The following is a 57671-nucleotide window of genomic DNA, read 5'->3' as shown; positions in this document are numbered from 1 at the left end:
CCCATGTCAATCGCCGTTTTAGCGGCTGCGGCCGCCCCCGGCCAGTCCTGCATCCTGACACGCACCTGAGCGATGTCGGCATAGAGCTGAGCTTTGTTGTTCCTGAACGGGATTGCGCGCTCGTACCAGGCGATGGCCTCCGACCACTTTCGATCTGCCTGCTCGACCCGGCCCCGGTCACGCATCACACCAGCGTTTTGAGGGTTGTCGCGAACGAGCACATCACCGAGCGCGCGAGCTTCCGGAAGCCTGCCCAGCTGGGCCAAAGTCTTCATGCGAACCCTGTTGGCAGGTAGGTCGACGACGTCGTCACCCGTTAGCGCTTCTTCAAGATGTTCGAGTGCGGCCTCGTATCGCCGTTCATGGAACAACTCGACACCGGTTTCGTACAGTGTTCCTATCAGCCCCTGTCTGAGGTCACGGGCCTCATTGAGGCGGCCGGAAAGGCCCAGCACCTTGACGGTGGAGAGCAGCGACGCTGTGTAGTTTTCGTCAGTTGGCTCAATGCCGGAAAGGCGCGCTAGGAGTATGTCGGCCAACGCCGCTGTCTGCGGGGCATAGTCGGGCTGCTTCCGAAACGAACGCAGATAGTAGTCGCGCAATAGCGGATGAAGCGTGAGCGTTCCGGAGTCAGCGAGCCGAACGAGCGAGTAGCTAGTGGCTTCGTCGACCGCGAGGGAGAATTCCTCCGCGCTTAGTTCAAGATTATTCGCCAGGTCCTCACCACTCAGTGGGCCATCGACCAGCGACAGCACCTCGAGCATCCGCCAGGTAACGCTCTGGATGCGAGCGGGATCGATCAAGTCAGTCGCGATTTCGTGGCGCTTATCGTTCAGCGACGCCCCGTTGAGCGGGAGTTGCGGTGCTACCACCTCGAGGGCGAGCGGGTGCCCATCGAGTTCGAGCGCGACGGACTTCAGGTCGTCGTCCTCGCCGGACGCGCCCTGCGCTCGCAGGAGAGGTATCGCGTGCTTCGGGTGAAGTCCCTGAAGGTAGATGCTCCGCACTGCAGTCTCAAGAGATGCAGAAATCCTCGGCCGACGACGCGAAGTGAAGATGACCAGCCGATCCGTGTTTTGGTCTGCTTCGTGAACGGCTGCCACTACGTGCTCGGCAAGACGGCCGAGCGCGCCGTCCTCGGTGAGCCAGTGCTCAGCGTCTTCGAAAACGAGCACGCCACCCGCGACGATGTACTCGTGGATCATCATGCGAGTGTGTTCGACAAGTTCAGTTAGCGTCGAAGATTCTGCCGCTGGAGATTTCTGAAGCGACGAAGCCAGCAACAAGTCCAGTTCGGGCTCCGCTGTGCCGCTAGAGACACGGACTCGCGCGACCGTCCCCTGACCGGTAGTAATCCGCTGAAGCGCTTCTCTCGCCAACGAGCGCTTGCCGCTCCCCGGAACGCCGCATATCCACAGCGCGGCGGTGGTCGAAGCGTAGAGGTGTTCCTCAATGATCCCGATCTCATCGTTGCGGTTGAAGAACCGCCTGCGCGGCGCGGGAGCTGGCTCGTTCTTCCGAAGTACTCCCGCAATCAATTCGGCTGTGTCAGCGCCCCGTGCCTGCAGGAACGGACGCAGCCGGAAGGGCACGGGAGTCTCGTCTAGGCAGATTATGCGGAGTGCGATCGCGCTGTCTTCGAGCCACCGAGTGAAAGCCAGCGTTGTCTCGTACTGCACCCACTTAGATCGGGCCGACGCTGCGGACCACAGGAGCACGAAGTCGGTAGCAGCCTCGATCCCATCACTTATCTCGTGCCACAGGACATCGCCGAGATCGATCTCATGGAGGTCGACCCACGCATCATCTTCGAGCAGCGCTTTGAGGTCAATGGCCAAAGGCTTGTCAGGTCCAGCGTGCGAGATAAAGAACCGTTTTGACATGCGCCGCTTTCTTCCTATAGGTCGACGGATCGACTGTATTACATCGGACTTATGCGGTTGCAAGCATTCATTCACTTGAGAAGAGGCTACGATCCGCGACCGGACCTAGCGACGGCGGTACGCCTTCATCGAACGGAAACGAGATTCGATCGCGTTCCGCACCCGACCAACGTCTGGATACTACAGTGAGTGCGTGGCTGAGGCCCCATGCGCCGTCATCCGCGGCGTGGTCAAAGCCGTGCGAATCGATGACCAGGCGAAGAATGGTGACGCCAGCAGCGTCACCGAGGGCCTCCAGTCTGACTCTCAACGACTCACAGATAGCAATGGAGCTGGATCAAGATATCGTCCCCACACAGAAAAGGGCCCTCGCCGCGGACGGCCACGCACTGACATACGCACGATCGTCGACGCCGCTCTCTACAAGACCCGCACCGGCATCACGTGGCGCGAGCTCCCAGCTGAGTTCGGGTCATGGCAGACCGCCTTGCGCCGGCACAACCAACTGATCGCGAGCTCCCAGTGGGACGAGATCACTCGCACTCTGGCGGAACGAGACCTGCCCCAGTGAACCGCGGCGTCGTCGAGGCGACCGACTATTGAGTCAGGCTGCTTATTGAGTCAGCGCACCTGCCGAGAGATCGCGCGTCGAACGACTCGAACCCTCCGCAGCATTGGCCAGCCGAGGCTGCGTCCCAGAGGCGCTCCCGCACCACAGAGAGCAGAATCGGCCCCTGCGGAAGCTCCGCAGAGGCCGATCAAAGTCCCAGGTCAGCGGACCAAACGCTTAGCAACTGATGGTAGATCGGAACTCGTCCGCCAAGCCAAATCGGAAGCTGCGAAGGTAAAACCCCTGGTCAGACGCGCTTTTTTAGACATTAAACCTGAATTCAACCACATCCCCATCCTGCATCACGTACTCCTTACCCTCCATGCGCACCTTGCCCGCGGCCTTCGCATCGGCCATGGATCCGGCGGCCATGAGGTCGTCGTAGGAGACGATCTCCGCCTTGATGAAGCCCCGCTCGAAGTCCGAGTGGATCACCCCGGCGGCCTTGGGGGCGGTGTCGCCCTGGTTGATGGTCCACGCGCGGGCCTCCTTGGGCCCGGCGGTGAGGTAGGTCTGCAGGCCCAGGGTGGAGAAGCCCACGCGGGCCAGCTTGTCCAGGCCGGACTCGTCCTGGCCCTCCATCTCCAGCATCTCGCGGGCCTCCTCCTCGGAGAGCTCCACGAGGTCAGCTTCCAGCTTCGCGTCCAGGAACACGCACTGCGCGGGCGCCACCAGCGCCTCCAGCTCAGCCTGACGCTCGGGTGAGGACAGCACGCCCTCGTCCGCGTTGAACACGTAGATGAACGGCTTGGCGGTGAGCAGATTCAGCTCACGCAGGTTGTCGGTGTCGAGCTTCTCGGGCCCGGCGGCCTCGAAGATCGTGCGGCCCTCCGCCAGCACCTTCTCCGCGGCCTGGTACGCCGCGAGTTGCTCGGGCGAGCCCTTCTTGATCTTGACCTGCTTCTCGAGCTTGGGAATGGCGTTCTCGAGGGTCTGCAGATCGGCCAGAATCAGCTCGGTGTTGATAGTCTCCATGTCGGAGGCGGGATCGATCTTCCCGTCCACGTGCACCACGTCCGGATCGTCGAACACACGGATGACCTGGGCGATCGCGTGGGCCTCACGGATGTTGGCCAGGAACTGGTTGCCCAGCCCCTCCCCCTCGGACGCGCCCTTCACGATGCCCGCGATGTCCACGAAAGACACCGTGGCCGGCACGATCTTCTGCGAACCGAACATCTCCGCGAGCCTGTCCAGCCGCTCGTCCGGCAGGTTCACCACACCCACGTTGGGCTCGATGGTCGCGAACGGGTAGTTCGCGGCGAGCACCGTGTTGCGCGTGAGCGCGTTGAAAAGGGTTGATTTTCCGACGTTCGGCAGACCGACGATTCCGATAGTAAGAGCCACGGCAGACCAGTCTACCGGTGCCCGGACCGCCGGGTGGCCCGCCCGCGTACGTTCCGTCCCCGCGTCAGTAGGTCCCACCGACGGTGCCCACCCCTGACACTTGTCACCCCCACGTCGTGACAAACCACGGTTCCGGGCCCGGGCCGCCCGCGGGAGGGTGGAGCCATGAACACCACAGCACCCCGGGAAGCCCCCGCGATCACCGTGACGGACGCCGTCAAGTCCTTCCGCACCCGCCGGGAAACGGTGCGCGCCGTGAAGGGTGTCTCGCTGCGGGTCCCGCGCGGCGACGTCGTCGCCCTGCTCGGTCCCAACGGCGCCGGGAAGACGACCCTGCTGGACATGGTCCTCGGCATGACCGACCCCACCGAGGGCGAGGTGCGCGTGTGCGGTGAGACGCCGCGCGCCGCGGTCGCGCACGGGAAGGTCGGCGCGGTGCAGCAAGCGGGCGGGCTGCTCGGGGACCTGTCCGTGCGCGAGACCGTGACCATGATCGCCTCGCTCTACCGCGACCACGCGCCGGTGGCCGAGGTGCTCGAGCGGGCCGGAGCCGCGCAGTTCGCGAACCGCAAGGTGTCCAGGTGCTCGGGCGGTCAGCAGCAACGCGTACGGTTCGCGCTCGCCCTGCTCCCCCGCCCCGAACTGCTCGTGCTGGACGAGCCCACCGCGGGCATGGACGTGCAGTCCCGCACCGAGTTCTGGGACACGATGCATGTCGAGGCCCAGCGCGGGCTCACGGTCGTGTTCGCCACCCACTACCTCCAGGAAGCGGAGGATTTTGCGCGGCGCGTAGTGCTCATGGACCACGGCATGGTCCACCACGACGGGACGCCCGACAGCTTCCGTTCCGCCTCCACCCGTCAGACCGTCTCCTTCTCCTGGCCGGGGACGATGCCGCTGCCGGACCTTCCCGGCGTCACGCACCTCGATCGGGCGGGCACCCGCGTCACCGCGCACACCCGGGAATCGGACCGGCTGGCCCGCGTCCTGCTCACCGAGACCCCGGCCACCGAGCTGGAGATCTCTCGCGGCGGGCTCGAGGACGCCTTCGCCGCCCTCGTGAACCGCTCTGGCGAGCACTGAACCGCAGCGTCCCCGCCTCATCCGACCCACGAAGGATCCCGTCATGAACCTCACCTACACACTCCACGATTTCTGGCGCCAGGTCAGGGACGTCGCGAACATGTTCTTCATCGCCGTCCTGCCCGCCGCATTGTTCGTCATGTTCGGCGTCACCCAGGGCTGGTCCGGAGAATCCTCGGGCCACGGCAACGTCTCCGCGTACCTCATGGTGTCCATGGCCGCGTATGGAGCCGTCGACGCCACCACGTCCATCGCGGGCAGTGCGGCGGTCGAGAGGCTGCAGGGGTGGGGCCGCCAATTGGCCATGACCCCCATGGGCACGGGCGGGTACGCCGCGACCAAGGTCACGGTGGCGGTCTCCGTGGCCGTGATACCGGTGATCATCGTGTACCTGGCCGGCCTGCTCACCAATTCCATGCTGGACGACCTCTGGCGCTGGTTCGCGACCGCCGGGATCGTGGTGGCGAGCTCCTCGGTCTTCGCGCTCTACGGACTGGCCGCGGGGTTGTTGTTCCGCTCGGACGGGGCCGTGAGCGCGGCGTCCGGTCTGCTCGTGGTGCTCGCATTCCTGGGCAACGTGTTCATGCCGCTGTCCGGTGCATTGCTGGACTTCGCGCGCTTCACGCCCTTGTATGGGATCGTGGGACTTGCCCGCTATCCGATTACCGAAGGCTGGGTGGTCGCCGTGGACGGCACGGCCGAACAGGACAGCGTGTGGCTGCTACTGGCCAACGTGGGTGTCTGGGCCGCGATCTTCGGCGCCATCGCCCTGATCGCGGCCCGAAGAGCAACGGCCCGCCGATGACCACCACGACTTCCGAGAACCCCGCGGTCCGGGGTACCGCGTGCGCGAGCGACCCCGCCCCGGGGACATCGACGTGGCCGGACGTCCTCTACGCGTCCGTGTGGTTGGTCTTCCTCTTCTTCCCGGCCTCCGGGGTGCTCTCCGCACCCGTCTCGAGCGGCACGAAGGCGCTGGGCCTGACCGGTCTGGGCCTGTTCGCCGCGCTCTACGTGGTCTCGTGGTTGCTCGAGTACCCGTTCCCGCGCCGCAGCGAACGGACCAACGCCCTGTTCTGGTGTCTCATCCTCTTGCTGCCGCTGGCCCTCGTGGTGCCGGCCGCGGGGCTGGCGGTCACATACGTGGCGCCGTTCTTCGTGGCCGTGTGCATCTTCCGGCTGAGCATGCAGGCCTCCCTGGTTTCCGCGGCGGTGGTGGTGCTCGCCGCGAGCGCCCCGTGGCTGCTCACCCGACCACCGCACGAGTGGGGGTGGCCGCTGATCGGGACGCTGCCCGCGGTCTTCCTGCTGCTCATCTCCCGGTGGATGATGGAACGCTCCGAGGTCCAGGAGGAACTGAAGCGGGAGCTGGAGCTGGCTCGGCAGCGCGAAGCGGTGGGCCGCGACGTCCACGACATCCTGGGCCATTCCCTCACCGTGGTGTCCATGAAGGTCCAGCTGGCGCAGCGGCTGCTGACCACCGATCCGCAGCGCGCCGCCCAGGAGCTCGACGACGTCCTGGTCCTCACCCGCGATTCCCTCACCGACGTGCGCTCCACCGTGGGCAAACTGCGCGAACCCGAGCTGAGCGTCCAACTCGTCCAGGCCCGCGCAGCCCTGCGCTCAGCAGGCATCACGCCGCACCTGCCCGACACCGTGCCCTCGATCGACCCAGCGCGCCGTTCCGCGTTCGCCTGGATCCTGCGTGAGGCCGTGACCAACACGGTGCGCCATTCCGCGGCGTCCTCGTGCCGGGTCACGCTCACTCCCACCACGTTGACCGTCACGGACGACGGCATGGGCCTCGCACGAGCGGACGACGACGCCGCGCCCGCCCCGCGTACCGACCCGGCCTCGCGCACAGCGGCCGACGGCGCCATCATGTCCTCCTCTCGTGCCGGCGCCGCCTCGGACGGAGCGGCCGACGTCGCCGGGTCGGGTCGGTCCGGCGACGACACCGGGCCGGGCCGCGCGCGGAACGGGGCGGCAGCGACGTCGACTTCCGTGCTGCGCGGCAACGGACTACCCGGCAATGGCCTGCGCGGGATGCGGGAGCGGGCCGAGGCCGCGGGACTGCGGTTGACCGTGACCTCGCCCGTGGCCGGCACGGACGGCGGAATGCGGATCGTGGTGGAGCCGGCATGAATCCGATCTGTGTGGTGATCGCCGACGACCAAGCGCTCGTCCGGGCCGGGCTCGCCGCCCTGCTGGACCTGGAACCGGACATCCGCGTGGTGGCCCAGGTGGGCGATGGCAGGGAGGCCGTGGCCGCGGTGACCTCGCAGCACGTAGACGTGGCGCTGCTCGACGTCGAGATGCCCGTGCTGGACGGGCTCGAGGCCACCCGGGAGATCACGGGTGGCGGCTCGGGAACGCGGTGCCTGATCGTGACCACGTTCGACCGGCCGGGGTACCTGCGCCGCGCCTTGGAGGCCGGGGCGAGCGGCTTCGTGGTCAAGGACACGCCCGCCGAGCAGCTCGCGGAGGCCATCCGGCGCGTGCACGCGGGGCTGCGCGCGATCGACCCCGCGCTCGCGGAGGAATCACTCGTGGCCGGTGCCAACCCGCTGACCCAGCGGGAGCAGGACGTGCTGCGCGAGGCCGCGAACGGCGCGTCCGCCAAGCGGATCGCCGCGGCCCTGCACCTCTCCCCCGGTACCGTGCGCAATCACCTGTCCTCCGCGATCGGCAAGACGGGTGTGCAGAACCGGTCGGAGGCCGCGGCCCTGGCCCTGCGCAACGGGTGGATCTGAGCCGCGGTCACCCGTGCGCTTGTGCGTGTCGGACGGTCTTGTCATCGTGAGCCCATGGACGGTTCCGTGATGTCTCAGGTGTGGTGGTTGTGGGCGTTGTTCGCGCTCGTGGTGGGTGGGGTGCTCGGGTACCTCGTGGCCTCGCGGAAGGCCAGGGTACTGGAAACCGAGCTGGACGAGGCCCAGGAACAGCGACTCGCGGCACTGCAGGAAGCGGCCGCGGACCGTTCCGCCCGCGAACAACTCGAACAACGGGTGGCTTCACTCGAGGCCCGCTCGGTGCAGGACCAGAACGTGATGCGCGCCCTGGCTCCGCTCAACGATCAACTCTCCACCGTGGGGCGGCACGTGAATCAGATGGAACGGGACCGCGCCCAGCAGTTCGGCGCGGTCGCCCAGGCGTTGGAAGCGGCCCGCACTACGGACCGGCAACTCCTGCAGGCCACGGGTTCGCTCGAATCCTCGCTGCGTTCCACCACGGCGCGCGGTGCGTGGGGTGAGATGCAGTTGCGTCGCGTCGTGGAGGCCGCCGGCATGACCCGGCACGTGGATTTCGCCGAGCAGTCCGTACGCACCACGGACAGCGGCGTGCAGCGACCGGACATGGTTGTCAACCTCCCCGGTGCGCAGACCGTGGTGGTGGATGCCAAGGCACCCATGAACTCCTACCTGGACGCCCAGGCGGTCCCGTCGGACGGCTCGGCGGAGAGCGAGCAGCGCCGCGCCCAGTTGCTCGCGGCCCACGCCAAAGCACTGCGCTCCCACGTGAACACCCTGGGCACCAAGAAGTACTGGTCCGCGGAGGAGAACTCCCCCGAGCTCGTGATGTGTTTCGTGCCCATCGAGTCCGCGCTCGCCGCGGCTTTGGACGCGGACGCGTCATTGTTGGAGTACGCCGCGCGCAACAACGTGGCGCTCGTGTCCCCGGTGTCCCTGCTCGCGTCCCTCAAGGCCGTGGCGTTCAGCTGGCGCCAGGCCACCCTCACGGACAACGCGCGGGAGCTCTACCGGTTGTCGCGGGAGCTGTACGACCGGATGGGTGCGGTGGGTAAACACCTGGCCGACATGGGCGGGTCCCTGCGGCGCTCCGTGGACGGGTACAACAAACTCGTGGGCTCGTTGGAGTCACGGGTGCTGCCCTCGGCCCGGAAGATCGCCGAGCTGGATCCCACGAGCACGGGAACCGATGCCCTGGACACCAAACCCGTGGACTCGGTCCCCCGCCCGATCACGGCCACGGAGTTCGTGCGGGACTGAGGCGGGCAGCCGGGGATCAGCGGGTGGGCTTGGCCCCGCGGCCGCCCAACCGACGGGACGTGTCCCCGTCCTGGGCCAGCTTGGCGCGCAGTTCCTTGGGCAGGGAGAACAAGATGTCCTCCTGGGCGGTGACCACTTCGTCCACGGACGAATAGCCGTACTCCGCGAGCAGGTCCAGGACCTGGCGCACGAGGACCTCGGGAACCGAGGCACCGGAGGTCACACCCACGGTCGCGACACCCTCGAACCAGGACTCGTCCACCTGGTGGGCGAAGTCCACGCGTTCGGCGCGCCGGGCCCCGTACTCGAGGGCCACCTCCTTGAGGCGCACGGAGTTCGACGAGTTGGCCGAGCCCACCACGATCACCAGATCCGCTTGCGGGGCGATCTCCTTGATCGCCGCCTGGCGGTTGGAGGTCGCGTAGCAGATGTCGTCGCTGGGCGGGTCGATCATGTTGGGGAACCGGGCGCGCAGCCGGTTCACGGTCTCCATGGTCTCGTCCACGCTCAACGTGGTCTGGGACAGCCACACGAGATTGTCCGGGTCCTGGACCTGGATGTGGTCCACGTCCTCCGGGGAATTCACGATCTGGATGTGTTCGGGGGCCTCCCCGAACGTGCCCTCGACCTCTTCGTGTCCCACGTGGCCGATGAGCAGGATCTCGTAGTCGCTCTTGGCGAAGCGCACGGCCTCGCGGTGCACCTTGGTCACGAGCGGGCACGTGGCGTCGATCGTGTGGAGGTTACGGTCGTGGGCGGACTGCACCACGGCGGGAGACACCCCGTGGGCGGAGAACACCAGCAGGGAGCCCTCGGGCACCTCGTCCGTCTCCTCCACGAAGACCGCGCCGCGCTCCTCGAGGGTCTGGACCACGTGCTTGTTGTGCACGATCTCCTTGCGCACGTACACCGGGGCGCCGTAGTGCTCGAGCGCCTTCTCCACGGCGATCACCGCGCGATCCACGCCCGCGCAGTATCCGCGCGGCGCGGCCAACAGGACCTTGCGCTCTCCGGTGACCGGAGCGGCGTCGGCAATTTCCTGGGGAGTGCGACGAACCCGGGGAACGGTGGGCATGGACAGGTCAACCACAGTGGACATGTCCTTAATGGTAAGTGACCATACGGGAGCGCACCACGGCGCCGATCACACCCACCAGGGCCACGCACGCGGCACCGATCATGCCCGTGACGCTGCGTCCCACGAAGGATTCTCGCAACAGCGTGATGATCTGTTCCGTAACCAGGTGCGCCACCGGCTCCACACCGGACGCGTCCACCACGGAGCTCGCGGCCCACAACACCACGGCGAGCAGGACACCGGTGAACAGCGCACCGGCCAGGCCCACCCCGGCAATTGCGAGCCAGCGCCGCGGGCTGACCACCACGGCGAGCACCGCGAGCAGCGCCACGAGCCACGGCAGGGCGTATCGCCATTGCGCGAGCCACACCAGGGCGTCCAGCACGCGACCGGTCTCGGCACCGGGGACCGTCATGGTCAGATCGTTGCGGGCGATCCCCGGGGAGATCCCGATGACGTCCTCGACCTGGTGATCCACGGCGGCACCCAACGCGGTGGCGTCCACCACGAGGTGTTCGGGCGCGTCCGCGGAATCGGCGCTCAGGGGAACGTTCGCGTCGTGGGTGTCCTGGAGGACCTGGATCCACGTCCCCTGTTGCTCGGGGGCGGTGAGCCATGACTGAGCGGCGGTGACCGCCGTTTCCCGGACGCGCTCGATGGCCTGGTCCACGGGTTCGATCCCGACCTCGACGTCGCTCAGGGCGTTGAACGTCGCGCGGTCCAGCACGGTACGCACGAGTTCGTCCTGGAAGGTCGTCTCGGTGACCACGGCGGCCGCGGTGTCCTGGAACCCCGAGGGCGAGAGCAGATGATCCTGGATCCAGGTCAGCCCCAACCACGCGGCGAACCCCGCGCCGGCCAGGATCGCGCACAGGGCGGCGCACAGGCTGCGGAGCAGCGCCGCGGGACGGGATGACGGAGAGGAGCTCACGACTCCACTGTACGGAGAACCGGCTGTGCGTGTCCCCGTCAGGTGATACTTATGTCCCATGAGTACGTGGCCCCCGAGCGAAGACACCGGCGCACCGGAACGCCCCGCCGAGACGCCCCGGTTGGCGCGGGACACCACCCCGGAGAATCCATGGCCGCTCAGCAAGCTGTCGTACGGGTTGCACGGGTGGATCGAACGTGCGCCTGCGGCATGGGTCGAGGGTCAGGTGATCGAGGTCAACCACCGCGCCCGCGTCTCCTACGTGACGCTGCGCGACCTCCACGACGAGGTCTCGGTCAGCGTCACCATGTTCAAGGCGGAGATGTCCCGGTTGGAACGTCCCCTCGAACGGGGCTCCCGGGTGATCGTGAATCTCAAGGCGGATCTCTACGTCAAGACCGGGCGGCTGTCCATGATCGGGCGGGACATCCGCCCCGTGGGGCTGGGTGACCTGCTGGAACGCCTCGAACGGTTGCGGCGCGCGCTCGCGGAGGAGGGTCTGTTCGACCCCGCCCACAAGAAACCCCTCCCGGTGCTGCCCCACCGGGTCGGCTTGATCACCGGGCGCAATTCGGATGCCGAGAAGGACGTGGTGCGCAACGCCACCAACCGGTGGCCGGGTGTGCAGTTCGAGATCCGCGAGGTTCCGGTCCAGGGAGCCGGTTCGGCCCGCGCCGTGGTCCAGGCCCTCGCGGAGCTCGACGCCATGGACACCGTGGACGTGATCGTGATCGCCCGCGGCGGGGGCGCGTTCGAGGACCTGTTGTCGTTCAGTGACGAATCCGTGCTGCGCGCGGTGTTCGCCGCCCACACGCCGGTGGTCAGCGCGATCGGCCACGAGAACGACCAACCCCTGCTGGATTACGTCGCGGATCTGCGCGCCTCGACCCCCACCGACGCGGGCAAACGCATCGTCCCGGACGTGCACGACGAACGCTTTCGCATTGCCCAGGCGCGCGGAGCCCTGGATCGCGCGGTGAGCACCATGATCGAGCGCGAACACCAGGGGCTCGAGACCATGCGGTCCCGGCCTTCTCTGGCCCAGCCGGACTCCATGATCCTGGTCCGTGAGGAGGACCTGGATCGCTGGCGTTCACGCGCGTGGTCCGCGGTGAACGCCCAGACCGTGCGAGCGCAGGACACGGTGGCCCAGATGCGCGCCCGCGTGCGGGCCTTGTCCCCGCAGCAGACGTTGGATCGCGGTTACGCGGTCGTGCAGACCCCGGACGGTTCGGTCCTCACCGATGCGCGCGACGCCTCCGAGGGGCAGGACCTCACCGTGCGCCTGGCCGCCGGGAAACTCGGGGTGAATGTCTCCTCCCGCACCAACCGCCAGCCCGGGGACCACTGAACCCCGCCCCTCGATCTCCCCCACCCCATTGGAAGGACACACCGTGGCACAGCAGAACAGCAGCGAGCAGCACAGCACCGGACAGGACGATGCCCGCCCCAGCGGCTCGGCCGGATCCCGCCCCGATCTCTCGGACGTGGACGGTCTGAGCTACGAGCAGGCCCGCGAGCAACTCGTGGAGACCGTGGCCCGGCTCGAAGCGGGCGGCACCACGCTGGAGGAGTCACTCCACCTGTGGGAACGGGGCGAAGCCCTGGCCACCCGCTGCGAACAGTGGCTCGACGGCGCCCGCGAACGCCTCGACGCCGCCCGCGCCCGGCGCGAGGAGAACCGGGAGCAGGCGGCGTCGGAGGACTGACGCGCCGTCGACGGGCGGACGCGGTGGCGGCCGGTGACGAGCACACCCCGGCGCGGCCCGGCGACGTCACCCCGTGGGAGACGCCGCGCGGGCCGCTGCCGGGGTCAGGAACCGCCTACTGGTGGTACCCGGAGAGGAACTCGCCGAGCCGATCCAGGGCGGTGTCCAGCATGTCCACCGCGGGTAGCGTGACCAGGCGGAAGTGGTCCGGCTTGCCCCAGTTGAACGCGGTGCCGTGGCTGAGGAGGATCTTCTGTTCCTTGAGCAGGTCCAGGGCGAAGCGCTCGTCGTCCACGATCCCGAACTTCTCCACGTCCAGCTTGGGGAAGAGGTAGAGCGCACCGCGGGCCTGCTCGCACGTGACGCCGTCGATCTCGTTGAGCTTACGGTGGGCGATGTCCCGCTGGGCCTTGAGCCGCCCGCCGGGGAGGATGAGGTCGTTGATCGACTGGTATCCACCCAGCGCCGTCTGGATCGCGTGCTGTGCGGGCACGTTCGCGCACATACGCATGTTGGCGAGCAGCTTGATGCCCTCCAGGTAGGACTCCGCGCGCCAGTTCGGCCCGGTGATCGCGAGCCACCCGGAGCGGTAGCCGGCCACCCGGTACGCCTTGGACAGGCCCGAGAACGTCAGGCACAGCACGTCCTCGCCCGTGAGGCTCGCGGTGTTGATCATCTCGGCGTCGTCGTAGGTGATCTTCTCGTAGATCTCGTCCGAGAACAGGATGAGCTCGTGTTCCTTGGCCAGGTCCACGATCTTCTGCAGGGTCTCGCGTGAGTAGACCGCACCCGTGGGGTTGTTGGGGTTGATGATCACGATGCCCTTGGTGCGCGAGGTGATCTTGGATTCCATGTCCTCGAGGTCCGGGTTCCACCCGTTCTCCTCGTCGCACGTGTAATGCACGGGCGTGCCACCGGACAGCGCCACCGACGCCGTCCACAGGGGGTAGTCCGGTGAGGGGATGAGGATCTCGTCGCCCGGATTGCACAGTGCCTGCAGGGTCATGGTGATCAGCTCGGAGACACCGTTGCCCAGGTAGACGTCGTCTGTGTCCAGGTTCATGATCCCGCGCGTCTGGTAGTACTGCACCACCGCGGTGCGCGCGGAGTAGATGCCCCGGGAGTCCGAGTAGCCCTGCGCGTTCGGCAGGTTCTTGATCATGTCCACCAGGATGGCGTCCGGTGCCTCGAAGCCGAAGGGTGCGGGGTTGCCGATGTTCAGGCGCAGGATGCGCTGACCCGCGGCCTCCATCTTCTCCGCCTGCTCGAGCACGGGCCCGCGGATGTCGTAGAGGACGTTCTTCAGTTTGTCGGACTGTTTCACCTTTGCCATGGGGTCACCATACTCGGCGCCCCCATCCCGATTCGGTCGGCACGCGGCGGTGCTCCGCGGCTCAAGGGCCCACGACGTCGCTTACTGCCTCCCGTCGCACGTCAGCACTTCTCGGATCACGTCAGCGCGGCTGCTCGCGTAGGAACGTGGCCGTCTGTTCGGGGCTCATCGCGGGATCGGACCCGCCCGCGAGCCGGGTGATGGTCGTCAGGTCCTCCGACGTGAGATCTGCCGAGACCGCGTTCGCCGACGCCACCGCCCGGTCGTCCATGCCCACGGAGCTGAGCACCACCGCGCGCTCCGGGCGGAACAGTCGGTTCGGGTCGTCCAGTTCCACGAGCCTGTCGTCGTCGATCGCGGGTTCGGAGGAACGCAGCACCGCGGCCTGCACATCGTGGCTCAGCAGCGCATTCACGAGCTCACCGGTGGTCGCGAACTCCGGCACGGCCTTGGGCGCACAGTCGTAATACGCCTTCAGCCCGCGTTCCCCCTGGGCGCTGTCCGCGTAGCCACGGGCCATCCCCACGGCCATCTCGGGGCAGTGCTCCCCGATCGTGTTCAGCCCCCCCAGGTTGTACTGCGCGTTCGTCGCGGCCGTGACCACCACGCGGTCCGTACGTTGCGCGGACGACGAATCGAGCACGGTCAGCCCGCGCGGCAGTGCCCCGGGCAGGGCGCGGTACACGTCGTCGTCGGACGGCCCGGTCTCCCCCGTGATGCCGAGCAACTGCCCGAGCGAGTCCAGCAGCCCGCGCGGGGTGTCCGTGTCCGGGGCGGGAGAACGCGTGGACGAGGGGTTCGCACTCGGTTGCGGCGAGGCAGGCCGCTCGTTCTGCCGCGTGTACACGTACAGATCACCGGTGAAGTCGGGGACCATGGTCGCGCGGCCGGCCTGCAGTGCGTCCACGATCTGTTCGCGCGTGGTCCCCACGTCCACCACGCTCGCGGTGATCCCGTCCGCGGCCAGCCGCTGTTGGTACAGGTGCGCCAGCACGCGGGTCTGCAGGTCCACACCGGTCGCGATCTTCACGGTGGGCTCCCCCGTGGCGTTCGACGACGACGCCTGGCTCGCCGTTCCCGTGTCCGGCCCGCCGGTCCCGCCGCCCGCGCCGCACGCGCTCAGCAGGAGGGCGCCGCTCGCGAGCGCGGCGACGGCGCGCAGCCGCACCCCGTGACTCACCGGTCCTGGCCGGGCTCGGTGGCCACGTCCTGCTCGGGGATGTCCTCGGGTGGGGTGTCCGGGTCCGTGACGATGCTCGTGAGCCCGGCGAGTCGCAGGCCCTGGTCCACGAGGTCCAGGCGCTTGAGGGAGTCGATGCGTGCGATCGGGAACCACGCGGCGTCGTCGGAGGAACCGTTCTGCTCGACCGCCAGCTCACCGCCCGTGACGTGGGCGGTGTACAGGACGCGGCACGCGTGATTGACCCGGGGCTGACCGTCCAGGCGCTGCTCGGGGGTCATCCAGTAGCTGTGCACGCCCACCAGGCCATCCGATTCCACGTGGAAACCGGTCTCCTCGAAGACCTCCCGGATCATGGTCTGCTCCGGTTGCTCCCCCGGTTCCATGCCGCCGCCGGGAAGGGTCCACGCGCCGTCGAACCCCGGGTGACGGGGGTTCCAGTGCGTCAACAGCACGTGCTCGTCGCGGGTGATCAGGGCATAGGCGCCCACGCGGGAATCGAACGGCTTGCTCATGAGCGCCAGTCTACTGACGCGTTCGGGGTGACCCCTGACAGCGGACCGGTTTTCCCCGGGGCGGTGCGGGCGCGGCAGGGTGCGGTCGGTGCGACGCGCGGGCGGGGCCCATAATGTCCGGGTGAGCATCGTGGAGAACGCCATTTACCGCAACGGGCGCAGGGTCGAGTCGCCCCGGTCCCTCGAGGAGACGTACGACCTGCTGCAGCGGATGCTGGAGCATCCCGGGGAGCCCTCCGCGTCCGAGAGCGGGGACACGGTCGTGGCGTGGATCGGGTTGTACCGGCCCGATCCGGACGAGACCCGCTCGCTCGCCGAGCACTTCCACCTGCACGAGCTCGCGGTCGAGGACACCGTCCAGGCGCACCAGCGCCCCAAGATGGAACGCTACGGCGAGACGCTGTTCACCGTGATCCGCCCGGCGGTCTACCAGGACGCGACCGAGACCGTGGAGATCGGTGAGATCCACATCTTCACCGGACCCCATTTCGTGATCACCATCCGCCACTCCGAGTCCAACGGCGTGGGGCGGGTGCGTAAGCGGGTCGAGGAGGACCGGGAGCTGTTGTGCTTCGGTCCGGACGGCGTGCTGTACGCGTTGCTGGACCAGATCGTGGACGATTACTTCCCCGTGCTCGACGGTCTCGAGAACGACATCGACGAGATCGAGGACGCCCTGTTCGCCGGGCAGCCGAACGTCTCGCAACGGATCTATGAGCTCGCCCGGGAGATCAACGACTTCCACCGCGGGGTGGCCCCACTCAGCAACGTGATGCAGCGTTACTTCACGGGCTTCACCAAGTACGGTACGCACGAGGAACTGCAGCACCGGTTGCGGGACGTGCTGGATCACGTAATCCAGGTCAGCGGGAAGCTCGAATCCATGCGGGCCTCGCTCACCGACGCCATGAGCGTGGATTCCACCCTCACCACGGCGCGGCAGAACGAGGCCGCCATGCAGCAGAACGAACAGATGAAGAAGATCTCCTCGTGGGCGGCGATCCTCTTCGCGCCGTCCATCGTGGGCTCGATCTACGGCATGAACTTCACCCACATGCCCGAGCTCGACTGGCGCCTGGGTTACCCCATGTCCCTGGGCCTCATGCTGCTCGTGGCCGTGGTGCTCTACGCGGTGTTCAAGGTCAAGAACTGGTTGTGAGGCGCGCAGCGCGTCGGTCCGCTGGGGCGCGGACGGGCCGCACGGTGGGACGGTCCGGGGGCGACGTCGTCGGGTGACGTCCGCGGGTGACGTCGTCCGATAACGCCTGTGAAGGCCGCTCTCGCTCCGGGTTGAGCGGGCGCCCACCCCGGGCCATTACCCTGGCGGGGATGGACAACTGGGAATTCTGGCTCGACAAACCGTTCCGCGTGGTGCTCGTGTTGCTGGGCGCCGTGGTGGTCTCCGCGCTCGTGCGCCTGCTGATCCGTAAGATCACCCGGGGGATCGCGCGCGGCACCCAATCGCGGATCATCAAACGTATCGACCACGGGCAGGCCCGCTGGGTGCAGGACGCGGGACTGGCATCGGAGCGTCAGAGCCTGCGGGCCAGGACCATCGGGGCGGTGCTCTCGTCCGTGTCCACCGTGGTGGTGTGGGCGATCGCGATCCTCATGATCATCTCGGAACTCGGGTACAACATCGGCCCGGTACTCGCGTCCGCGGGCATCGCGGGCGTGGCACTGTCCTTCGGCGCGCAGTCCCTGGTCAAGGACTACCTCTCCGGGATCTTCATGGTCGCGGAGGACCAACTGGGCATCGGTGACTCCGTGGATCTCGGTGAGGCCGTGGGGACCGTGGAGAACGTGGGGTTGCGCGTGACCCAGGTCCGGGACGTGAAGGGCACCCTGTGGCACGTGCGCAATGGCGAGATCCTGCACGTGGGCAATCAGTCCCAGGGCTGGGCCCGCTGCGTCCTGGACATCCCGGTGCCCTACGACACCAACATCGACCTGATCGCGGACATGATCGAACACGAGGCCCGGCTCGTGCGTGACGATCCGGACGTGGGTCCCAGCATCGTCGCGGACCCCGAGGTGTGGGGTGTAGAGAACATCTCGGGTGAGAGCATCACCATCCGGTTGGCGGTCAAGACCGCTCCCCTCGAGCAGTGGGACGTGGCCCGCGTGATGCGGGTGCGGATCAAGAAGATGCTGGACCGGGACGGACTGCGCATCCCGCTGACCAACCAGGTCACGGTGCGCACGGGGGCCGAGCCCGAGACTCAGGGAGAAGCACCCACCACGTCCTTCCCCGTGCCGCGTGTGCCTACGACCGGCAAGCTGCGCACCACCCCGGTGCGCCCCGAACCCGTGGACGTGGACAGCCACACCCCGGACGGCCGCACCCCCAGCCGCGACGAGTCCGGCGAGGGAACCACGTCCGCGGAACGCCGCGGGGACGGCTGAGCGCGGGCCGTCAGCTCCGCTTCCGGCGGACTCCCCCACCCCGGGAGGGCCGCCCGCGTCCCGGCTTCGCTGCGCCATGCTTCCCCGCCGATGACGCCGCTCGCCTGTCCCTGTCACGGGCCCCATCCTTGGTGCGGTCGCCGTCTCGCGGCGCTTCCCTGCCACTGGACTCCTTACGGCCACGCACGATTCCCACGAACCGCTGCACCGTGTCCTCGCCCTCGTCATCCAGGCCGCGGGGCCACACGAGGACCACGGGAACGGTGGGGGCGTCCGTGAGTTCCCGGAACGTCACGTCCTTGCGGGCATGCAGGCGCGCCACGGACATCGGCAGCACCACGGGGCCCACGCCGGCGGCGGCGAGTTCGACGGCCATGGCGGCGTCGTCGATGTCGGCGTGCGCTTGCGGGGTGGACTCCTCGGTGAGCTGCGCCAGGGTGAGGGAGTCGAGGACGGTCAGGAGGTCGTCGGTGCTCAGCACCGCCACCTGCAGCTCGTCGTACAGGTGCACCGCATTGTGGGTGACCCGCAGGTCCTCGAGCGAGGGATCCCCCGGTGCCCAGCCGAGCCGGACGAAGCACGCGGTGACGGCGGCGTCGTCGAGCGCGGAGCGCCATTCCGCGACCGGGACCAGGACGTCCCGCAGCTCGGGGCGCATCCTGCGCTCGCGCCACCGGCCGAACCACTTGCCGGGCATGACGCCGGGGACGTACCCCACGGTGAACGCGCCCGGCTCCGCGAGCTCAGAGGGGGGTGTCGGGGTGTCCGCTGCGGTCATGCTCCCACCCTAAGTGCACCCGTGCGTGCGCCATGTCCAGGCCTGTCCGAGCTGGGCGTGCAGGCCCATCCGAGCGATACGTACGGCTTCGTGGCGCGCGGATGTGCGAAAACCGGCGCGGAGGGCTAGAGTGTTCTCTGTTGTTCGGGGCTTTAGCTCAGTTGGTAGAGCGTTTCGTTCGCAATGAAAAGGTCAGGGGTTCGATTCCCCTAAGCTCCACATTTTTCTCAGATCCCGTGTCCGTAAGGGCACGGGATCTTTGTTGTCCGTGCGCCGCGCTCCCGATCAATGGAGTCGGGAGCCGCGGCCTCCGGACCGTCGCGAACATCTGTGCCCCGTTAAGACACGCGATCCGCCGAGGAGGTGTCTTTTCGGGGCACACGTGTGCCCCCACCCATTGCCTCCGGCAGAAGGGCCCCATGCCCCAGCACCGCATCTACACCACCAGCGTCGCCAGCGTGTACCCGCACTACGTGACCAAGGCGGAGAAGAAGAACCGCACCAAGGACGAGGTCGATCAGATCATCTGCTGGCTCACCGGTTACTCCCCCGAGCAGTTGCAGAGCCGACTCGACGACGACGTCGATTTCCAGACCTTCTTCACCGACGCCCCTGCCATGGAGAAGATCCTCCGAGACTGACCCGCCGCGCGCGGATACTGTGAGCCCATGAAGATCCTCGTGACCGGCTTCGAACCCTTCGGCGGTGAGACGGAGAACGCGAGCGGCGTCGCCGTCGACATCCTCCGCGAGCTCGCGCCGAGCGACGACGTACGCATCGCCACGGCGATCCTCCCCGTCACATGGTCCGGCGCGGGTGCCGCGCTGCTGCGGGCCGTCGAGGAACACCGGCCCGACGCCGTCGTGGCCGTGGGCGAAGCGGGCCGCCGAGCGGCCGTCACCCCGGAGCGCTGGGCCAAGAACCTGGGCCACGGTCGCATCCCGGACAACGACGGTGCGATCCGCGACGCCGCTCCCCTCGCCGAGGGTCCCGAGCGCTTCGAGTCCCGCATCGACCCCATCGCGCTCGTCCGCGCCATCAAGGACGCGGGCGTCCCCGCCGAGGTCTCCGACGACGCCGGCGCGTTCCTGTGCAACGCCGTCTTTTGGACCACGCTGCACCGCACGGATCTGCCCGCCGCGTTCATCCACGTGCCCGCGGTCAGGGCGCGGGGGTCAGCGGGGATCGGCGCCGAGACCGATCCGGGCCACGCCCCCGTGAATTCCGCGCTGAGTTCCGACGACCTCGCAGACGCGCTGGCGGCCGCTGTCCACGCCGTCGCACTCGAGTCACGATCGCGGCCGTCCTGAACAGCCCCGTTAGGCTGGAGCCACGCCACGGCCCCGAAAGGACCGCAGCATGGTTTCCACACCACGTCCCGCAGCCGCCGCGTTCCTTGTGGGCGGCCTTTTCCTTCTGACCTCGTGCACCGGCAACGGCGACCGGCCGGCTGAGCCGGCCCCGAGCGAAACGGCCGCGGCGGCGTCATCGTTGGGTGAGCCCCGGACCGTGACCGAAAACCTGGACGCGCCGTGGTCCGTTGCCTTCCACGACGGCACTCCCCTGGTCAGCGAGCGCGACTCGGCAAGAATTCTGGAGCTCGACGACGCCGGGCAAGCTCGCGAGGTGGACGTCGTTCGCGGCGTTGCGCCGCGGGGCGAGGGCGGGCTGTTGGGACTGGCCGTGCACGAGAACCACCTCTACGCGTACTCCACCGCCCAGGACGGCAATCGGATCCAGCGCTTCCCCATCACCGGCGCGCCGGGCAACCTGTCCCTCGGGGATGCCGAGACGCTCCTGGACGGCATTCCCGCGGGCAGCACCCACAACGGTGGGCGGATCGCGTTCGGGCCCGACGGCATGCTGTACGCGACCGTCGGTGACGCCGGGAATCGCACTGCCGCCCAGGACCGGGAGTCACTGTCCGGGAAGATCTTGCGTCTGACCCCGTCGGGTGATGTCCCGCAGGACAACCCGTTCCCCGGCTCACCGGTGTACAGCTACGGCCACCGCAACCCGCAGGGGCTCGCGTGGGCGCAGGACGGCACGATGTACTCGAGCGAGTTCGGGCAGAGCACGTGGGACGAGCTCAACGTGATCGAGCCCGGTGGCAACTACGGCTGGCCGGAGGTCGAGGGAATGGGCGACCGCGACGAGTTCATCGATCCCGTCCAGCAGTGGCAGCCCGCGGAGGCGAGCCCCAGCGGCATTGCCATCATGGATGGCACCCTGTACATGGCCAACCTGCGCGGCGCGCGACTGCACGAGATCCCACTGCCGGAGGCCACACAGTCCGTGGAACACCTGACCGATGAATACGGTCGGCTGCGGGATGTCACCGAGGCCCCGGACGGCTCGCTGTGGGTCATGACCAACAACACGGACGGGCGTGGCTCGCCGTCCGAGGGGGATGACCGCATCCTGCGGTTTAATCCCACGATGTGACCCCGATTCACGTTCAGCAGGGTGGCCCGCGGCTCCCGCGCGGCTACCGGAACATCTGTGCTGCGATAAGACGCTGGATTGCCCGGAAAAGCGTCGTATCGCAGCACAGATGTGTCCGGCGTGGTCGTGTCGCGGCGCCCCAGGGCGACCCACATCACCTCACACTTTTTTGTTTGCGGCGTAGGGCGATATCATCGCTCCATGGCGATTGAAGTGAGTGAGCTCCCCACGCTGGATGCACGAGCCACCGCCGCGTACGCGCACCTGTTCCAGGCCCTGAGTGAACCGACCCGGCTGGCCGTGGTGCAGCACCTGGCCTCGGGGGAACACCGGGTCCGGGACCTCGTGGAGCACATGGGCCTGGCCCAGTCCACGGTGAGCAAGCACCTGAGCTTCCTCGTGGAGTGCCATTTGATCCAGGCCCGGCCGGAGGGGCGTGCCACGTGGTATTCCCTCACCCGCCCCCATGAACTCGCAGCACTGATCGCCGCCGCGGAACACATCCTGCACGCCACCGGCACCGACGCGGTGCTGTGCGCCCACTTGCGTCATCCCCCGCAGGGACCCGCCACCGGGACCGCTGCAGCGCAGGGCGGGGCGGCGGCGTCGTCGTCGGGACGGGAGGCCGAGTGATGGGCGCCGGACACGCGCACGGGCACACGCACCCGGGAGCCACGGGACATCGGGGGCGACTGTGGGTGGCCTTCGGGCTGACCGCGGGGATGGTCGTGGCCCAGGCGGTGGGATCGGTGATCACGGGGAGCTTGGCCCTGCTGACCGACACCGTCCACGCCCTGACGGACGCGATCGGGCTGCTTGTGGCGCTCATCGCGGCGCATCTGATGACGCGCCCGGCCAGTTCCAAGCACACGTGGGGATTCCGGCGCGTGGAGGTGATCGCGGCCCTCGGCCAGGCCACCCTCCTGCTGGGCGTGGGGATCTTCGCCGCCGTGGAAGGTGTGCGGCGACTCGTGGAACCGCGCGAGGTACCGCCCACGGAGCTGCTGGTCTTCGGCGCCGTGGGGTTGGCGTGCAACGTGGTGGCCATCCTGGTGCTGTCCTCGAGTCGGGAGAGCAACTTCAACATGCGTGCCGCGTTCCTGGAGGTCGTCAACGACGCCCTGGGCTCGCTGGGCGTGATCGTGGCAGCCGTGGTGATCGCGACCACTGGGTTCCAGCGCGCGGACACCGTGGCGGCACTGTTCATCGCCGCACTCATCCTCCCCCGCGCCGTGCGGATCATGCGCGAGACCGCCGCGGTGCTCATGGAGTTCACGCCGCGCGGCCTGGACCTGGACCTGTTCCGTGAGCACATCATGGCGCTGCACCACGTGGTGGACGTGCACGACGTCCACGCCTCCACGGTCGCCACCGGCTTGCCCACCATCAGCGCGCACGTGGTCGTGGAGGACGAGTGCTTCCGGGACGGCCATGCGGCAGACTTGCTCCGGGACGTGAAGACGTGTGTCGCGGAACACTTCGACGTGTCGGTACACCACTCCACGTTCCAGATCGAGACCGCGGACATCCGCGATTCGGAATCCCACGAGGTTCTGCACGCCTGACTCCGCCGCAACGCCCACACCCCGGGAGGACACCATGAGGGAACCCACCAGCACGCTGTTCACGGACGTCGTCGTCTTCGACGGCACGGACTTTCACTCCGGGACCAGGGACGTCCTGGTGCGCGAAGGACGCATCGAGCGAGTGGCCTCGCACGGCGAGATCCAGGCCTCGCAGGACACGCGCACGGTGAACGGCTCGGGACACACGCTCACCCCGGGGTTCATCGACTGCCACGTCCACCTGACCGTGAGCAACGCGGGGTCCCTCGCGGGCTTCGCGGAGCCGTTCTCCACGCAGTTCTACCGCTCGGTGGACAACATGCGGCGCACGCTCGATGCCGGTGTGACCACCGTGCGTGACGCCGGCGGCGCGGACGCCGGCCTCAAACACTCCCTGGCCACCGGGCTGGTCCGCGGACCCCGCGTGAAACTCGCCGTGAGCATCATGTCCCAGACCGGGGGCCACGGTGACAGCTGGTTGCTCTCGGGTGCCTGCTCACCCATGCTCGCGCCGCACACCGGCCGCCCCGACGGCGTGGCCGACGGTCCCGACGGCGTCCGGCGCAAGGCCCGCGAGATCCTGCGGGCCGGTGCGGACCAGATCAAGATCTGTTCCACGGGCGGTGTGCTGTCCCCCGACGACGATCCGCAGCACTCACAGTTCGGCCCGGACGAGATCGAGGTCATCGTGGCCGAGGCCCGTGCACAGGGCGCTTACGTGATGTCCCACGCCCAGGGTGCCCCCGGGATCAAGAACGCCCTGCGCGCCGGAGCGCGTTCCGTGGAACACGGCATCTTCCTCGACGACGAGGCGATCGAACTGTTCCTGGAGCACGACGCCTTCCTGGTCCCCACACTGCAGGCCCCGCTCGCGGTGATCACAGCCCATGAGGCCGGTGTGCCCCTGCCCCCGGGTGTGGCCGAGAAGGCCCGGCGCGTGGCGCAGGCCCATAGCGCCTCCGTGGCCAAGGCTCACGATGCCGGCGTGAAGATCGCGATGGGCACGGACGCGGGCGTGGGCGCCCACGGCGAGAACCTCGAGGAGATCGAGCTCATGGCGGCCAATGGGATGTCCACTGTGCATGCGTTGCGTGCCGCGACCTCCACGGCCGCGCAGCTCATCGAGGAACCGTGCCTGGGAAACCTGGAGCGCGGGGCCACAGCGGATCTGGTCCTGCTCCAGGGCGATCTCCACCGCGAGGGCGTCACCCAATTGCGCGGCCGGGTCCGCGGGGTGTGGCAGTCCGGGGAGCGGGTGCGCTGAACCGCGTGCACTACCCCGGCCGCCCAGAGACAGGGCCGGAAGAGCTCAGAGCAGACTCACCAGGACGCTCGCGATCACGATGGACCCGGCACTGACCGAGGTGAAGCCACCGATCAGCATGGGCGGCAGGATCCTGGTGCGCAGGGCCTCCTGCTCCGCCTCGTCCCGGCCCGTGGACCGCACGACCTCCTGCACGATCAGGTAGTCGGCGGGGAAACCGAACATCGCCGTGAGCGCCACGGGCATGCCCAGCCGGGGGTCCCACCCCAGGAGCTTGGTCATCACCGCTCCCCCGATCAGGATCCCGAGCATCCCGATGAGCAGGATGGCCACCACGGGAGCCAGGGACGCCAGCACGTCCGCGATCGATGCGCCCATCAGTGGCGCGATGACGATGCAGATGATCGCCGCCATCGCCAGCCCGAACGAGTTGCTGCGCTCCAGGATCTTGTCCGGCAGCACGCCCAGTGCGGTCAGGGCAATGCCGAGAGCCAGGCCCCAGATGGAATAGCTCACGCCCGTCCACTGACCCAGGTAGAACGCCGCGGAGCCCGCGAGCAGCACGAGGAACAGTAGGAACAACTGGTTCTCGCGCAGGGATTCGGGCAGCCTGACGAGCGTGCGCCGCGCGGCGCCGCCCCCGAGGCCGCCGTCGCGCGGAGGTTCGGCGGTCGCGTCGGCGGCCGGTCGGTCGGTGAACGTCGCGTCCGCGGTCGGGGTGTCGGTGAGCGTCGTGTCGGAACGACGCTGGGAACGGGGCGCCGCGGCGTCCCGCAGATGCAACGCGTAGCGGCGCAGGAGCAGGTTGGTCAGCGGCATGGACGGCAAGGACTGGAGCATGAGCACGAGGGTGGGCACCACGAGGACGGCGCCGGCGACACCCGCACCCGTGAGGCCCTGCGTGGTCAGTGCGGTGGAGACGATCCCGCCGGCCAGCGGCCCGGATCCCGCCACGGCGTACTCGAAACCGAACAGCGGGGTGACGGCCGCGAGCACGAAACCCACACCCACGACCATGCCCGCGAGCGCGATCAGCACCGCTCTCCACTGCTGCCGGATCACGGACAGCGGGATCAGGGACCCCATGTGCACCATCAACGCCGGTTGGATCAACGCGCCCAGGGCGACCATCGTGGAGGTCTCCACGAGATCGGCGGGGATGATGCCCGCTTTCGCGAAGACGAACACCCCCAACATGGCCACGAGCAGGGCAGGGACGCGGGCCTTCGACCACAGGGAGACGAGCTCCCCCAGGGCGATGAAGGCGAGCACGATGGCTGCGGCGAGGATGGGTGCCATGGGTCATCCGTTCTGTGGATCCGCCCCCGGGGACGGGATTACCGGGGTGACCGGCGACCGGGCGGGAACCCGGCCACCGGTCAGGACATCAGGCGCGCGCCAGACGCTCCCACGCGAGTTCGGCGAGGGCCGCGGCCTGGGCGCCCAGGACGGCGTCGTCGAACAGGACACCGGGCGAGTGGTTCCAGTCCGCGGTGGCGAGGTCCACGTCCGGCGGGCTGCACTGCAGGAAGACGTAGCACCCGGGTACTTCCTGGAGCACGAACGAGAAGTCCTCGGAACCCATGAGCGGGTTCTCGACCTCGACCACGTGGTCCTCACCGAACATCCGGGTGAGGGTCTCGGCGGTGAAGGCTGCCTCGGCGTCGTCGTTGACGGTCACGGGGTACAGGATGTTCCAGTCCACCTCGGCGCGCACACCGTGGGCCGCGGCGATCCCGTCCGCGAGCTCGCGCACGGCCACCGGGAACAGTTCCGTGTTCTCGCGGGACAGCGTGCGCACGCTCGCCCCCAGCTGCGCGGAATCCGGGATCACGTTCATGGCCTGCCCGGCGGAGAGCTGGGTGATCGAGGCGACCACGGGATCGAACACGCTGAACCGGCGCGTGATCATGACCTGCAGCGCGGTGCCGAACTCGAGCAGCGCGGGCACCGGGTCCTTGGCCGTGTGGGGCTGCGAACCGTGCCCGCCCTTGCCGTGGAACGTCACGTTCATGTAGTTCGCACCGGCCATCGCGGTGCCCGGGCGGTAGTTGAACACGCCTTGCTCACCGGGGCTCACGTGGATGCCGTACGCGGCCACGGGCTTCTCACCGGTGACCTCGAGCAGGCCCTCCTCGAGCATGGGGGCCGCTCCACCGGGGCCCTCTTCACCGGGCTGGAACATGAAGATCACGTTGCCCGCGAGATCCTCCCGGCGAGCGCTCAGCAGTTTGGCCGCGCCCACGAGACCCGCGGTGTGCAGGTCGTGACCGCACGCGTGCATGTTCCCGTTGCTCGAGGCGTACTCCAGCCCGGTCTTCTCCACGACGGGCAGCCCGTCCATGTCCCCGCGCAGCAGCACGGTGGGCCCGGGTTTCGCACCGCGCAGCACCGCGACCACCGAGGTCACGGACTCGCCCTTGGTGATCTCCAGATCGCACCCGGCCAGGGCGTCCAGGACCTGCTGTTGGGTCCACGGCAGGTCGTTGCCGAGTTCGGGGTTGGAGTGCAGGGTGCGGCGCAGCGCCACGAGCTCGGGCTGCAGTGATGTGGCGTCGTCCAGGAACGTCATGCGCGACCTCCTCGGTCCGGGCGGACGGTGTCAATCCCCGTCCGCGGGCATCCCCGTGAGTTCCGGTCCCGGCGCGAGCCGGACGGGACCACGGGCTGTGGTGATGTCCACTGTCTCACCTTTTTGCTGCACCGTGATCTCCCCCACGTCCGCCATGTCGCGGGCGACGTCGCGCACGTCCTGCATCGCGTCCCGCCAGTCGTCCCCGCCCAGGGCCCGGGCGACGTCGGACGGGCAGATCGTCTTGCCCGCCCGGTGTCGCAGTAGGGCCCGGATCGTGGCGGCGCGCCGTTCCCGGATCCCGGACTCGGTGGGGGCTTCCCACCACGGGTCCCCACGCTCGCCCAGCGCGACCTTCGCGTCCTGGACCCGCTCGCGCGCGTGTTCGTCCTTGGTCCTCACGGCCCGCCGGGCGCTCATGAGTTCGCGCACCAGTTCCTCCCGGAACTTCTCCGGAATTCCCGGATCCGTGGCGCGCCACTTGCGCCCGTTGACCACGATGTGGTGCCCGTCCGGAGTGCGTTCCGGGCCCGACGACGCCGCTGTCGCCGTGTCCTTCTTGCTGGTGCTCATCGGCGCAGTCCCCCGTCCAGTCCCAAACGGGAGATGAGCTGCTCGTGGCGCACCAATCCGGCCGTGACCACGGAGGGGTTCCGGGCGTACCAGCCCAGGTGTTCGGCCGCGATGTCCTGTTCCGGGATGTGCTCCCCGTGGATGATCCAGTCGTCGTGCGGACCCCCGATCAGGTCATCGGGTTCATGGCCGAGCGCCTCGAGCGTGCTCGTGTAGATGGGCGCGCGGATCCCGCCGAGCAGCACGCGCCCGGGATCGGGGACGGTCGCATTGAGGCCGGCCCCCGCCAGGATCGCTGCGGCCACGCCCGTGAGCACCCCGTTGCCCGGGTGATTGATCACGTGCACGGCGTTGGGGCCGGCGGCATCCAGGATCGACGCCGCATCCAGGGTGTGGTGCGCATCCTGTCGTATCCGCAGCTGTTGCAGGGACTCCTCCCGCGCGACCCGCACCGCTTCCGGGGACGGACGGGTCAGCTCCACCGTGGAATCACCCCGGGCCGCCGCGATCAGCACCCGCAGGTCGTGATACGGGGCCACGGGCGGATCCCCCACGCCCGGGGCCCGCACGATCGCGAGCGTGGGCATGAGGGCGGTCCACCGCATGACCGGGACGCGCACGACCCGGGCGTCGTCGGCCAACCGCGGCAGGACGTCGTCGTTGCCCAGGGGCAGGCCGCGATATCCGACCACCACGGGCTGGGTCACGAACAGCGAGAGCCGCGGCAGCAGGGTATGCAGGTGGGGAAGGTCCTGCTCGGTCAACTCGTGCACGGGCGGCAGGCGCACGCCGTGCCACTCACCGGCCAGGGCGCCGTGGAGCAGGACGCGCAGGGACTCGGCCTGACAGTTGCCGTACACCGCGAACAGCGGGACGTCGGGGAGTTCGTTGAGCCCGTAGAAATCGCCGTAGTGCACCCTGCGGCCCGCGATGTGAGCATCATCCATTGGTTCAGCGGCCATGTCCCACCCTGTCCTCGAGTCGTCGTGCGGTGTCCGCGGCGTGGACCGGGACCTGCGGATCCTCCGGGTCCACGCGCACCGGATCCGATTCTGCCCGGTTCACGGCGCGCACGGAACGCACCGTGAGCAACCCCGGGACGTGGCTCTCCCCGCGCTCGTACCACCGGCGCAGGGGCACGTCCAGCGTGAGGGGCGCGTGGACATCGGCGAGGACCACGGCCCGGTCGAGTACGACCCGCGGGGGTGTGCCGAGCCGGATCCGGGGGTCCTCGGCGAGCGCGTCCGGGACGTCCGTGCGGTCCACGAACCACACCCCGGCGTCCGTGTCACGCAGGACGTGGGCGGCGGTGAGGTAGGCCTCGGCGGCGTCGTCGTGCCCGCGCACCCGCACGACCGCCCACGGTTGGGCGAACGCGACGCCCGGCCCGCGCGTACTGCGCAGCGGGATCCGCCGGGCGAGGGCGAGGGTTTCGGCGTCCTTGACCGCGCGCGAGGCACTGCGGCCGGCGAGGTCGGGGCCGTCGTGCCACGCCCCCGCCTGCGGCACGTGGGTGAAGCGCGCGCCCGCTTGCCAGCAGCGGTACGCCAGATCCCAGTCCTCGCCGCCGTAGCCCACGAGGCTCTCGTCGAAGCCGCCGCAGCGCTCGAACAATGCGCGGTCCATCGCGAGCAGCGCGCTGATCACGAGCCGGAAGTCCTCGGTCCCCGCGTCCGCCAGATCCGCCGTGCGGGCGTAGCCGTCCGTGAGCCACGCGGGATCCTGCAGCCGACGTGCGCCGGGGAGGTTCTCGCCCGCGACCCAGCGCAGCACGGCGGGCACGTCGAGACCGTCGAGCGCCGCGTGATGACGAGCGCCCACCGCGAGCACGCCGTGGCCGTCATCCGCCCGGGCGAGCCCGGTGAGCATCGCGGAGACGAACCCCGGCTCGGGGATCATGTCCCCGTCCAGGAACACGAGCACGTCGCCCCGCGCGGTGCGCGCCCCGAGATTGCGCGCCGCCCCCGCGCGGAAGCCCAGGTCCTCCTGCCGCACCACGGTGCACGCGAACGGGACGGGCGGGATCGCGGGCGCCTCGGCGGAGCCGTCGTCGGCGACCACGACCTCCAACTCTTCTGCCGGGTGGTCCTGCTGAGCGAGTGCCGCGAGCAGGCGGTCCAGGCCGCGCTGGTTCTCGAAGTACGGGACGACGACGCTCACCGACGGCGCGCTCACAGCGCACCTCCCCGCCGGGTGAGTCGATCCCCCGTGATCCGCTCCCATTGCATTGCGGCGGCCGCGGCCGTGCCCGGGACCTGAGTCGCATCCCAGTCGGCGGGGTCGATCCACGTGGCGGCGGGATCCTCGAGTGCGCGAGCCAGCGCCGTCGGGAGGTCATCGGTGAGCGTGAGCGCCCACGGGGCCCGCGCCGCGAGTTCCTCGAAGAACGGGTGGGGCGTCACGAGGGGTTTGCGTCCGCTCGCGATCCACCGGCCCACCGATCCGGAGGCCGACACGTGCGATGGTGCCACCACCGGAACCGTGACCTCTTGCGCGGCGCGGGTCAGGGCGGCGTCGGGCAGGAATCCCGTGGCGCGGAACGAGTGCCCGAGCGCGCGGGCCGCGGCGTCCAGGGCCGGGACGAGGTCCTCGTGACCGTCCGAGGGGCGACCCAGGGCCACGACGTCAACCGGGGTGCGCACACCTTCGAGGGCGGCGATCACGCGGTCGTGGCCCTTGCCCGGGTACAGGAAGCCGAGCATCGCCACGCTCGGGACGCCGCTCACCGGACGACGTCGCGCGGCCGCCCACTCCCCCGGCTCCGGCGGATCGATGGGCAGCGGGTCCACGTGCACGGCGGTGACATCGGCTGCGACGAACCGCTCGAGCTGGCGGCGCTCCGACTCGCTGCTCACGATCACGGTGCGGGCGAGTTCCGTGACGCGCGCGTAGGCCGCACGCCGCGCCCCGAAGGCGTGGCCGTCCGACGGCTGGGGAATGTCGTGCAGGGTGAGCGAGACGGGCCGGGCCCGGGCCAACCGGGCGATCGTGTCCGCGGCGGCCGTGGCGGAATCGCCGAACACGCGGTCGGTGAAGTGCAGGTGCACGGGCGCGTCGTCGTGCAGCAGATCGGGCAGGAGTTCGTCGACCGTGCCGGACACCGATCGGGCTTCCGGGGTGTGCCGCGCGAGGGCCTCGGCATGCATGCGTACACCGTGCTGGGCCGGGCCCACACAGGCGAGGAGGGGAACTGTCACCGCCCCACTGTATCGACCCGGCCACCCATCCGGCCCCGAACATCTGTGTCCCGGAACGACACGTGGATTCGAGGATCCGTGCATTTTCGGGCCCCAGGTGTTGTGCAGTCCGGATGCCGCGGCGGCCAGGAGCGGGCGGGTGGGCACGGGGTGCGTCCGAGAGAGCCCGGGGAGGCATCGGGTGAGCGCTAGAGGGCCCGGGTGGGCATCGAATGCGTCCTGGAGGACCCGGGTGGGCTGCCGGTCGCGCCCCGCACGTCGTGGCGAAACTCACTTCACCCGTGCATTCCTTGCACTTGTGCAACTTTGCACTCGTGCATAGGATATTCGTCGTGCCAGAATCCCATCCCTCCTTGCGTGAACGTCACCGTGTTCGCACCCTCGCGGAGATCCATCGCGCCGCGCTGGAGCTCGCGACGTCGGGGAACTACGCCGACACCGCCGTGGAAGCCATTGCCGAACGCGCTGGGGTCTCCCGCAGGACGTTCTTCAACTACTACTCGTCCAAGGAGGACGCGGTGCTGGGGCTCACCCCGCCGCGACTGTCCGATGCCGCTCGCGAGCGCTACACGGATCCCGACGCCGGGGACGAGTTCGCTCGCACCGTGCGCCTGTTCGTGGACGTCCTGCGGGACGCCACGGGCCCCCCGGAGCTCGCCACGCGCCGTCGTGAACTGGTGTGCGCCCACCCCGAACTCAAACGCCGGATCGGGATGCACATCACCGCGGTGGAGAACCTCGTGGTCTCCACCGTCACCGAACACTCCGCGCGCGACACCCCTCCCCGCTCGGAGGAGACGACCCACGCGTTCGTCCTGCTGGCCGGCTCGGTCATCAAGTTCGTGTTCCGTACCAACACCCATCTGGCCACCACACCCGACGACGCCGCGATCCACCGCGCCCTCGATCACGCCATCGGTGTGTTCCGCACCGCTCTCAAGGAGATCTCATGACCACCACTGCTTCACCCCGGGCCGCCGCACGCCCGGCCGCGGAGGAGAAACCACCGCACATCGGCTTACTGTTCGCGGGCCTCATGGTCGTGATGCTGTTGGCCTCGCTGGACCAGACCATCCTCTCCACCGCCCTGCCCACGATCGTGGGGGATCTGGGCGGTGTGGACCACATGAGCTGGGTCATCACCGGCTACATCCTGGCCTCCACCGTGATGATGCCCGTGTACGGGCGGATCTCCGACCTCTTCGGCCGCAAGCCCGTGCTGCTCTCGGCCATCGTGCTGTTCATCGCCGGATCTGTGATCGGCGCGGCCGCGGGTTCCATGAGCTGGCTCATCGCCGCCCGCGTGGTGCAGGGCCTGGGTGGCGGTGGTCTGATGATCCTGGCGCAGGCGTCCATCGCGGACGTCGTCCCCGCTCGCGAGCGCGGTAAGTACATGGGCTTCATGGGCGCCGTGTTCGCGGTGTCCTCCGTGGCCGGGCCCCTCCTGGGCGGCTGGCTCACCGAGGGACCCGGGTGGCGCTGGGCGTTCTCCATCAACATCCCGCTGGGCATCCTGGCGATCGCCGCCGTGGCCGCGTTCCTTCGGCTGCCCAAACGCCCCCGGGACACCGGCAAGCGGATCGACTTCACGGGCATGGCCCTGTTGGCGGCGGCCACCACGAGCCTCATCCTGGTGTGCACGTGGGGCGGTAGCCAGTACGACTGGAACTCCCCCCAGATCCTGTGGCTGTGCGTCGCCGCCGTGGCCGGGGCCGCCGCGTTCATCGTGGTGGAATCCCGCGCCGCCGATCCCGTGATCCCGCTGTACCTGTTCAAGGACCGCAACTTCACGCTCACGACCCTGGCCGGTCTGGCGGTGGGCGTCGCCATGTTCGGTGCGATCGGGTACATGCCCACCTACATCCAGATGGTCAAGGGTGTGGACGCCACCGAGGCCGGGCTGCTCATGACGCCCATGATGGCGTCCGTGCTCATCACGTCCATCGCCTCGGGTCAGATCGTCTCCCGCACCGGGCGGTACAAGCTGTTCCCGCTGGCCGGCATGGTGGTCATGGGCGTGGGCCTGTGGCTCATGTCGTCCCTGGAGGTCGCCGATCCCACGTGGCTCATGTGCCTCTACCTGGCCGTGTTCGGCGCCGGTATCGGGCTGAGCATGCAGATCCTGGTGTTGATCGTGCAGAACTCGTTCTCCCACCGGATCGTGGGCACCGCGACCGCATCCAGCAATTTCTTCCGCCAGGTGGGTGCCACCGTGGGTTCCGCCGTGGTGGGGTCACTGTTCGTGTCCCGGCTCAAGGACCTGTTGAGTGAGAACATGCCCGCGGTCCCCGGTCGCGCCACGGATGCCGCGGACCCCAATTCGTTCACCCCGGAGAGCGTGCAGTCGCTGCCGGACGCCTTCCGGGACCCCATCATCCAGTCCTACAACGACGCGCTGCTGCCGATCTTCCTCTACATGATCCCGCTCGCGGTGCTCGCGTTGCTCGTGCTGGCGTTCGTGGTGGAGAAGCCCCTGGCCACCCGGGTGGACCGGGACACCGTACCGGCCGACGACGCCGCGGCAACCGGGCGCACTCCGGCCACCGGACACGGTGCGGCCACCAAGAACAACGCGCCGGACGGTGACGAGGAGCCCGCCGTCACCACGGGCCGGCTGGCCGTGACCACCGCGACCGCCGGAGCGGGCCACCACAACGGTGCGTCACCACTGGCGGACGGGACCCGCTCAGCCGGGCCGGCGCCGTCGGCCGGGGCTCACGCGGCCGCCGCGGCGCCGTCGGGCGAGCGGACGGGACGCAAGCGCCGGGGACGGCACGCGGCACCCCGCCACCGGGCCTGACCCACATCGGACCCCGGAACGGTTCCCCACATGGAACCGTTCCGGGGTTCGAACATCTGTGCTGCGAAAAGACCGCCAGATCCACGAATCCGCGTCTTTTCGGCACATACGTGTTGTGCAGTGCGGTCGCCGCGGCGGTGAAGGGGCGGGAACAGGCCACCGGGGCCGCTCCCGCCGGGGGCTCAGCCCTTCGACCCCAGCGAGGGCAGCTCGCCCCGCAGGTCCTCGACCAGGTCCGCGAGGATCTCCGGCGCCTCGAGCATCCCGTCGCGCAGGTCGGACAGCTCCATCCCGTGCAGCAGGCCCACCGCGTAGCGGTCCTTGCCCGTGCGCTGGAAGGACCGGCTCGCCCGAGCCAGCCACTCCTCCATGACGGCGGCGTCCGTGATCACACCCAGATCGTCCTGGTAGTCCTTGGCCACCGCGGCCGCACGGACCCGCTTCTTGCCCGCCTTCGCGTGGGCGTGGCCCAACGCCTCGGACACGTAGCGCGCCGACTTCGCGGCCTTGCGGGTCTCGTGGACCACGTCGAACGCGGCCGCGGTCTGCATTGCGTCCAGACCCGGGAGGGTGATGCGTCGACCCACTTCGGCAGCCATGTCGCTGACGTCGGTCGCGACATCGGCGTCCGGGACCTTGGCGTTGGCGGAGACGAGCACACGGTTCAACGCGGCACCCAGCACGGTTTTGGCGAAGTCCTTGGCCGAAAGTTGCGCCGCGTCCTCGGTGATGTCCTGGCCCGCCGCGAGCGCTCGCAGGTCCCGCACGAGTTGCAGGTAGGCGGCACCGTCGAGTTCCCGGCGCACGGTGCGGCCCGCCACCACGCCGAGCTGGTCGGCCGCGGCACGCAGTTCCTGCTTGGCCTGTTCCGTCACCACGCCGGAGGGCTGGGCCTCGAGCAACACGTCGAGTCGCTGACGGGCGACCTCTTGATCGCGGGCATCACCCAGGACCCTGGCAACACCCTTGAGGCGCTGTTCAAGATCCGCGACGACGTCCTCGGTCACGAACCCACGCGCGGCCTGCAGTACGGCCCGCAACGCCCGCGAGCGCACCCGCAACTGGTGCACCGAGTCCGGGGCGTCGATCCGCACGGCGAAGTCCCACCGCTGCAGCTCCCCGGTCAGGCGGGCGAGCATCGCCGCGAGAACGTCCGCTCCGGTCGGCTCGGACTTCGTTTCGGGCTCCGGCTCCGCCGCAGCGGGGGCCTGCGAGTCCTTGTCCGAGGACTTCCCCGATTTCTTCTCGGACTTCTTCTTCGACTTCTTCCCGGACTTCTCGGCCTTGGCCTTCTTGCCCGGCTTCTTGCCGGAGCCCTTGTCTGTCTCCGCATCGCCCGTCATCTCGGACTTCGTGGCCGAACCCCGCTCCGATTCCGCCGACGCCTTCGCGGCATCTGTGTCGCTCACACCACCGTCCGAGGACGTGGCGTCATCGGTGCCGGAACTGGCGTGGTCCGGGAGGGCGGCGTCGTCGGGCGCACCGGCTTGTGCGGCGTGCTCGGGAGCGACGACCCGCACCGAGTCGCCACCGTCCTGGCCCAGGGCGCGGGCGATCTTCGCGACCGAGGACGACGGCGCCGCCCCCGCCGCGTACAGCACGGACTCCACGGCCTCGAACACCGTGCGCGCCTGCTTCTGGGTGAGGTCGTCGCGCGTGAGCTCGACCTCGCACTCGGACCATTCCCGCGTGACCCGGCCGCGCTCGTCGCGCGCGCTGACCGCGTCCAGGCACAGCTCCGCGTACTGACCGTCCTCCCCGAGCACCGGGTACACCGTGCGGTGGGTGTTGATGGTCGCGACCGGGGTGAGCTCCTCGCCCAGGGTCAGGCCGGTAAGGACCTTGCGCAGCGCGGCGGGGATCCGCTGCGCCGAGGTCTTCAGCGGCTCGTAGTGCAGTTCCCCGCGCACCTGCCCGGCCTGGTACTTGACGTGCCAGCCGTCGTCGCTGCCGCCCGTACGACGCCGCACGGCCACCTTCGCGTGCGCGAGCGCGAGCTCCGCGGTGTCGTAGTACGTGGCGCTCATCTCGTGCTCCACGGGCTCACCCACGGTGAAGTGCTCGAGCTTGTGCAGCTTGAGCTTGGGGGTGCGCTGCCCCGCGACATCGTACTTGCGTTCGATCTCGACCTGTTGGGTGACCATGGTGCTCCCTGTGTGGAACGCGCCGCGGCCCTGGTCGGGTGCCGCGGCGCGTTGCTGTCAACGAATGTTCTGCAGAGCTCTCAGGCCCGACGTCGCTTCAACACGTCGTCGAGGTTCAGCGCCGCAGGCTCCTGCTCACCGGCGCGCATGGCTTCCTTGAGGGACGTTGAACGGGCTGCCGGGCGCTCGGGCACGCGGAGGGGTTCCGGCTCGCTGCGCTCGACCACGGGCGCTTGCGTGTAGAGCGGCTTGGGCACCGGGACCGGCTGCCACGTGGTGGCACTCGACGCGGCCGGTGCGGCACTGCGGGCTACCTTGAGGGCCTCGGCGCGCAACTCGGCGACGGTGTAGACGGGTTCCGCGGGACGTTCGGCGGTTCCGGTGGCGGGCTGTTCACCGTCCACGGGCAGATCCAGGGACGCGTGCAGCTCGCGGTCGTACTGAGCGGCTTCCTGGCGGTCCTCGTCCTCGTTGTCGAAGATCGCGTACTGCACGGGGGCGACGTCCGCGGTGACGGGACGGGCGGCGGCGCGCTGTTCACGGTCGGTGACGGCGAGGTAGCGCAGACCGGCCACGCACCCGGCGCCCAGCAGGAACAGGACCACGGGTACGGCCCAGGACACGGCGGTCAGCGGTGCGGCGAGAGCGCTCACCACGGCGGCCAGGAGCAGCAACACCCCGGTGAGGAAGATGATGGTGCGGTCCCACTTGATCCGCAGCCCCGCCAGGGAACCGCGCTGGACTGTGGTCGCGCCCGGCGCGGGTGCCGTTGTCTCCATGGCTTTCGTCTCCCGTTCGTGGACGTGTGATGAGGCTACTGTGTGCACTGTAGTGGACTCAGCGCCCACGCGCTCCTGCCTGTGGATCACGGCACCGGTCTGCAGCTCTGGGGCCTCCACCTGGGCACGAACAGGAGCGTTCGTGCGCCGAGCCACGCGCGGTGCGAACCGCACGACGCACAGCACGATGATAATGGCCAATACGGCCGAACTGCTCACCCACGACAATCCCACCGTCCCAGCGTAGGACACCGCGCCGTGATCCCCCGCAACGCAAACGCGTGTTGCTCACATCAATGTAATTCGATGCAGTTATGACGCCGTCCGGAGCCTTTTCCCATGGCTGTCAGCGAGACGCGCGCCGGACGGTGATCCCCCGGTCCTCGCCCGTGAACCGACGAACGAGCCCCTCCGGGACCTCCTCCGCAGTGAGCGCAAAGCTTCGGTGGTCCGCCCAGTCACCCGCGATGTGCAGGAACCGCGGGCGCAGCCCCTCGTCCCGGAAACCGAGCTTCTCCACGACCCGCAGCGACTTGGCGTTCTCGGGCCGGATGTTGATCTCCATCCGGTGCAGGTTCAGGTGCTCGAAGCAGTAGTCGGTGGCCATGGCCACCGCCATGGGGGCGATCCCGCGCCCGGCTTGCGCGCCGTCCACCCAGTAGCCCAACGTCGCGGAGCGGAACGAGCCCAGGGTGATGCCCGAGACGGTCAGTTGCCCCACGAGTTCGTGGCGCCGGGTCCCGGGGTCCTGCTCGGTGATCAGCCACGGCAGGGTCTGCCCCTCCCGCGCCTGTTTGGTCATGGAGCGCACGAAACCACGGAACGACGGCGCCGCGCCGTCCGCCTCGGGGTTGCTCGCCTCCCACGGTTCGAGCCACTGCTTGTTGCGGTAGCGCACCCGGTCCCATTCACCGCGGTCACTCATGGCCAGTGGGCGCAGCACGAGCGGCGCCCACTGGAGGGTGACCGGCCATTCGGCAGCCGTGTTCACGAAGGCGGGGACCTCAGCCTTCGAGGTCGCGGGCGTAGTCCTTGATCCAGGCGCGCAGACCCGGACCGAGGTCCTCGCGTTCGCACGCGAGCTCGATGTTGGCCTTGAGGTAGGACAGCTTGTCCCCGGTGTCGAAGCGGCGGCCCTTGAAGACCACGCCGTACATGCCGTGGGCAGCATCCCCGCGGTCCGCGATGGTCTGCATGGCATCCGTGAGCTGGATCTCGTCACCGCGACCGGGGGCCGTGTTCTCGAGGATCTCGAAGATCTCCGGGTGCAGCACGTAGCGGCCGATGATCGCGAGGTTGGACGGGGCGTCCTCCGGCGCGGGCTTCTCCACGAGGCCGTTGACCTGGACGTAGTCCTCCCCCTCCACGGCGGTGACGTCCGCGCAGCCGTACGCGCTGATGTTCTCGCGGGGCACCTCCATGAGGGCCACCACCGAGCCGCCGGTGCGCTCCTGCACGCGGATCATCCGGGCGAGCAGGTCTTCCTTCTCATCGATCAGGTCGTCGCCGAGCAGCACCGCGAACGGGTCGTCGCCCACGTGGGTCTTGGCACGCAACACCGCGTGTCCCAGGCCCTTGGGATCCTGCTGCCGCAGGTAGTGGATCTCCCCCAGGTCCGATGCGTGCTCGACCTCGGCCAGCAGGGCCTTCTTACCGGACGCATCCAGCTGCGCCTCGAGCGCGGGCACGCGGTCGAAGTGGTCCTCGAGGGCGCGCTTGGAGCGGCCGGTGATCATGAGGACGTCGTCCAGGCCGGCGTCCACGGCTTCCTGCACCACGTACTGGATGGCCGGGCGGTCCACCACGGGCAGCATTTCCTTGGGCATGGCCTTGGTGGCGGGCAGGAATCGGGTGCCCAGCCCCGCGGCGGGGATGACGGCCTTGTGTACGCGCTTGGTCTCTTCACGACTCATGGGATCAGGGTAAACGACCGCACATGAGCACCCGTGTTCCAACGCCCGTGTGATACCTGGAATGCGAGAATTCTGGGGAAATGTACTCCCAACGGTGGACAGGGAAGGGCGGTCGACGACGCATGGAGCACACGGCATCCCCCGCGCACGCGTCCCCGGTGCCCGAGGACAAGGCGCGGTTGCGCGCGCGGATCCTGGCGCGGCGTCGTCGTCGTGGGGCGGCCGCACGGCACCGGGCGGAGACGGGGTTCGCGGAGCACCTGGGGCGCGTGCTCGCCGGGACCGGGACAGGTGACCTCGCCGCGTTCCTGCCGCTGCCGGACGAGCCGCCGCTGCTGCCCGCGCTCACGCAGGCGCATCAGCGGGGGCACCGGGTGTGGCTGCCCGTGGTCGAGCCCCTGCGGCAGCTGAGCTGGGTGCAGTGGCACCCTGACGCTCCCCTGGTCCGGGGTGCGCTGCCGGGGCTGCTCGAACCGGCCGGGGAACGCCACGGGGCGGAGGTGTTCACCGCGGTGCGCGTGCTGCTCGTGCCCGTGGTCGCGGTGGACGAGGCCGGGGTGCGCCTGGGCTTCGGCGGCGGGTACTACGACCGGTTCCTGCCGAAGGTGACCGGGACCCAGCACCGGCTCGTGAGCATGGCGTGCTGCTACGCGGACGAGGTGTTGCCGGCGGGGAGCGTCCCCCGCGAAGCGCACGACGCCGTGCTCGGCAGCGTCCTCACGGAACGGGGCACCGTGTCGTTGGGTTCCGCCGCGCAATGATCGCCGCTGCGGACGGGCGAGTAGGATGTGAGGTCGGTAATCCACCCTCACCCCTCGAAGGAACACGCCCGTGCCCGTTTACGCCTATGCCTGCAAAGATTGCGGCCACGCTTTCGACATCCGCCAGTCCTTCTCCGATGACGCCCTGACGGTGTGCCCGGAATGCGGCGGCCGGTTGCGGAAGAAGTTCAACTCCGTGGGCGTGGTGTTCAAGGGTTCCGGTTTCTACCGCACCGATTCACGTTCGGATTCCTCCTCGAGCGAGGGTTCCTCCGGAACATCGGGTTCCGGGGATTCAGCGAAGACCCCGGCCGCGGACAAGGGCGCGAGCAAGGACTCCGGGAGCGCCGCGTCCGCCACCTCCGGCAGCGGTGCGAGTTCGTCCTCCGCGTCCGCCACGAGCGGGTCGACGTCCGCGTCCTGAACCCACGGCGCTCGCCGCGGCGAGCGCACTGCACCGTGAGTACTCGGCGCTGAGACCGCGCCCGTTCTCCACCGGTCCACCGCGCCGCACCGGGCCGACGACGCCGCCCGCCTAGCGTCCCGGGTATGCGCTCCCGATCCCGCCCGCACTATCCCCTGGCCCTGCGCCTCCGCACCGCCGTGCGCCGCCGCCACCGGCTCGTGGCCGCCGCGCTGTGCGCCCTGGCCCTGACACTCGTGATCCTGCGACTTGCGCCGCCCAGCGCGCAGACCACGCCCGTGGTCACGGCGGCCCGGGAGATCCCGGCGGGTCGGACGCTCGCTGCCGGTGACCTCACGATCGCCGAATTCCCGTCCGCCCTCACCCCCGCGTCAGCCTTCACCACCCCCGACGACGCCGCGGGACAGACCACCACGATCGCCCTGACCGTGGGTCAACCCGTGACACCCTCCACGGTGCTGGGTCCCGGGGTGCTCACGGGTCAGCCCGAGGGGACCACCGCCGCCACGGTGCGCGTGAGTGATCCCGCGGTGCTGCGCCACGTCCGGCCGGGTGACGTGGTGGACGTCGTGCACCACACCGACGATGCCTCGAACGGTCGTGGCCGCACCGTGGCCGAGTCCGTGACCGTGTTGTGGGCCGCGACCGCCCACTCCCCCGACACCTCGTCCCTGCTCTCCGCCGGGGGCACCGACGGGGACGCCGGCCTCGTGGTCCTGGCGGCGTCACGTCAGATCGCCGCGGAACTGGCCACGCTCGACGGAACGGGTCGGGTGTCCCTGGTCCTGGTGTCATCGTGACAGGGTGCGGGCGGTGGGCGGTTCAACCCCAGTGGGGTGGGCGCTGCTGCTTCAACCACTGCGCGTGGCCGCTCTCCGCGACCGCCTCCCGGGGATCCGGGGCGTCCGAACCCAGCGCTTCGGGACCCGCTCCCCACTCATCGGCGCGCAGGGCGCGCTCCGCGTCCGGCGCGGTCCCGCCCGTCGCGCGGCGGTGGCCGCGGCGTCGTCGTCCCCCGAACCGTCCGGCGGCCGTGGGGTCCGGCGCGCTCACCTCGGACGGGGTGACCGCTGCGCCCCGGGCACTTGCGTCACCCGTGGACCCTGGGTCGTGCGCAGGGTCCGGCGCGAGCTCCTCCGACGCCGCGCCGTCCCGCGCGCGCCCGTCCTGGGCGCCCGCGCCGTCACTCGGCACGCGCACCGCCCGCCCGCTGCGCGGCGGCCTCGGTGCGGGGCCCCGCATCGGCGGCGCTCAGGCCCAGGTACCGCTGGACGAGCCCCGCCACGGTCTGCGGATCCGTGAAGACCTCCACGGACCACAGGCTCACGTAGTTCCACCCCGCGCGTTCGAGCTGCTGCGGAATGAGCCGCGAGCGCTCGCGCACGCTCAGTGCGCGGCTGCGCTCGGAACCGTCGGACCGCAGGGCCACCGGGATGCGCACGGGCTCACCCGTGGCCGCGCGCTGGGTGACCGCCCCCGCGGAGAGGGACTCGGTCTCCGCGTACGCGGCCATGTCGATCACGTGGGCGTACCCGGTGTGCACGGTGGCTCCGGCGCCACGCAACCGGCGGGCGAGGTCCGCGACCAGGGCGTCCGGGGCGGCGTCGGTGTCCTCGGCGGGAGCCACCGCGCGCTCGGACGTGGTGTCCTCCCCGAAGAGGATCTCGAGCATGTGGTACATGTCCTTGGCACCGTTCTGCAACCGCCGCGGTTCGGTGTCCTTGGGGTGGATGGACGTGACGATGTGCGTGTGCCGCCGCGATCGCGTCATGCCCCGCACGAACGCCTGGCGCCCGTCCCGCTCGGACAGCGCCCCCAGCTGCGGTGTGCTGCGCCCGGACGTGGTGCGCCCGAAGCCCAGCGAGAAGATCACGGTGTCCCGCTCGATCCCGGCGGCCCGGTGCAGCTCGACCACGCGGAAGGACTCGCGCCCCGGGGCGAAGAACTCGGCGGACTCACCGGTCTCCCGCAGTCGACGTTGCACGGCCTGGGCCACGCGGGCGGCATGCATCGCGCTTGCGGTGACCACGGCCAGGGACCGCTCGGGATGCCGCTCGGCGTGGGCGAAGACCAGGTCCACGGTGCGGTGGACCTCCGCGGTGGGTGCCTGCACCCCCTCGCTGCCCGCGGTGAGCACGCCCACGCCGTCCACGACGTACTCGGCGGACATCCCCGTGCTCACGCTCGTCAGTTCCGACGCCTGCGGCACGCGGGTCAGGGCGCCGTCGTAGAACGCGTCATTGAGGTAGTCGAACAACCGGGGGTCCATGGGCCGGCGCACCGAGGTTAGGGACCGGGAGTCCACCACGCGGGTCAGCGCATCGTAGGCCGAGTCGATCTCCGCGACGGGCTGCGGAGTGTCCCGGGCCGCGACGTGCGGGGCCACCGTGAAGGGCTGGGGACCCGCGGCGTTGCGGTCACCGAACGCGATCACCTGATCCGCCCGCACGATCGCGGGCAGCGTGGCCGCGAGCGGGGTGGACTCGGCGTCCAGGACCACCACGGTGTCCACGGACTGCTCCTCCCCCAGCGTGGCGGTGAGCACGAGCGGACTCGCGGTCCACACGGGCACGAGCGACGGCGTGAGGTGCTGGACCCGGTCCAGCTCCTCGGTGCGCACGTGACCGCTGCGCAGCATGTCCCGCAGCGCGTGGGCCTCCCTGGGGTTGCGCTTGGTGTCCCGCGCCCAGCGCTCGGCCAGGGCGTACTCGAGTCGCGCCGGTGCGGCCGCGATGTGGGCGGAATCGGCGCGGCGGAACACGGATTCCGTGCGGCGCAGCTCGGAACCGTCCGGCATGGCCACGAAGTCGTCACCGCTGATCATGGCCTCGAGCACGGACTGCCACCACGCGAGGTCGAGTTCCTCGCCCACGCGTTCGGCGGGTACCGCGCGGGTCTCGAGGTCCTGCAGGAAATCCCCCAGCCCGCGCGCCCGCAGGTCGTCGAGCAACACGGTGCGTTCGGGCAGGGTCGCGAGGTGGGCCTCGTCGTTGATCAGTTCGTCCAGGATCTCCTGCAGCTCGTCCACCCCGGCCGTCTCCAGGCGCGCGGCGGTGCGCGAGCCCTCGAGCGCGATCGCGAGCCCCTCGAGGTCCTCGCGGAACCGGCGATGGATCTGCAGGGTCTCCCCTGCGCGGTCCGACACGGCGGGCTGTTCGAGCGTGGTGGCCCACTGGCGCCACCTGTCCCGTTCGGACTGCACCTTCACGAGCGCCGAGTGCAGGTCCGAGAGGTGGACGCCGGGTCGGATGTATTCCTTGGCGGCCTTGCGCAGGCGGGAGCGCTGCAGCCCGCTCAGCTCGATCTCGTGGTCCCGCCGCCAGGACGCGGAGGCCGTCGCGGCGATCAGGTCCGTCACGGGCCGGTCGTAGATGTCCGGCGTGAGGTACTCGAGCGACTCCCCGACCTCGATCACGAGTTCGAGCTGTTGCTCCCATTCGCCGATGGTCGAGCCCACGCGCAGCCCCGAGACCCCCAGGACGTTGCGCATGGCCGTCTTGAGGGTGGTCAGTTCGAGCAGCAGGGACTTGGCGAGGTCGTGGGCCTCGCGGGCCTCGTCATCGTTGACGAGCCGCGCACCGTGCCACGGGCTCGCGAGCGTCGCGGCGTCGAACGCGCCGAGGGTCGCGGCGCGCTGGAGCTGACGCTGCACCTCGCTGCGGTGGGACACGGCGTCCAGCACGGAACGGCGGAACCGCACCGCGGTCTGCGGTCCGGGGGTGCGCGCGGTCAGTTCCGCGAGCGCCTGCATGGCCTCGTAGGGCGAGGCCTGCCAGCGGGGGCGCAGTGCGTGCAGGGATTCCTCGTGCACGCGCAACTGTTCGCGGCTGCGCTGCAGGGCGTCCAGGTGCTGTTCGAGCTGCGGCTGCTCGGCGCGTTCGTTGCGGGCGACGGCGCGCACGAGCCGCTCGGCGACGTCGTCCGGGCTCAGGTGGGAGCCCAGCGGCAGGACGAGCGAGTCCAGGCCGGTGCGGTTCCACGCGCGGTTGAACGCGGCGAGCGTGGTGCGGGACTCGCCGAGCACCAGGACGCTGCGGCCGCGGTGCACGAGCGCGCCGACCGTGGAGACCACGGTGTCCACCGCGGCGGTGCCCACGGGTGTGGCGACCACGAAGCTCTCACCCTGTTCGGCGAGGTCCACGATCTCCTGCTGATTGGCGTCCAGGTCAGTGAGCAGCAACTCGTGGGCGGGGTCCCGCTCGTCGAGACCGGGTGCCCGATCGGTCAGGGGGCGCACGACGGGCAGTTTGCCGACCTCGGGGTTCTTGAGCCGGGCCAGATCCTCGATCAGCTGGGTGTGTGCGACCACGTGCTCGTCCGCGGGACGCTCATGCAGGTCCGCGAACGTGGAGACCAGCAACTGGTGTTCCACGTGCATGCCCGGGACGTGGGCCGCGAGCTGACGCAGGGTCTCCAGTACGGGCGCCGGGTCCAGCTTGCGGGTGCCGTACGCGAGCCGGGACATCTCCGCCGTGGCCAGTTCCACGCCGTGGTCCTCGCGCAACCGGCGCACGAGTGCCGGGTTGAGGTGGGCGGGACCCACGATGTGCAGTTCGAAGTCCTTGTGGTCCGGGCGCAGCTTAACCGTGACCGGGGCGAGTAGGACCGGGGCGATGAACCGGCGCAACCCGTCCGCCACGGGATCCGCGAGCCACGACGCCGTGCCCGCGGCCAGGTAGGAGGCGTCCAGACCGTGCATCACCGACAGCTCGTGGACCTTGGTGCGCAGCGCCCGGGCCGAGCGCACGGCGCGCTCGTACGCGGGGCTGTCCTGGTGGATCATCGTGGACAGCCGGGTAGGACGGCCCATGAGCAACTGCGCCTGCCCCGAGGAGTTGGCCTCGGTGAGATCGATGCAGACGTTGTCCACCTGGTTGAAGTCCAGCAGGGTGTCCGGGCCCGTGTAGGCGTCCATCTGCTGGGTCCAGGAACGCAGGGACACGCGGGGGTGTTCGCGCTCGCCCGTGGCGCCCGTGTCCTGGGGGGTTGGTCGGGAACGGTCCGGGGCGGGTGTCGACATGGTGCTCCTACTCACGAGTGCGCCGGTCTGCTCACCACGGGGGGATGGGGCGGACCGGCGCACCGCAACTGACGATGGCTCTCTACGCGGTGGGGTTCACTCCCACTCGATGGTTCCCGGGGGCTTGGACGTGATGTCCAGGACCACCCGGTTGATCTCCTCGACCTCGTTGGTGATGCGGTTGGACATCCGGGCGAGCAGCTCGGAGGGCAAGCGGGACCAGTCGGCGGTCATGGCGTCCTCGGAGCTGACCGGGCGCAGCACCACGGGGTGGCCGTACGTGCGACCGTCCCCCTGGACCCCCACCGAGTGCACGTCCGCGAGCAGCACCACGGGCATCTGCCACACGTCGTCGTCGAGACCGGCGCGCGTGAGCTCCTCGCGGGCGATCGCGTCCGCGCGGCGCAGGATGTCCAGGCGCTCCTCGGTGACCTCTCCGATGATCCGGATCCCCAGACCAGGGCCCGGGAAGGGCTGGCGGCCCACGATGTTCTCGGGCAGACCCAGTTCACGGCCCACCGCGCGGACCTCGTCCTTGAACAGGGCGCGCAGCGGTTCCACGAGTTCGAACTGCAGGTCCTCGGGCAGCCCGCCCACGTTGTGATGGCTCTTGATGTTGGCGGCACCCTCACCGCCGCCGGATTCCACGACGTCCGGGTACAGCGTGCCCTGCACGAGGAACCGGACGGGCTGGCCGTCCTGGGCCTCGTCGCTGAGCACCTTCTGCTCGGCGGCCTCGAACGCGCGGATGAATTCCCGGCCGATGTTCTTGCGCTTGGTCTCGGGGTCGGTGACGCCCTTGAGTGCGGCGAGGAAGCGGTCCTGCTCGCGGGCCACGTGGAGCTTGATGCCCGTGGCGGCCACGTAGTCCTTCTCGACCTGTGCGACCTCGTCCTGGCGCATCAGACCGTGATCCACCAGCACGCACGTGAGACGGTCCCCGATCGCGCGCTGCACGAGGGCTGCGGCCACCGCGGAGTCCACACCGCCGGAGAGGCCGCACAGGGCCTTGCCGTCACCCACCTGGGCGCGGATCGCGGCCACCTGCTCCTCGATGATGTTGCCCGTAGACCACGTGGGCGTGAGCTGGGCCCCTTCGAAGAGGAAGTTCTCCAGGATCTTCTGCCCGTACGCGGAGTGCTTGACCTCGGGGTGCCACTGCACGCCGTAGAGCTTGCGCTCGCGGTTCTCGAAGGCCGCCACCGGGACGCCCTCCGTGGTGGCCAGGGTCGTGAAACCCTCGGGCGCGGCGGTGACCGAGTCACCGTGGCTCATCCACACGGTCTGCACGTCCGGGGTGCCGTCCAGGATGGTGCCCACGCCGTCCCCGGAGGTCGAGGCGGCGGTGGCCCCGTACTCGCGCACACCCGTGCGCTCCACGGTCCCGCCCAGGGCGTTGGCCATGACCTGGAAGCCGTAGCAGATCCCCAGCACGGGCACGCCGGCCTCGAACAGTTCGGCGTCCCGCTGCGGCGCGCCGGGCGCGTACACGGACGCCGGGCCGCCGGAGAGGATCAGGGCGGCGGGGTTGCGCTGCAGGATCTTCTCGGTGGACCAGGTGTGCGGGACGATCTCGGAGTAGACGTTCGCCTCGCGTACCCGGCGGGCGATCAGCTGCGCGTACTGCGCGCCGTAGTCGACCACGAGTACCGGACGTTGCTCCAGTTCGCTCAGGTTGTCAGGGGATTCACTCACGCGGACAAGTCTAGAACACCGCTCGGACACCCTGGCCCGGTCTCAGTAGCGCCGGGCGGCGCGCGGATTGGCCACGAGCTCGGCCTCCGTGGAGCGGTGGATCTTGCGTTCCACGATGAACGAGAGGAACGGCACCACACCGCCCAGGGCCATCACGACCAGCTGCGCGAACGGCCAGCGCATGAGGGACCACACGCGCAGGCACGAGAGCAGGTAGATCACGTAGAACCAGCCGTGGATGATCAGGATCCACGTGGAGATGTTCACGCCCCCGGCCAGGTTCTCGAGCTCGAGGTCCTGCCAGCCCAGGGCCACACTCTGGCCCGTCGCCTTGTCCGTGCCGCCCGCGATCAGGTCGTAGCCGAAGCCGTAGCGGGTGATCATCTCCGCGACGAGCAGCAGCAGGAACGTACCCGAGATCCACGCGCACACCTTGTAGAAGGTCAGCGCGCCGCGGATCTGTGCCTCGGTGCCGCCGAAACGCCGTCGTGGTTTCAGCGCGGCGGCCTTGGCGCGCACGCTGTCCGGGACGGTCGCGCGCTCGGGGCTCGCGTCCTCGGGCGCGGTGACCCGCACGCCGTCGGTGCGGCGCACCGGGCGGGGCTGGGAATCGGGTTGCGGCGTGTGATCACTCATGACTGGCTCCGTGGGATCGCGGGGTGGAACTCGTGGGCGAGGTGCGCGATTCCGTGCGCACCGCGGGTTGGTCGTCGAAGTAGTAGTAGCACTGGTCCTGGGCGTCCCAGTAGTAGTAGGACTGCTCGGCCTCGTCCCAGAAGTAGTCGCCGTCGAAGTAGAAGTACTTCTCGGGGTCCTGCCGGCGCAGGTAGTCGTCCCGCACGAAACGCCACCACATGAAGAACGCGAAGCCCGCGAACACGACCCACTCGATCGCGTAGAACAGGTTCAGGGCGTGCACGGAGGTGTCCGCGGGTTGCTGCTGGATCTGCAGGGGTTCGAGCCCCTCCCCCATGAGCCCGGCCGACGCCGCGAGCGTACCCTCTCGGGTCACGGGCGCCGGTTCCGCCGCGGGGTTCTCCGCGAACGCGGCCACGAAGCCCGAGTACAGGGGCGCGTCCCACAGGTTGCTCAGCTGCGCGGAAGCCACGGACGCGACCTGCCCGGCCGGCACGTTCTCGCTCGGCAGCGGGGAGTCCGTGGGCAGGAGTCTGCCGATCACCCGGATCTCGCCCGACGGCGCTCGCGGCACCCGGTCGGCGGAGGCCACCCAGCCGCGGGCCACCGCGATCGAGACGTCGGAATCGGCGGCGTCCCAGCGCTGTTGCGAATCGGGGATCGCGAGTTGGGTGACCACCCAGTAGCCGGGGTTGCCGTCCTGCAACCGTCCCGGGACCAGCACCGTGGAGTCGGGGACGTAGCGCCCGACCGCGGACACCACGTGATCGGCTTGCTGGGCGGTCGTGGCCTCCCCCGGGGAGACGACGTCCCGCAGGGCCGAGACCCGGTCCTTGGCGGGATCCACCACGGTGGAGGACTGCAGGGAAGCGTTCAACTGCCACATGCTCAGCACCACGAACAGTGCCGCCACGAGCAGCGCGACCGCCAGGGAAGCCAGGGAGCGGGGGCGCAGGGCGGTCTTGAGCACCCCTCAACCCTAGTGCTCCGGGCTGGACGTTTCCCAAATCAGCGGGGGGTACGGGCAGCCCCGATCACGGGACGGCCACGGGTCACGGGTCCGGAGCGGCCGCCGGTTCCCGCGCCGGGCGCGCGGGCGCACCCGCGGCCCGGCACGGGCGGATCAGCTGCGGATCACCACGTCCGCGCGCTGGAACTCCTTGAGCTCGGAGTACCCGGTGGTGGCCATGGCCCGGCGCAGGGCACCGATCACGTTGGAGGAGCCGTCCACGTGCCGGGAGGGCCCGTTGAGCAGCTCGCCCAGGGGACCCACGGTCCCCACGTGGGTGCGCACACCGCGCGGTGAGTGCGGGTTGTGGGCCTCGGGACCCCACAGCCAGCCCTGACCCGGGGCCTCCTCCGCGCGGGCCAGCAGGGTCCCGAGCATCACGGCGTCGGCGCCCATGGCGATGGCCTTGACGATGTCACCCGAGGTGCCCAGACCGCCGTCGGCGATCACGTGGACGTACCGGCCGCCCGATTCGTCGAGGTAGTCGCGGCGGGCCGCGGCGACGTCGGAGATGGCCGAGGCCATGGCCGCGTGGATGCCCAGGATGGATTCGGTGCGCAGGGACGCGCCGCCCCCGAAGCCCACGAGCACGCCCGCCGCACCCGTGCGCATGAGGTGCAGGGCCGGGGTGTAGCCCGCGGCGCCGCCCACGATCACGGGAACGTCCAGGTCGTAGATGAACTTCTTGAGGTCCAGGGGCTCCTGGGTGCGCGAGACGTGCTCCGCGGAGACCGTGGTGCCGCGGATCACGAACAGGTCCACGCCCGCCTCGAGCACGGTGCGGTAGTGCTCCACGACGCGCTGCGGGGACAGGGAGCCGGAGACGATCACCCCGGACTCGCGGATCTCGGCCAACCGGGCCTTGATCAACTCGGGCTGGATCGGGGCGGAGTACAGCTCTTGCATCCGCCGCGTGGCCTGCGGCAGGTTTTCAGAGCTGAGGTCCGCGATCTCGTCCAGGACGGGCTGCGGGTCCTCGTAGCGGGTCCACAGGCCCTCGAGGTCCAGCACGCCCAGACCGCCGCAGCGGCCCAGGGCGATCGCCGTGGCCGGGGACATCACGGAGTCCATGGGCGCACCCACCACGGGGATGTCGAAGTTGTAGGCGTCGATCTGCCACGAGGTGCTCACGTCCTGCGGATCGCGCGTGCGTCGGGAGGGCACCAGGGCGATCTCGTCCAGGCTGAACGTGCGGCGTGCCCGCTTGGAGCGCCCGATTTCGATGTCGTAACTCACGAGGGATCCTTTCACCGCGCGGAGAGCGCGGGGGCTGGCGCGATCAGCGCTTGTAGTTGGGGGCTTCCACCGTCATGGTGATGTCGTGCGGGTGGGACTCCTTGAGCCCGGCCGGCGTGATCCGCACGAACCGCCCCTTGTGCTTGAGCTCCTCGATGCTGTGCGCGCCCACGTAGAACATGGTCTGGCGCAGCCCACCGTCCAACTGGTGCAGCACGGACGCGAGCGGCCCGCGGTAGGGCACCTGGCCCTCGATGCCCTCGGGGATGAGCTTCTCGTCGTCGGCCACGTCTGCCTGGAAGTAGCGGTCCTTGGAGTAGGACGTGTTCTTGCCGCGCGACTGCATGGCCCCGAGCGAGCCCATGCCGCGGTACGCCTTGAACTGCTTGCCGCCCACGAACACGAGTTCCCCGGGGGACTCGTCGCAACCGGCCAGCAGGGAGCCGAGCATCACGGAGTCCGCACCGGCCACGAGGGCCTTGCCGATGTCCCCCGAGAACTGCAGACCGCCGTCGGCGATCAGCGGCACGCCCGCGGGAATGGTGACCTGGGCGGCCTCGTTGATCGCGGTGATCTGCGGGACGCCCACGCCCGCGATCACGCGGGTCGTGCAGATGGAACCCGGGCCCACGCCCACCTTCACGGCGTCCGCGCCGGCATCCACGATCGCCTGGGCGCCCGCGCGGGTGGCGGCCTGCCCGCCGATGATGTCCACGTGGGCGGCGGCGGAGTCCTTCTTGAGCCGGGCGATCATGTCCAACACGCCCTGGGAGTGGCCGTTGGCGGTGTCGATGAACAGGGCATCCACGCCGGCCTCCACGAGCGCCATGGCGCGCTCGTAGCCGTCGCCGAAGAAGCCCACGGCGGCACCCACGCGCAACCGGCCCTCGTCGTCCTTGGTGGCCAGCGGGTACTGCTCGGCCTTGGTGAAATCCTTGACCGTGATCAGCCCGGTCAGCCGGTCCTGGTCGTCCACGAGCGGCAGCTTCTCGATCTTGTGCGTGGCCAGCAGCTTGTGGGCCTCGTCGCGGCTCATCCCCACGTTGCCCGTGACGAGCGGCATGGGGGTCATCACGTCCCGCACGAGCCGGGTCTCGAAATCGCTCTCGGGCAGGTAGCGGGTGTCACGGTTGGTGATGATCCCCAGCAGCTTCTGGGACTCGTCCACCACGGGCAGACCGGAGACCTTGTAGTAACCGCACAACCGGTCCAGTTCCGCGAGGGTGGCCTCCGGGGACACCGTGACCGGGTTGGTGATCATCCCGGACTCGCTGCGCTTGACGCGGTCCACGTGATCCGCCTGGTCCTGGATGGACAGGTTGCGGTGGATCACGCCGAGCCCACCCTGGCGGGCCATGGAGATGGCCATGGCCGATTCCGTGACGGTGTCCATCGCGGCGGAGAGCACGGGGGCCTCCAGCGTGATCCTGCGGGACAAGCGGGTCTTGGTGGACGCCTCCGACGGGATCACGTCCGTGTTGCCGGGAAGCAACAACACGTCGTCGTAGGTCAGTCCGGTGAAGCCGAACGGGTCGTCCATGAGGGCCGTGGGCACGGGTTCAGACACGAATAATCCCTTTCACGCGAGAATGTCCCCACCAGTCTACGGCGCGCGCCGAGGGCTCACTCCGTGTCCGCCCCCGGTGTGACCTGGACCGCGCGGACCAGGGTGTCGTGCAACAGCGGGGCCATGCTGCGCGTGTAGTCCCACGTGAGGTGGTGGGAGTCCAACCACACCGCCACGTTGCCGATCACCGGGACGCACTCGCCCCGCGGGCAGATCAGCGGCGTGGGGTCCACGCCCACGAATCCGGGGATGGTCTCGAGCGCCTCGGCGGGGTTGTGGTCCCCGAGCACGACGTCGCTCGAGACCGAGCACAACGGGTCGTCGGGGCTGCGTTCCTGCGCGCACCGGGTCGGGTCGAAGTCCAGCCGGGGGTTGTCCCGGAACCCCACGACCGTGATGTCGTCGGCCGTGAGCTCGTGGACGATCTGTTCGAGACCGATCACCACGTGCTCGTCCTCCCCGGACATGAGCTCGGACCGGGTGGACGTGGTGATCACCACGTCCGGTTGCATGGCCTTGAGGTATTCCAGGGCGGCCTCGTTGCCCTCGCGGCACGCCGCGGACTGGCCCTCCACGCCGAAGCCGCAGCCCGGTTGCAGCACGGAGATCAGCTGCCAGTTCTCCTCCTCCGCCACGGGGATCAGCGCGCCCATGTACTGCTCCATGTGGGAGTTGCCCACCACGGCCACGACCTTGTCCGGGTCCCACACCTCCGGCGTCTGGCGGCAGAACCCCTGGGCCGTGGCGTTCAGGCTGCGGTAGAGCCCGCTGCACTCCTGCGGCAGTCCCACCCACTGGTCCCCCATGGACTGTGGCAGGACGGGGGCGTTCGGGTCCCCCGTGAACTCGAACGCCGGGTCGAGCACGCGCGCCCCCGGGTTGTTCCGTTCCGCCTGCGCCTCGAGTTGCGCCTCGCGGTGCCGGTCGACGGCGGCCCAGCCCGCGGCGGTCGCGGTGACCAGTCCCATGCACACCACGATCACGAGGCCCATGCGCCACTTCCGGGCCTCGGGCCACGCCCAGCGCTTCAGGGGCGTTTCGATCCAGCGGGTCAGCAGCAGTGCCAATACGACCGAGAGCACCACGAGCGCCACACCGGAGCGCGGGCCCGCCTCGGGGCGCTCGCGGATCACCAGGTAGGCGATCAGCAGCGGCCAGTGCACCAGGTAGAGGGCGTACGCGGCATCCCCCAGGCGCACGATCGGACCCCACGAGAGGAATCGGTCGAAACCGATCCGGGACCCGGACTGCCCCGCCAAGATGATCGCCGCGGCCGACAGCAGCGGCCACAGGGCAATCCACCCCGGGAACGCGCCTTGCACGTCCACGAGCACACCGACCGAGACCATGCTCACGAAACCGAGCCAGCCCAGGGCCACACGCAGCACGCGGCCGGGGTGCAGGTACGGGATCGCGAGCGCGATGAGCGACCCCAGCGCGAATTCCCACAACCGGGCGCGGGTGTCGAAGTACGCGAACTCCTGCTGGGTCGCCGTCGTGACCACCGAGAACGCGAGCGAGGCGGCGAACACGAGACCGAAGCACACGGCCAGCACGGGGATGCTGTTACGCCCCGTGCGCCGTTTGACGAACCACGCGAGCGCGAAGATCAGCGGCCACACCAGGAAGACCTGACCCTGGACGGACAGGGACCAGAAGTGCTGGAAGGGAGAGGCGGTCGAGTGGTCCGCCGCGTAGTAGTTGACCTCGTTCGCCGCCAGGGCCCAGTTCTCGAGATACAGGATCGAGGCCACGCCCTGGGACCGGAACTCCGCGACGTCCGTGCGCGGGAACACGAGCCAGATGAGCGCCAGGGTGAACAGGATGATCACCGTGGCCAGGGGCAGCAGGCGTTTGAACGTGTGCAGCCAGTACCGGCCCAACCCCAACGGTCGGCCGCCCTCGATCCGCCGCACGAACGACAGCGTCATGAAGAACGCCGAGATCAGCAGGAAGATGTCCACACCACCGGACACCCGGCCCATGAATACGTGATAGACCACCACGAGCAGCACGGCCACGGCCCGCAGCCCCTGCACCTCCGGGCGGAACCCCGAGAACCGGGCCACCCGGGCCGCGGAATCGGAGGATCCCGGGGTCGCGGACGCGGTCGGTGCCCCGGCGGAGGCCGCGTCCCCCCAGGGCGCGGGCGCGGAGGACGGCGCGGCGGTGGCTGGGGTCTCGTCACGGGGAAGCACGCAGGCCATCGTAGACGTTTCCCCCAGTCGGGTGGCAGGCCGGACTCAGCGGGGCACGTCGAGACCCGCGCCACCGTCCGCGGTCATCGCCTCCGCGGTGCGCTGCGCGAAGATGGGCGCGGTCGTGGCCGAGTACATGCCCGTGATGTGGTCGTCGTCCAGGTACACGTACACGTTGCCGATCACCGGGCGGCACTGCTCGCGCGGGCAGATCACGTCCGTCATGTCCACGGCCGAGAACCCGGGCAGCACCTCCGCGAGGGTCTGCTGCGGGTCCTCGGTGCCCAGCATGGGGTGGGTGCCCACGCACTGCGGGGCGTCCTCCCCGTGCTCCACGGCGCACTCGGACGGTGGCTGCGAGAAGCGGGGGACGTCGCGGATGCCCACTACGTCGATGCCCTGGGACACGAGGTCCCGCACCCGGGTCTCCAGACCGGCCTTCCAGAACTCCCCGTCCACGTTGGTGAACGTTCCCTGGACGAACATGAGACCGGGGTGCACGGCGTCCACCATGGGCTGCGTGCCCTCGAACCATCGGTCGCACGTCTCGAACGGGGGTTGCTCCTCGGCCACGGTGTAGTAGCACCCGGGCTGGATGTAGTTCACGACCCGCCAATTGTTCGCCTCGGCCAGAGCGGTGATGGCCGGCAGCCAGTGTTGCGCGTGGCTGTTACCCGTGACGAGCACGGTCTCGGCGGGGTTCTCCGCGGCCCTGGTCTCGTGGCAGAACTGGCGGAACTGCTCGGGCAGCTCGATGTCCTCGGGGCACGCGCCGCCCAGTTCCGCCGCGCTGCGGGAGAGGTCCTCCGGCAACGGCAGCGCGGGTGCTTCCGGGTCCCCCGCGAACTGGAAACCGGGCAGCAGGGACACCGCGCCCGGGTTGTTCTCGGCCGCGTTCCACGTGAGCTGTTGCGTGCGGTGGCGTTCGACGGCGCTCCAGGCCCCCGCGGTCGCGACCACGAGTCCCATGCACACCGCGATCACGAGCCCCATGCGCCACTTCCGGGCCTCGGGCCACGCCCAGCGCTTCATCGGCGCCTCGACCCAACGGGTCAGCGCCAGGGCCAGCACGACCGAGAGCACCACGAGCATCACACCCGAACGGGGGCCGGCCTCGGGGCGCTCACGGAGCACCAGGTAGCTGATCAGCAGCGGCCAGTGCACCAGGTAGAGCGCGTACGCCGCATCCCCGAGTCGCACCACGGGGCCCCACGAGAGGAACCGGTCGAAACCGATCGGCGATCCCGTCTGGCCGGCCACGATGATGGCCGCGGCCGAGAGGAGCGGCCACAACGCGATCCAGCCCGGGAACGCGCCCTGCACGTCCACGAGGATGCCCACCAGGACCATGCTCACGAACCCGGCCCAGCCCAGCAACACCCCCAGGCCCCGGCCCACGCGCAGGTAGGGCACCGCCAGGGCCAGCAAGGAGCCCAGTGCGAATTCCCACAACCGGGCGCGGGTGTCGAAGTACGCGAACTCCTGCCGGGACGCCGTCGTCACCACGGAGAACGCGAGCGAGGCGACGAACACGAGGCCGAAACACCCCGCCAGCACGGGTACGCAGCTGCGCCCGGTGCGGCGTCGCCACCACCACGCGAGGGCGAAGATCAGCGGCCACACCAGGAACACCTGACCCTGAACCGACAGGGACCAGAAGTGCTGGAAGGGAGAGGCGGTCGAATGGTCCGCGGCGTAGTAGTCCACCTGGTTGGCGGCCAGCGCCCAGTTCTCGACGTACAGGATCGAGGCCACGCCCTGGGACCGGAACTCCGCGACGTCCGTGCGCGGGAACACGAACGCCACGAGGGCCAGCGTGCCCAGGATGATCACCGTGGCGAGCGGCAGCAACCGCTTGAAGGTGTGCAGCCAGTATCGGACCAGCCCCAGCGGACGCCCACCTTCGATCCGGCGCACGAAGGAGAGGGTCATGAAGAACGCCGAGATCAGCAGGAAGATGTCCACGCCACCGGAGACCCGGCCCATGAACACGTGGTAGACGACCACCAACAGCACGGCCACCGCACGCAGCCCCTGCACCTCGGGACGGAATCCCGAATACCGGGCCACCCGGGTGTCCGAGGCGGAGGAGCCCGGGGACGCGGAGGCGGTGGGCGTCCCGGCGGAGGAGACGTCCGTCCACGGGGCGGGGGCCGTGGTGGGTAACCCGGGGGCCTGCGGAACTGTCGTGAGGGATCGATCGGGGGGAAGCACGCAGGCCATAGTAGACCTCCCCCGCCTGACAAGGAGTTACTCGGGTAACGCGATCCCCGTGATCCCGTCCTGCTGCAGGGCGTCCGAGACCCGCTGGGCGAAGCTGTGGGAGGCTGAGGCCGCGTACATCCCGGTGAGGTGGTCGTCGTCGAAGTACACGATCACGTTGCCCACGGCGGGCCAGCACGCGCCGTCGGGACACACGACGTCGGTCATGTCCACGGGCGCGAAACCCTCCAGTTCGGAGCCCAGGTCCCGCTGGGGGTCGGGGGTGTCGAGCATGGGGTGCACGATCTCGCACTCCGGGGACTCGAGGCCGCGCAGCGCGGCGCACTCGGCCGGGGCGTCGTGGAACCGCGGGGTGTCACGGATGCCCACCACCTGGATACCGTCCGCCACGAGCGCGCGCACGCGGGTCTCCAGGCCCGGTTTCCACGTCTCCCCGTCCGGCTCGCTGAAGGTGCCCTGCACGAACACGAGGTCCGGGTCCGCGGCGGCGAGCATCTCGTCGCTGCCCTCGAACCAGGTCGCGCACGCCTCGGCGTCCTCGAGTTCCGCGGCCACCGTGTAGGAGCACCCGTGTTGGATGTAGGCGAGCACGCGCCACCCGTTCGCGCGGGCCAGGGGTTCGAGCGCGGGGACCCAGTGCTGCATGTGGCTGTTGCCGATCACCACCACGGTGCGGGCGGGGTCCTCCGTGGCCACGGGCTCGCGGCAGAACTGCCGGTACTGCTCGGGCAGCTCGACATCCTCGGGACAGCCCCCACCCAGGTCCGCGGCGCTGTGGGGCAGTTCCTCGGGGCGCGGCAGCGCGGGCGCGGTCGGGTCGCCGTGGAACTCGTAGCCCGGCAGCAGGGCGACGGCGCCGGGGTTGTTCGCGGACGCGTTCTCCCCCAGGCGCTGGTTGCGCTGCAGCTCCGCCCGTTCCCACGTCCCGGCGATCCCGGTCACGAGCCCCACGCACACCGCGATCACGAGTCCGGCGCGCCACGACCGGGCCTCGGGCCACGACCACCGTTTCAGGGGTTCTTCGAGCCAGCGCGTGAGCAGGAGGGCGAGCGCGATCGAGGCCAGCACGAGGGCGGTTCCCGCGACGGCTCCGGCGTCCGGGCGGTCGCGGATTACCAGGTAGGTGATCAGCAGGGGCCAGTGCACGAGGTAGAGCGCATAGGCCGCGTCCCCCAGTCGCACCACGGGGCCCCACGAGAGGAACCGGTCGAAACCGATCGGCGATCCCGTCTGCCCCGCCACGATGATCGCCGCCGCCGAGAGCAGCGGCCACAGCGCGATCCACCCGGGGAACGCGCCCTGCACGTCCACGAGCACGCCCACCGAGATCATGCTCACGAATCCGAGCCACCCCAGGAGCACCCCCGCGACCCGGCCGACCCGGACGTACGGGAGCGCCAGGGCCAGCAGGGAACCGAGCGCGAACTCCCATAAGCGCGTGCGGGTGTCGAAGTACGCGAACTCCTGCCGCGACGCCGTCGTGACCACGGAGAATGCCAAGGAGGTGGCGAAGACGAGACCGAAGCAGCCCGCGAGGACGGGTACGCAACTGCGGGCGGTGCGACGTCGCCACCACCACGCAAGGGCGAAGATCAGCGGCCATACGAGGAAGACCTGGCCCTGGACGGACAGGGACCAGAAGTGCTGGAACGGGGACGCGGTCGAGTGGTCCGCCGCGTAGTAATCCACCTGCTCGGCAGCGAGCGCCCAGTTCTCCATGTACAGCACGGACGCCACACCCTGCGAACGGAACTGGGCGATCTGCCTGGCCGGGAAGAACGCCCACAGCGCGGCGAAGGTGAGCAGGATCGTGAGCGTGGCCAGGGATAACAGGCGTTTGAACGTGTGCAGCCAGTACCGGCCCGGTCCAAGAGCCCGGCCACCTTCGATCCGGCGCACGAACGACAGCGTCATGAAAAAGGCGGAGATGAGCAGGAAGATGTCCACGCCGCCGGACACCCGGCTCATGAACACGTGGTAGATCACGACCAACAGCACCGCGACCGCCCGCAACCCCTGTACCTCCGGGCGGAATCCCTAGTACCGGGCCACCCGGGCAGTGGCATCGGCGGGGCGCGCGTCCCGCGGTGCCGCGGGTCCGGTACGGGGGTGGGCGCCGTCATCCGCGGAGGTGACCGCGGAAGCGACCGCGGCGCCGGTCACGGAACCGGCAGCGCTCGACCCGGGATCGTGCGACCTGACTCGTGCCACTTGAGAGCTCCTGGCTGACTTGGCCGGTGTTGTCGCTGGTCAGGGTCCTGTGGCGGGGGTCGGCGACACACTAATCGGGTGGGTAGGGTCGGACCGTGGTGTTCGTGCGTAAGGTCCGGACGGCGTCGGGGGCGACGGCGGTGCAGATCGCTGAGCGCCGGGGCGGGCGGGACAAAGTCCTCGAGCACCTGGGCTCAGCGCACACCGAGGCCGAGCTGACCGCGCTGTTGGAGGCCGCCCGGGTGAAGATGCACCCGGGTCAGGGCGAGCTCGACCTGAGCGCGGGCGCGGTGCCGGCGGGGCAGTCGGTGATCACCGGCAAGTGCAGCGCACTGCTGTGGCACGTGCTGACCAGCGCGTACGCCAGGTTGGGGTTCGATGCCCTGGGCGATGAGGCGTTCAAGGCGCTGGTGCTGGCGCGGATCGTGGAACCCACGAGCAAGGCCGACTCGCTGCGGGTGCTGGACGAGCTCGGTGTGCCGCACGCGTCGCTGCGCACGATGTTCCGGTGCCTGGCCCGGGCCCAGGAACGCGGCTACCGCGACCAGGTCGCCGCGGCGTGCTTCGCCCACGCCG

General features: G+C 69.5%; 50 protein-coding genes, 1 tRNA gene and 1 pseudogene (1 of these 52 running past the window's edge). 23 read left to right on the top strand and 29 right to left on the bottom strand.

Going from position 1 to position 57671, the window contains the following annotated elements:
• Window positions 1-1883: the 5' portion of a TIR domain-containing protein gene (locus AS25_RS13655; protein WP_035965951.1), read on the bottom strand. The gene continues 592 nt to the left of window position 1, outside the view; only the first 1883 of its 2475 coding nucleotides appear in the window; the start codon lies at window positions 1881-1883; its stop codon lies beyond the left edge, outside the window.
• A gap of 193 nt (window positions 1884-2076) precedes the next feature.
• Here AS25_RS13655 and AS25_RS14455 point away from each other — a divergent pair, with 193 nt between their 5' ends.
• The gene (locus AS25_RS14455) at window positions 2077-2454 is read left to right on the top strand and encodes a transposase (RefSeq protein WP_156961008.1); all 378 of its coding nucleotides are present in this window, start codon (window positions 2077-2079) and stop codon (window positions 2452-2454) included.
• Window positions 2455-2754: 300 nt separating this feature from the next.
• Here AS25_RS14455 and ychF read toward each other — a convergent pair whose 3' ends face one another.
• Complete coding sequence (gene ychF, locus AS25_RS13650; protein ID WP_035965948.1) at window positions 2755-3840, bottom strand: redox-regulated ATPase YchF; 1086 nt, start codon at window positions 3838-3840, stop codon at window positions 2755-2757.
• Between the two features lie 165 nt (window positions 3841-4005).
• Between ychF and AS25_RS13645 the strand changes: the two genes are divergently transcribed.
• The 5 genes from AS25_RS13645 to AS25_RS13625 are packed head-to-tail and all read left to right on the top strand — an operon-like array spanning window position 4006 to window position 8933.
• Window positions 4006-4923, top strand: coding sequence for an ABC transporter ATP-binding protein (locus AS25_RS13645; RefSeq protein WP_035965946.1), 918 nt, complete (start codon window positions 4006-4008; stop codon window positions 4921-4923).
• Between the two features lie 43 nt (window positions 4924-4966).
• Window positions 4967-5728 (top strand): ABC transporter permease, encoded by a 762-nt coding sequence (locus AS25_RS13640; protein ID WP_035965943.1) that lies wholly within the window; start codon window positions 4967-4969, stop codon window positions 5726-5728.
• Window positions 5725-7068, top strand: coding sequence for a sensor histidine kinase (locus AS25_RS13635; protein ID WP_084118247.1), 1344 nt, complete (start codon window positions 5725-5727; stop codon window positions 7066-7068). The genes AS25_RS13640 and AS25_RS13635 overlap by 4 nt, the downstream gene beginning before the upstream one ends.
• Entirely contained in the window at window positions 7065-7676 is a 612-nt protein-coding gene (locus AS25_RS13630) for a response regulator transcription factor (RefSeq protein WP_035965940.1), read from the top strand. The genes AS25_RS13635 and AS25_RS13630 overlap by 4 nt, the downstream gene beginning before the upstream one ends.
• 54 nt (window positions 7677-7730) lie before the next feature.
• Entirely contained in the window at window positions 7731-8933 is a 1203-nt protein-coding gene (locus AS25_RS13625; protein WP_253270607.1) for a DNA recombination protein RmuC, read from the top strand.
• A 16-nt stretch (window positions 8934-8949) separates the two neighbouring features.
• On the opposite strand, the gene AS25_RS13620 is transcribed toward AS25_RS13625, so the two are convergent.
• Both AS25_RS13620 and AS25_RS13615 read right to left on the bottom strand, forming a co-directional pair.
• Window positions 8950-10032: a 4-hydroxy-3-methylbut-2-enyl diphosphate reductase gene (locus AS25_RS13620; protein ID WP_035965937.1), complete on the bottom strand. Its 1083-nt coding sequence runs from the start codon at window positions 10030-10032 to the stop codon at window positions 8950-8952.
• Between the two features lie 4 nt (window positions 10033-10036).
• A complete protein-coding gene (locus tag AS25_RS13615; protein ID WP_035965934.1) occupies window positions 10037-10942 on the bottom strand; it encodes a hypothetical protein in 906 nt (301 codons plus the stop codon).
• Between the two features lie 58 nt (window positions 10943-11000).
• Between AS25_RS13615 and xseA the strand changes: the two genes are divergently transcribed.
• Window positions 11001-12293, top strand: coding sequence for an exodeoxyribonuclease VII large subunit (gene xseA, locus AS25_RS13610; RefSeq protein ID WP_035965931.1), 1293 nt, complete (start codon window positions 11001-11003; stop codon window positions 12291-12293).
• A gap of 43 nt (window positions 12294-12336) precedes the next feature.
• Window positions 12337-12651 carry an exodeoxyribonuclease VII small subunit gene (locus AS25_RS15415; RefSeq protein WP_035965929.1) on the top strand — a complete coding sequence of 105 codons (315 nt, stop codon included), beginning with the start codon at window positions 12337-12339 and terminating at the stop codon, window positions 12649-12651.
• 115 nt (window positions 12652-12766) lie between these two features.
• Here the strand turns inward: AS25_RS15415 and AS25_RS13600 are convergent, their stop codons facing one another.
• The 3 genes from AS25_RS13600 to AS25_RS13590 all read right to left on the bottom strand — a co-directional run bounded on the left by AS25_RS13600 (window position 12767) and on the right by AS25_RS13590 (window position 15679).
• Window positions 12767-13984 carry a pyridoxal phosphate-dependent aminotransferase gene (locus tag AS25_RS13600; RefSeq protein WP_035965927.1) on the bottom strand — a complete coding sequence of 406 codons (1218 nt, stop codon included), beginning with the start codon at window positions 13982-13984 and terminating at the stop codon, window positions 12767-12769.
• Between the two features lie 121 nt (window positions 13985-14105).
• Window positions 14106-15164, bottom strand: a complete 1059-nt coding sequence (locus AS25_RS13595; protein ID WP_035965925.1) for a glycine betaine ABC transporter substrate-binding protein — start codon at window positions 15162-15164, stop codon at window positions 14106-14108.
• Window positions 15161-15679 carry an NUDIX hydrolase gene (locus tag AS25_RS13590; protein WP_035965923.1) on the bottom strand — a complete coding sequence of 173 codons (519 nt, stop codon included), beginning with the start codon at window positions 15677-15679 and terminating at the stop codon, window positions 15161-15163. The genes AS25_RS13595 and AS25_RS13590 overlap by 4 nt, the downstream gene beginning before the upstream one ends.
• Before the next feature lie 121 nt (window positions 15680-15800).
• Between AS25_RS13590 and corA the strand changes: the two genes are divergently transcribed.
• Together corA and AS25_RS13580 are read left to right on the top strand one after the other, a co-directional pair.
• Complete coding sequence (gene corA, locus AS25_RS13585) at window positions 15801-16838, top strand: magnesium/cobalt transporter CorA (RefSeq protein ID WP_035965922.1); 1038 nt, start codon at window positions 15801-15803, stop codon at window positions 16836-16838.
• 170 nt (window positions 16839-17008) lie between these two features.
• Window positions 17009-18085, top strand: a complete 1077-nt coding sequence (locus AS25_RS13580) for a mechanosensitive ion channel family protein (protein WP_035965919.1) — start codon at window positions 17009-17011, stop codon at window positions 18083-18085.
• A gap of 10 nt (window positions 18086-18095) precedes the next feature.
• Here the strand turns inward: AS25_RS13580 and AS25_RS13970 are convergent, their stop codons facing one another.
• A complete protein-coding gene (locus tag AS25_RS13970) occupies window positions 18096-18863 on the bottom strand; it encodes a type 2 periplasmic-binding domain-containing protein (protein ID WP_253270606.1) in 768 nt (255 codons plus the stop codon).
• Window positions 18864-19009: 146 nt separating this feature from the next.
• Between AS25_RS13970 and AS25_RS13570 the strand changes: the two genes are divergently transcribed.
• From AS25_RS13570 to AS25_RS13540, 7 genes are all read left to right on the top strand, one after another.
• Window positions 19010-19082, top strand: a tRNA-Ala gene (locus tag AS25_RS13570).
• Window positions 19083-19282: 200 nt separating this feature from the next.
• Window positions 19283-19504, top strand: a complete 222-nt coding sequence (locus tag AS25_RS13565) for a DUF2200 family protein (RefSeq protein ID WP_084118245.1) — start codon at window positions 19283-19285, stop codon at window positions 19502-19504.
• Window positions 19505-19531: 27 nt separating this feature from the next.
• Window positions 19532-20173 carry a pyroglutamyl-peptidase I gene (locus AS25_RS13560; protein WP_052161023.1) on the top strand — a complete coding sequence of 214 codons (642 nt, stop codon included), beginning with the start codon at window positions 19532-19534 and terminating at the stop codon, window positions 20171-20173.
• Between the two features lie 199 nt (window positions 20174-20372).
• The gene (locus tag AS25_RS13555; protein ID WP_367379163.1) at window positions 20373-21308 is read left to right on the top strand and encodes a PQQ-dependent sugar dehydrogenase; all 936 of its coding nucleotides are present in this window, start codon (window positions 20373-20375) and stop codon (window positions 21306-21308) included.
• Window positions 21309-21509: 201 nt separating this feature from the next.
• On the top strand, window positions 21510-21941 hold the full coding sequence (locus tag AS25_RS13550; protein ID WP_084118244.1) for an ArsR/SmtB family transcription factor: 432 nt from the start codon (window positions 21510-21512) through the stop codon (window positions 21939-21941).
• On the top strand, window positions 21941-22873 hold the full coding sequence (locus AS25_RS13545) for a cation diffusion facilitator family transporter (protein ID WP_035965913.1): 933 nt from the start codon (window positions 21941-21943) through the stop codon (window positions 22871-22873). The genes AS25_RS13550 and AS25_RS13545 overlap by 1 nt, the downstream gene beginning before the upstream one ends.
• 34 nt (window positions 22874-22907) lie before the next feature.
• The gene (locus AS25_RS13540) at window positions 22908-24137 is read left to right on the top strand and encodes a metal-dependent hydrolase family protein (protein ID WP_035965910.1); all 1230 of its coding nucleotides are present in this window, start codon (window positions 22908-22910) and stop codon (window positions 24135-24137) included.
• A gap of 45 nt (window positions 24138-24182) precedes the next feature.
• On the opposite strand, the gene AS25_RS13535 is transcribed toward AS25_RS13540, so the two are convergent.
• The 6 genes from AS25_RS13535 to AS25_RS13510 form a co-directional block, all read right to left on the bottom strand.
• On the bottom strand, window positions 24183-25436 hold the full coding sequence (locus tag AS25_RS13535; protein WP_035965909.1) for a hypothetical protein: 1254 nt from the start codon (window positions 25434-25436) through the stop codon (window positions 24183-24185).
• Between the two features lie 88 nt (window positions 25437-25524).
• The gene (locus AS25_RS13530) at window positions 25525-26709 is read right to left on the bottom strand and encodes a M20 metallopeptidase family protein (protein ID WP_035965907.1); all 1185 of its coding nucleotides are present in this window, start codon (window positions 26707-26709) and stop codon (window positions 25525-25527) included.
• Window positions 26710-26739: 30 nt separating this feature from the next.
• On the bottom strand, window positions 26740-27282 hold the full coding sequence (locus tag AS25_RS13525; RefSeq protein WP_035965905.1) for a DUF3253 domain-containing protein: 543 nt from the start codon (window positions 27280-27282) through the stop codon (window positions 26740-26742).
• A complete protein-coding gene (locus AS25_RS13520; RefSeq protein WP_253270605.1) occupies window positions 27279-28244 on the bottom strand; it encodes a WcbI family polysaccharide biosynthesis putative acetyltransferase in 966 nt (321 codons plus the stop codon). Before AS25_RS13520 ends, AS25_RS13525 begins: the two co-directional genes overlap by 4 nt.
• Window positions 28234-29457 (bottom strand): glycosyltransferase family 2 protein, encoded by a 1224-nt coding sequence (locus AS25_RS13515; protein WP_035965901.1) that lies wholly within the window; start codon window positions 29455-29457, stop codon window positions 28234-28236. The genes AS25_RS13520 and AS25_RS13515 overlap by 11 nt, the downstream gene beginning before the upstream one ends.
• Entirely contained in the window at window positions 29454-30479 is a 1026-nt protein-coding gene (locus AS25_RS13510; RefSeq protein ID WP_035965899.1) for a glycosyltransferase family protein, read from the bottom strand. The genes AS25_RS13515 and AS25_RS13510 overlap by 4 nt, the downstream gene beginning before the upstream one ends.
• A 332-nt stretch (window positions 30480-30811) precedes the next feature.
• On the opposite strand from AS25_RS13510, the gene AS25_RS13505 reads away from it, so the two are divergent.
• Both AS25_RS13505 and AS25_RS13500 read left to right on the top strand, forming a co-directional pair.
• Entirely contained in the window at window positions 30812-31432 is a 621-nt protein-coding gene (locus tag AS25_RS13505; RefSeq protein WP_035965897.1) for a TetR/AcrR family transcriptional regulator, read from the top strand.
• The gene (locus tag AS25_RS13500) at window positions 31429-33279 is read left to right on the top strand and encodes an MDR family MFS transporter (RefSeq protein ID WP_035965894.1); all 1851 of its coding nucleotides are present in this window, start codon (window positions 31429-31431) and stop codon (window positions 33277-33279) included. Before AS25_RS13505 ends, AS25_RS13500 begins: the two co-directional genes overlap by 4 nt.
• Before the next feature lie 182 nt (window positions 33280-33461).
• Here the strand turns inward: AS25_RS13500 and AS25_RS13495 are convergent, their stop codons facing one another.
• The 4 genes from AS25_RS13495 to galU form a co-directional block, all read right to left on the bottom strand.
• On the bottom strand, window positions 33462-35423 hold the full coding sequence (locus tag AS25_RS13495; RefSeq protein ID WP_035965892.1) for a CYTH and CHAD domain-containing protein: 1962 nt from the start codon (window positions 35421-35423) through the stop codon (window positions 33462-33464).
• 80 nt (window positions 35424-35503) lie between these two features.
• Window positions 35504-36202 (bottom strand): hypothetical protein, encoded by a 699-nt coding sequence (locus AS25_RS13490; protein ID WP_035965889.1) that lies wholly within the window; start codon window positions 36200-36202, stop codon window positions 35504-35506.
• Between the two features lie 346 nt (window positions 36203-36548).
• Window positions 36549-37193: a GNAT family N-acetyltransferase gene (locus AS25_RS13485; protein WP_035965886.1), complete on the bottom strand. Its 645-nt coding sequence runs from the start codon at window positions 37191-37193 to the stop codon at window positions 36549-36551.
• A gap of 13 nt (window positions 37194-37206) precedes the next feature.
• Window positions 37207-38115 (bottom strand): UTP--glucose-1-phosphate uridylyltransferase GalU, encoded by a 909-nt coding sequence (gene galU / locus AS25_RS13480; protein ID WP_035965884.1) that lies wholly within the window; start codon window positions 38113-38115, stop codon window positions 37207-37209.
• A 122-nt stretch (window positions 38116-38237) separates the two neighbouring features.
• Here galU and AS25_RS13475 point away from each other — a divergent pair, with 122 nt between their 5' ends.
• The 3 genes from AS25_RS13475 to cpaB all read left to right on the top strand — a co-directional run bounded on the left by AS25_RS13475 (window position 38238) and on the right by cpaB (window position 40100).
• Window positions 38238-38876 (top strand): 5-formyltetrahydrofolate cyclo-ligase, encoded by a 639-nt coding sequence (locus AS25_RS13475; protein WP_052161021.1) that lies wholly within the window; start codon window positions 38238-38240, stop codon window positions 38874-38876.
• Between the two features lie 70 nt (window positions 38877-38946).
• Window positions 38947-39300, top strand: coding sequence for an FmdB family zinc ribbon protein (locus AS25_RS13470; protein ID WP_035965881.1), 354 nt, complete (start codon window positions 38947-38949; stop codon window positions 39298-39300).
• Window positions 39301-39425: 125 nt separating this feature from the next.
• Window positions 39426-40100 (top strand): Flp pilus assembly protein CpaB, encoded by a 675-nt coding sequence (cpaB, locus tag AS25_RS13465; protein ID WP_035965879.1) that lies wholly within the window; start codon window positions 39426-39428, stop codon window positions 40098-40100.
• A gap of 22 nt (window positions 40101-40122) precedes the next feature.
• Here the strand turns inward: cpaB and AS25_RS15410 are convergent, their stop codons facing one another.
• The 11 genes from AS25_RS15410 to AS25_RS15405 form a co-directional block, all read right to left on the bottom strand.
• Entirely contained in the window at window positions 40123-40494 is a 372-nt protein-coding gene (locus tag AS25_RS15410) for a hypothetical protein (RefSeq protein WP_253270604.1), read from the bottom strand.
• On the bottom strand, window positions 40484-44320 hold the full coding sequence (locus AS25_RS13455) for a hypothetical protein (protein ID WP_035965876.1): 3837 nt from the start codon (window positions 44318-44320) through the stop codon (window positions 40484-40486). Before AS25_RS13455 ends, AS25_RS15410 begins: the two co-directional genes overlap by 11 nt.
• Before the next feature lie 96 nt (window positions 44321-44416).
• Window positions 44417-46015: a glutamine-hydrolyzing GMP synthase gene (gene guaA, locus AS25_RS13450; RefSeq protein ID WP_035965874.1), complete on the bottom strand. Its 1599-nt coding sequence runs from the start codon at window positions 46013-46015 to the stop codon at window positions 44417-44419.
• Window positions 46016-46057: 42 nt separating this feature from the next.
• Window positions 46058-46651 carry a DUF3817 domain-containing protein gene (locus AS25_RS13445; RefSeq protein WP_035965872.1) on the bottom strand — a complete coding sequence of 198 codons (594 nt, stop codon included), beginning with the start codon at window positions 46649-46651 and terminating at the stop codon, window positions 46058-46060.
• The gene (locus AS25_RS13440; protein WP_035965870.1) at window positions 46644-47621 is read right to left on the bottom strand and encodes an SURF1 family protein; all 978 of its coding nucleotides are present in this window, start codon (window positions 47619-47621) and stop codon (window positions 46644-46646) included. Before AS25_RS13440 ends, AS25_RS13445 begins: the two co-directional genes overlap by 8 nt.
• 153 nt (window positions 47622-47774) lie before the next feature.
• A complete protein-coding gene (locus tag AS25_RS13435) occupies window positions 47775-48896 on the bottom strand; it encodes a GuaB3 family IMP dehydrogenase-related protein (protein ID WP_035965869.1) in 1122 nt (373 codons plus the stop codon).
• Between the two features lie 43 nt (window positions 48897-48939).
• Window positions 48940-50436, bottom strand: coding sequence for an IMP dehydrogenase (guaB, locus tag AS25_RS13430; RefSeq protein WP_035965968.1), 1497 nt, complete (start codon window positions 50434-50436; stop codon window positions 48940-48942).
• A gap of 83 nt (window positions 50437-50519) precedes the next feature.
• The gene (locus tag AS25_RS13425; protein ID WP_253270603.1) at window positions 50520-52661 is read right to left on the bottom strand and encodes an acyltransferase family protein; all 2142 of its coding nucleotides are present in this window, start codon (window positions 52659-52661) and stop codon (window positions 50520-50522) included.
• Between the two features lie 45 nt (window positions 52662-52706).
• Window positions 52707-54875 (bottom strand): acyltransferase family protein, encoded by a 2169-nt coding sequence (locus tag AS25_RS13420; protein WP_253270602.1) that lies wholly within the window; start codon window positions 54873-54875, stop codon window positions 52707-52709.
• Between the two features lie 36 nt (window positions 54876-54911).
• A complete protein-coding gene (locus tag AS25_RS13415) occupies window positions 54912-56897 on the bottom strand; it encodes an acyltransferase family protein (protein ID WP_301280197.1) in 1986 nt (661 codons plus the stop codon).
• A 24-nt stretch (window positions 56898-56921) separates the two neighbouring features.
• Entirely contained in the window at window positions 56922-57095 is a 174-nt protein-coding gene (locus AS25_RS15405) for a hypothetical protein (protein WP_253270601.1), read from the bottom strand.
• Between the two features lie 95 nt (window positions 57096-57190).
• Here AS25_RS15405 and AS25_RS13410 point away from each other — a divergent pair.
• Window positions 57191-57671, top strand: a pseudogene (locus AS25_RS13410) (IS1634 family transposase); the annotation flags it as partial.

Origin of the sequence: Kocuria marina (assembly GCF_000786655.1) — a bacterium.
Taxonomy (GTDB): Bacteria; Actinomycetota; Actinomycetes; order Actinomycetales; family Micrococcaceae; genus Kocuria; species Kocuria marina_A.
Note: the sequence above shows the minus strand (reverse complement) of the source record. Positions and strands in the feature narration are given on the sequence as shown.

Excerpts from the sequence above, each read along its gene's own strand:
- AS25_RS13620 (WP_035965937.1), bottom strand. The coding sequence starts at position 10,032 with ATGTCCACTGTGGTTGACCTGTCCATGCCCACCGTTCCCCGGGTTCGT.
- AS25_RS13525 (WP_035965905.1), bottom strand. The coding sequence starts at position 27,282 with ATGAGCACCAGCAAGAAGGACACGGCGACAGCGGCGTCGTCGGGCCCG.
- AS25_RS13625 (WP_253270607.1), top strand. The coding sequence starts at position 7,731 with ATGGACGGTTCCGTGATGTCTCAGGTGTGGTGGTTGTGGGCGTTGTTC.
- AS25_RS13635 (WP_084118247.1), top strand. The coding sequence starts at position 5,725 with ATGACCACCACGACTTCCGAGAACCCCGCGGTCCGGGGTACCGCGTGC.
- AS25_RS13640 (WP_035965943.1), top strand. The coding sequence starts at position 4,967 with ATGAACCTCACCTACACACTCCACGATTTCTGGCGCCAGGTCAGGGAC.
- AS25_RS13540 (WP_035965910.1), top strand. The coding sequence starts at position 22,908 with ATGAGGGAACCCACCAGCACGCTGTTCACGGACGTCGTCGTCTTCGAC.
- AS25_RS13545 (WP_035965913.1), top strand. The coding sequence starts at position 21,941 with ATGGGCGCCGGACACGCGCACGGGCACACGCACCCGGGAGCCACGGGA.
- AS25_RS13490 (WP_035965889.1), bottom strand. The coding sequence starts at position 36,202 with ATGGAGACAACGGCACCCGCGCCGGGCGCGACCACAGTCCAGCGCGGT.
- AS25_RS13550 (WP_084118244.1), top strand. The coding sequence starts at position 21,510 with ATGGCGATTGAAGTGAGTGAGCTCCCCACGCTGGATGCACGAGCCACC.
- guaB (WP_035965968.1), bottom strand. The coding sequence starts at position 50,436 with ATGGACGACCCGTTCGGCTTCACCGGACTGACCTACGACGACGTGTTG.
- AS25_RS13580 (WP_035965919.1), top strand. The coding sequence starts at position 17,009 with ATGGACAACTGGGAATTCTGGCTCGACAAACCGTTCCGCGTGGTGCTC.
- AS25_RS13565 (WP_084118245.1), top strand. The coding sequence starts at position 19,283 with ATGCCCCAGCACCGCATCTACACCACCAGCGTCGCCAGCGTGTACCCG.
- AS25_RS13630 (WP_035965940.1), top strand. The coding sequence starts at position 7,065 with ATGAATCCGATCTGTGTGGTGATCGCCGACGACCAAGCGCTCGTCCGG.
- AS25_RS13445 (WP_035965872.1), bottom strand. The coding sequence starts at position 46,651 with ATGAGTGATCACACGCCGCAACCCGATTCCCAGCCCCGCCCGGTGCGC.
- AS25_RS13970 (WP_253270606.1), bottom strand. The coding sequence starts at position 18,863 with ATGACCGCAGCGGACACCCCGACACCCCCCTCTGAGCTCGCGGAGCCG.
- AS25_RS13495 (WP_035965892.1), bottom strand. The coding sequence starts at position 35,423 with ATGGTCACCCAACAGGTCGAGATCGAACGCAAGTACGATGTCGCGGGG.
- AS25_RS13535 (WP_035965909.1), bottom strand. The coding sequence starts at position 25,436 with ATGGCACCCATCCTCGCCGCAGCCATCGTGCTCGCCTTCATCGCCCTG.
- AS25_RS13520 (WP_253270605.1), bottom strand. The coding sequence starts at position 28,244 with ATGGCCGCTGAACCAATGGATGATGCTCACATCGCGGGCCGCAGGGTG.
- AS25_RS13590 (WP_035965923.1), bottom strand. The coding sequence starts at position 15,679 with ATGAGCAAGCCGTTCGATTCCCGCGTGGGCGCCTATGCCCTGATCACC.
- AS25_RS13530 (WP_035965907.1), bottom strand. The coding sequence starts at position 26,709 with ATGACGTTCCTGGACGACGCCACATCACTGCAGCCCGAGCTCGTGGCG.
- AS25_RS13475 (WP_052161021.1), top strand. The coding sequence starts at position 38,238 with ATGGAGCACACGGCATCCCCCGCGCACGCGTCCCCGGTGCCCGAGGAC.
- AS25_RS13645 (WP_035965946.1), top strand. The coding sequence starts at position 4,006 with ATGAACACCACAGCACCCCGGGAAGCCCCCGCGATCACCGTGACGGAC.
- xseA (WP_035965931.1), top strand. The coding sequence starts at position 11,001 with ATGAGTACGTGGCCCCCGAGCGAAGACACCGGCGCACCGGAACGCCCC.
- AS25_RS13600 (WP_035965927.1), bottom strand. The coding sequence starts at position 13,984 with ATGGCAAAGGTGAAACAGTCCGACAAACTGAAGAACGTCCTCTACGAC.
- cpaB (WP_035965879.1), top strand. The coding sequence starts at position 39,426 with ATGCGCTCCCGATCCCGCCCGCACTATCCCCTGGCCCTGCGCCTCCGC.
- galU (WP_035965884.1), bottom strand. The coding sequence starts at position 38,115 with ATGAGTCGTGAAGAGACCAAGCGCGTACACAAGGCCGTCATCCCCGCC.
- AS25_RS13560 (WP_052161023.1), top strand. The coding sequence starts at position 19,532 with ATGAAGATCCTCGTGACCGGCTTCGAACCCTTCGGCGGTGAGACGGAG.
- AS25_RS13500 (WP_035965894.1), top strand. The coding sequence starts at position 31,429 with ATGACCACCACTGCTTCACCCCGGGCCGCCGCACGCCCGGCCGCGGAG.
- AS25_RS13455 (WP_035965876.1), bottom strand. The coding sequence starts at position 44,320 with ATGTCGACACCCGCCCCGGACCGTTCCCGACCAACCCCCCAGGACACG.